This is a genomic window from Halorubrum rutilum, assembly GCF_024494565.1.
Map to the genome: position 1 here is coordinate 1 of NZ_JANHDN010000007.1, position 56400 is coordinate 56400.

54 protein-coding genes and 1 pseudogene (1 of these 55 only partly in view) are annotated in these 56400 nt (G+C 71.5%); 25 read left to right on the top strand and 30 right to left on the bottom strand.

Annotated elements, in window-relative coordinates; translation table 11 throughout:
* Positions 1–256: 256 nt before the first annotated feature.
* Positions 257–1627 (bottom strand): geranylgeranyl reductase family protein, encoded by a 1371-nt coding sequence (locus tag NO900_RS13985; RefSeq protein ID WP_256408971.1) that lies wholly within the window; start codon positions 1625–1627, stop codon positions 257–259.
* A gap of 217 nt (positions 1628–1844) precedes the next feature.
* Between NO900_RS13985 and fer the strand changes: the two genes are divergently transcribed.
* Positions 1845–2657, top strand: a complete 813-nt coding sequence (gene fer, locus NO900_RS13990) for a ferredoxin Fer (RefSeq protein WP_256408972.1) — start codon at positions 1845–1847, stop codon at positions 2655–2657.
* A gap of 37 nt (positions 2658–2694) precedes the next feature.
* Here fer and NO900_RS13995 read toward each other — a convergent pair whose 3' ends face one another.
* The 5 genes from NO900_RS13995 to NO900_RS14015 form a co-directional block, all read right to left on the bottom strand.
* Positions 2695–3831 carry an ABC transporter permease gene (locus NO900_RS13995; RefSeq protein WP_256408973.1) on the bottom strand — a complete coding sequence of 379 codons (1137 nt, stop codon included), beginning with the start codon at positions 3829–3831 and terminating at the stop codon, positions 2695–2697.
* Positions 3824–5071 carry an ABC transporter permease gene (locus NO900_RS14000; protein ID WP_256408974.1) on the bottom strand — a complete coding sequence of 416 codons (1248 nt, stop codon included), beginning with the start codon at positions 5069–5071 and terminating at the stop codon, positions 3824–3826. Before NO900_RS14000 ends, NO900_RS13995 begins: the two co-directional genes overlap by 8 nt.
* Positions 5068–6690, bottom strand: coding sequence for an ABC transporter ATP-binding protein (locus NO900_RS14005; RefSeq protein WP_256408975.1), 1623 nt, complete (start codon positions 6688–6690; stop codon positions 5068–5070). The genes NO900_RS14000 and NO900_RS14005 overlap by 4 nt, the downstream gene beginning before the upstream one ends.
* Positions 6691–6798: 108 nt before the next feature.
* A complete protein-coding gene (locus NO900_RS14010; RefSeq protein WP_256408976.1) occupies positions 6799–7956 on the bottom strand; it encodes a BMP family lipoprotein in 1158 nt (385 codons plus the stop codon).
* A 204-nt stretch (positions 7957–8160) separates the two neighbouring features.
* A complete protein-coding gene (locus tag NO900_RS14015) occupies positions 8161–9720 on the bottom strand; it encodes a phosphohexomutase domain-containing protein (protein WP_256408977.1) in 1560 nt (519 codons plus the stop codon).
* A gap of 146 nt (positions 9721–9866) precedes the next feature.
* Here NO900_RS14015 and NO900_RS14020 point away from each other — a divergent pair, with 146 nt between their 5' ends.
* On the top strand, positions 9867–10145 hold the full coding sequence (locus NO900_RS14020) for an acylphosphatase (RefSeq protein WP_256408978.1): 279 nt from the start codon (positions 9867–9869) through the stop codon (positions 10143–10145).
* A 28-nt stretch (positions 10146–10173) separates the two neighbouring features.
* On the opposite strand, the gene NO900_RS14025 is transcribed toward NO900_RS14020, so the two are convergent.
* A complete protein-coding gene (locus NO900_RS14025; RefSeq protein WP_256408979.1) occupies positions 10174–10635 on the bottom strand; it encodes a DUF7960 family protein in 462 nt (153 codons plus the stop codon).
* Positions 10636–10876: 241 nt separating this feature from the next.
* Here NO900_RS14025 and NO900_RS14030 point away from each other — a divergent pair, with 241 nt between their 5' ends.
* Together NO900_RS14030 and NO900_RS14035 are read left to right on the top strand one after the other, a co-directional pair.
* A complete protein-coding gene (locus NO900_RS14030; RefSeq protein ID WP_256408980.1) occupies positions 10877–12313 on the top strand; it encodes a PAS domain S-box protein in 1437 nt (478 codons plus the stop codon).
* Positions 12314–12575: 262 nt separating this feature from the next.
* The gene (locus NO900_RS14035; RefSeq protein WP_256408981.1) at positions 12576–14516 is read left to right on the top strand and encodes a sensor histidine kinase; all 1941 of its coding nucleotides are present in this window, start codon (positions 12576–12578) and stop codon (positions 14514–14516) included.
* 660 nt (positions 14517–15176) lie between these two features.
* Here the strand turns inward: NO900_RS14035 and NO900_RS14040 are convergent.
* Positions 15177–15566, bottom strand: a complete 390-nt coding sequence (locus tag NO900_RS14040) for a winged helix-turn-helix transcriptional regulator (protein WP_256408982.1) — start codon at positions 15564–15566, stop codon at positions 15177–15179.
* 69 nt (positions 15567–15635) lie between these two features.
* On the opposite strand from NO900_RS14040, the gene NO900_RS14045 reads away from it, so the two are divergent.
* Both NO900_RS14045 and NO900_RS14050 read left to right on the top strand, forming a co-directional pair.
* Positions 15636–16085 (top strand): DoxX family membrane protein, encoded by a 450-nt coding sequence (locus NO900_RS14045; RefSeq protein ID WP_256408983.1) that lies wholly within the window; start codon positions 15636–15638, stop codon positions 16083–16085.
* Between the two features lie 136 nt (positions 16086–16221).
* On the top strand, positions 16222–16704 hold the full coding sequence (locus tag NO900_RS14050) for a VOC family protein (RefSeq protein WP_256408984.1): 483 nt from the start codon (positions 16222–16224) through the stop codon (positions 16702–16704).
* 27 nt (positions 16705–16731) lie between these two features.
* Here NO900_RS14050 and NO900_RS14055 read toward each other — a convergent pair whose 3' ends face one another.
* The gene (locus NO900_RS14055) at positions 16732–17238 is read right to left on the bottom strand and encodes a hypothetical protein (RefSeq protein WP_256408985.1); all 507 of its coding nucleotides are present in this window, start codon (positions 17236–17238) and stop codon (positions 16732–16734) included.
* Positions 17239–17359: 121 nt separating this feature from the next.
* On the opposite strand from NO900_RS14055, the gene NO900_RS14060 reads away from it, so the two are divergent.
* A complete protein-coding gene (locus NO900_RS14060; RefSeq protein ID WP_256408986.1) occupies positions 17360–17482 on the top strand; it encodes a DUF7989 family protein in 123 nt (40 codons plus the stop codon).
* Between the two features lie 115 nt (positions 17483–17597).
* On the opposite strand, the gene NO900_RS14065 is transcribed toward NO900_RS14060, so the two are convergent.
* Positions 17598–18548 (bottom strand): hypothetical protein, encoded by a 951-nt coding sequence (locus tag NO900_RS14065; protein WP_256408987.1) that lies wholly within the window; start codon positions 18546–18548, stop codon positions 17598–17600.
* 223 nt (positions 18549–18771) lie between these two features.
* Between NO900_RS14065 and NO900_RS14070 the strand changes: the two genes are divergently transcribed.
* The 3 genes from NO900_RS14070 to NO900_RS14080 are packed head-to-tail and all read left to right on the top strand — an operon-like array spanning position 18772 to position 22749.
* The gene (locus tag NO900_RS14070) at positions 18772–19740 is read left to right on the top strand and encodes an ABC transporter ATP-binding protein (RefSeq protein ID WP_256408988.1); all 969 of its coding nucleotides are present in this window, start codon (positions 18772–18774) and stop codon (positions 19738–19740) included.
* Positions 19737–21650, top strand: a complete 1914-nt coding sequence (locus NO900_RS14075) for an ABC transporter permease family protein (RefSeq protein ID WP_256408989.1) — start codon at positions 19737–19739, stop codon at positions 21648–21650. The genes NO900_RS14070 and NO900_RS14075 overlap by 4 nt, the downstream gene beginning before the upstream one ends.
* The gene (locus tag NO900_RS14080) at positions 21643–22749 is read left to right on the top strand and encodes an ABC transporter permease (RefSeq protein WP_256408990.1); all 1107 of its coding nucleotides are present in this window, start codon (positions 21643–21645) and stop codon (positions 22747–22749) included. The genes NO900_RS14075 and NO900_RS14080 overlap by 8 nt, the downstream gene beginning before the upstream one ends.
* 18 nt (positions 22750–22767) lie before the next feature.
* Here NO900_RS14080 and NO900_RS14085 read toward each other — a convergent pair.
* Both NO900_RS14085 and NO900_RS14090 read right to left on the bottom strand, forming a co-directional pair.
* Positions 22768–23407 (bottom strand): annotated as a pseudogene (locus NO900_RS14085) (trimeric intracellular cation channel family protein).
* Positions 23404–24156, bottom strand: coding sequence for a DUF2797 domain-containing protein (locus NO900_RS14090; protein ID WP_256408991.1), 753 nt, complete (start codon positions 24154–24156; stop codon positions 23404–23406). Before NO900_RS14090 ends, NO900_RS14085 begins: the two are co-directional and overlap by 4 nt.
* Before the next feature lie 152 nt (positions 24157–24308).
* Between NO900_RS14090 and NO900_RS14095 the strand changes: the two genes are divergently transcribed.
* A complete protein-coding gene (locus NO900_RS14095) occupies positions 24309–24743 on the top strand; it encodes a CBS domain-containing protein (RefSeq protein WP_256408992.1) in 435 nt (144 codons plus the stop codon).
* Between the two features lie 55 nt (positions 24744–24798).
* On the opposite strand, the gene menD is transcribed toward NO900_RS14095, so the two are convergent.
* Together menD and NO900_RS14105 are read right to left on the bottom strand one after the other, a co-directional pair.
* Positions 24799–26712 (bottom strand): 2-succinyl-5-enolpyruvyl-6-hydroxy-3-cyclohexene-1-carboxylic-acid synthase, encoded by a 1914-nt coding sequence (gene menD / locus NO900_RS14100; protein ID WP_256408993.1) that lies wholly within the window; start codon positions 26710–26712, stop codon positions 24799–24801.
* A gap of 69 nt (positions 26713–26781) precedes the next feature.
* A complete protein-coding gene (locus tag NO900_RS14105; protein WP_256408994.1) occupies positions 26782–27717 on the bottom strand; it encodes a DUF1028 domain-containing protein in 936 nt (311 codons plus the stop codon).
* A 141-nt stretch (positions 27718–27858) separates the two neighbouring features.
* Between NO900_RS14105 and NO900_RS14110 the strand changes: the two genes are divergently transcribed.
* Entirely contained in the window at positions 27859–28554 is a 696-nt protein-coding gene (locus tag NO900_RS14110; RefSeq protein WP_256408995.1) for a nucleotide exchange factor GrpE, read from the top strand.
* A 12-nt stretch (positions 28555–28566) separates the two neighbouring features.
* Here the strand turns inward: NO900_RS14110 and surE are convergent, their stop codons facing one another.
* Positions 28567–29430 carry a 5'/3'-nucleotidase SurE gene (surE, locus tag NO900_RS14115; protein ID WP_256408996.1) on the bottom strand — a complete coding sequence of 288 codons (864 nt, stop codon included), beginning with the start codon at positions 29428–29430 and terminating at the stop codon, positions 28567–28569.
* 123 nt (positions 29431–29553) lie between these two features.
* On the opposite strand from surE, the gene NO900_RS14120 reads away from it, so the two are divergent.
* On the top strand, positions 29554–29901 hold the full coding sequence (locus tag NO900_RS14120) for a DUF5798 family protein (RefSeq protein ID WP_256408997.1): 348 nt from the start codon (positions 29554–29556) through the stop codon (positions 29899–29901).
* Positions 29902–29909: 8 nt separating this feature from the next.
* On the opposite strand, the gene NO900_RS14125 is transcribed toward NO900_RS14120, so the two are convergent.
* Positions 29910–30473 (bottom strand): acyltransferase, encoded by a 564-nt coding sequence (locus tag NO900_RS14125; protein ID WP_256408998.1) that lies wholly within the window; start codon positions 30471–30473, stop codon positions 29910–29912.
* A 208-nt stretch (positions 30474–30681) separates the two neighbouring features.
* Positions 30682–32010, bottom strand: a complete 1329-nt coding sequence (gene purD / locus NO900_RS14130; protein WP_256408999.1) for a phosphoribosylamine--glycine ligase — start codon at positions 32008–32010, stop codon at positions 30682–30684.
* 143 nt (positions 32011–32153) lie between these two features.
* Between purD and NO900_RS14135 the strand changes: the two genes are divergently transcribed.
* Together NO900_RS14135 and NO900_RS14140 are read left to right on the top strand one after the other, a co-directional pair.
* Positions 32154–34379, top strand: a complete 2226-nt coding sequence (locus NO900_RS14135) for a thioredoxin domain-containing protein (RefSeq protein WP_256409000.1) — start codon at positions 32154–32156, stop codon at positions 34377–34379.
* A gap of 41 nt (positions 34380–34420) precedes the next feature.
* Positions 34421–35521 carry a geranylgeranyl reductase family protein gene (locus NO900_RS14140; RefSeq protein ID WP_256409001.1) on the top strand — a complete coding sequence of 367 codons (1101 nt, stop codon included), beginning with the start codon at positions 34421–34423 and terminating at the stop codon, positions 35519–35521.
* A gap of 58 nt (positions 35522–35579) precedes the next feature.
* Here NO900_RS14140 and NO900_RS14145 read toward each other — a convergent pair whose 3' ends face one another.
* Positions 35580–36044 (bottom strand): TRAM domain-containing protein, encoded by a 465-nt coding sequence (locus NO900_RS14145; RefSeq protein ID WP_256409002.1) that lies wholly within the window; start codon positions 36042–36044, stop codon positions 35580–35582.
* A gap of 191 nt (positions 36045–36235) precedes the next feature.
* Here NO900_RS14145 and NO900_RS14150 point away from each other — a divergent pair, with 191 nt between their 5' ends.
* The 3 genes from NO900_RS14150 to NO900_RS17565 all read left to right on the top strand — a co-directional run bounded on the left by NO900_RS14150 (position 36236) and on the right by NO900_RS17565 (position 39834).
* Entirely contained in the window at positions 36236–37420 is a 1185-nt protein-coding gene (locus NO900_RS14150) for a mandelate racemase/muconate lactonizing enzyme family protein (protein WP_303654754.1), read from the top strand.
* Positions 37421–37752: 332 nt separating this feature from the next.
* Entirely contained in the window at positions 37753–38610 is an 858-nt protein-coding gene (locus tag NO900_RS14155) for a peroxidase family protein (protein ID WP_256409004.1), read from the top strand.
* 9 nt (positions 38611–38619) lie between these two features.
* The gene (locus tag NO900_RS17565; protein WP_256409005.1) at positions 38620–39834 is read left to right on the top strand and encodes a lamin tail domain-containing protein; all 1215 of its coding nucleotides are present in this window, start codon (positions 38620–38622) and stop codon (positions 39832–39834) included.
* A 2-nt stretch (positions 39835–39836) separates the two neighbouring features.
* On the opposite strand, the gene NO900_RS14165 is transcribed toward NO900_RS17565, so the two are convergent.
* From NO900_RS14165 to NO900_RS14195, 7 genes are all read right to left on the bottom strand, one after another.
* A complete protein-coding gene (locus NO900_RS14165; protein WP_256409006.1) occupies positions 39837–40622 on the bottom strand; it encodes a PHP domain-containing protein in 786 nt (261 codons plus the stop codon).
* An 84-nt stretch (positions 40623–40706) separates the two neighbouring features.
* Positions 40707–41879, bottom strand: a complete 1173-nt coding sequence (locus NO900_RS14170) for an MFS transporter (protein ID WP_256409007.1) — start codon at positions 41877–41879, stop codon at positions 40707–40709.
* Between the two features lie 129 nt (positions 41880–42008).
* Positions 42009–42650: a hypothetical protein gene (locus tag NO900_RS14175; RefSeq protein ID WP_256409008.1), complete on the bottom strand. Its 642-nt coding sequence runs from the start codon at positions 42648–42650 to the stop codon at positions 42009–42011.
* Complete coding sequence (locus tag NO900_RS14180) at positions 42640–43851, bottom strand: DUF3179 domain-containing protein (protein WP_256409009.1); 1212 nt, start codon at positions 43849–43851, stop codon at positions 42640–42642. Before NO900_RS14180 ends, NO900_RS14175 begins: the two co-directional genes overlap by 11 nt.
* A gap of 70 nt (positions 43852–43921) precedes the next feature.
* A complete protein-coding gene (locus NO900_RS14185) occupies positions 43922–44500 on the bottom strand; it encodes an MOSC domain-containing protein (protein ID WP_256409010.1) in 579 nt (192 codons plus the stop codon).
* Positions 44497–44892, bottom strand: a complete 396-nt coding sequence (locus tag NO900_RS14190) for a hypothetical protein (RefSeq protein ID WP_256409011.1) — start codon at positions 44890–44892, stop codon at positions 44497–44499. Before NO900_RS14190 ends, NO900_RS14185 begins: the two co-directional genes overlap by 4 nt.
* Before the next feature lie 67 nt (positions 44893–44959).
* Positions 44960–45877: a PLP-dependent cysteine synthase family protein gene (locus tag NO900_RS14195; protein ID WP_256409012.1), complete on the bottom strand. Its 918-nt coding sequence runs from the start codon at positions 45875–45877 to the stop codon at positions 44960–44962.
* Positions 45878–46055: 178 nt separating this feature from the next.
* Between NO900_RS14195 and NO900_RS14200 the strand changes: the two genes are divergently transcribed.
* The gene (locus NO900_RS14200) at positions 46056–46448 is read left to right on the top strand and encodes a TlpA family protein disulfide reductase (protein ID WP_256409013.1); all 393 of its coding nucleotides are present in this window, start codon (positions 46056–46058) and stop codon (positions 46446–46448) included.
* Between the two features lie 22 nt (positions 46449–46470).
* Here NO900_RS14200 and NO900_RS14205 read toward each other — a convergent pair whose 3' ends face one another.
* From NO900_RS14205 to NO900_RS14215, 3 genes are all read right to left on the bottom strand, one after another.
* The gene (locus NO900_RS14205; RefSeq protein ID WP_379791861.1) at positions 46471–47016 is read right to left on the bottom strand and encodes a DUF7109 family protein; all 546 of its coding nucleotides are present in this window, start codon (positions 47014–47016) and stop codon (positions 46471–46473) included.
* A 42-nt stretch (positions 47017–47058) separates the two neighbouring features.
* Positions 47059–48288, bottom strand: coding sequence for a glycosyltransferase family protein (locus NO900_RS14210; RefSeq protein ID WP_256409015.1), 1230 nt, complete (start codon positions 48286–48288; stop codon positions 47059–47061).
* A gap of 136 nt (positions 48289–48424) precedes the next feature.
* Positions 48425–49609: an MFS transporter gene (locus NO900_RS14215; protein ID WP_256409016.1), complete on the bottom strand. Its 1185-nt coding sequence runs from the start codon at positions 49607–49609 to the stop codon at positions 48425–48427.
* Between the two features lie 218 nt (positions 49610–49827).
* Here NO900_RS14215 and NO900_RS14220 point away from each other — a divergent pair, with 218 nt between their 5' ends.
* Entirely contained in the window at positions 49828–49998 is a 171-nt protein-coding gene (locus tag NO900_RS14220; protein WP_256409017.1) for an HVO_0758 family zinc finger protein, read from the top strand.
* 117 nt (positions 49999–50115) lie between these two features.
* Here NO900_RS14220 and NO900_RS14225 read toward each other — a convergent pair whose 3' ends face one another.
* Complete coding sequence (locus tag NO900_RS14225) at positions 50116–51234, bottom strand: aldo/keto reductase (protein WP_256409018.1); 1119 nt, start codon at positions 51232–51234, stop codon at positions 50116–50118.
* A 59-nt stretch (positions 51235–51293) separates the two neighbouring features.
* Complete coding sequence (locus NO900_RS14230; RefSeq protein ID WP_256409019.1) at positions 51294–52331, bottom strand: hypothetical protein; 1038 nt, start codon at positions 52329–52331, stop codon at positions 51294–51296.
* A 171-nt stretch (positions 52332–52502) separates the two neighbouring features.
* Between NO900_RS14230 and dacZ the strand changes: the two genes are divergently transcribed.
* The 5 genes from dacZ to NO900_RS14255 all read left to right on the top strand — a co-directional run.
* On the top strand, positions 52503–53312 hold the full coding sequence (gene dacZ, locus NO900_RS14235) for a diadenylate cyclase DacZ (RefSeq protein WP_256409020.1): 810 nt from the start codon (positions 52503–52505) through the stop codon (positions 53310–53312).
* Positions 53313–53318: 6 nt separating this feature from the next.
* Positions 53319–54107: a mechanosensitive ion channel domain-containing protein gene (locus NO900_RS14240; RefSeq protein WP_256409021.1), complete on the top strand. Its 789-nt coding sequence runs from the start codon at positions 53319–53321 to the stop codon at positions 54105–54107.
* A 63-nt stretch (positions 54108–54170) separates the two neighbouring features.
* Positions 54171–55388 (top strand): ATP-binding protein, encoded by a 1218-nt coding sequence (locus NO900_RS14245; RefSeq protein WP_256409022.1) that lies wholly within the window; start codon positions 54171–54173, stop codon positions 55386–55388.
* Between the two features lie 72 nt (positions 55389–55460).
* A complete protein-coding gene (locus tag NO900_RS14250) occupies positions 55461–56120 on the top strand; it encodes a GNAT family N-acetyltransferase (RefSeq protein WP_256409023.1) in 660 nt (219 codons plus the stop codon).
* Between the two features lie 122 nt (positions 56121–56242).
* A protein-coding gene (locus NO900_RS14255; RefSeq protein ID WP_256409024.1) for a DEAD/DEAH box helicase crosses the window boundary here: on the top strand, positions 56243–56400 show its 5' portion. The gene runs 2254 nt beyond the window's last position; the window shows 158 of its 2412 coding nt (coding positions 1–158); it begins with the start codon at positions 56243–56245; the stop codon falls past the right edge of the window.

Sequence of the window (56400 nt, forward strand, 5' to 3'; positions counted from 1 at the left end):
GCGGCCTGTCGGCCGCTCGCAGGCACGCGCCACCGCGACCTTTATTTATAAACAACCGCTGCCGCCGCGCGGCTATTTAAATACTGAATCGGTACCACCGATCTGCGATACCCACTTCCGTCATCGATCGGTGTGCGCTTCCAACGACGCAGCGCCCGGTAACAGCCAACTGCCCGGACGAGACCACGCTGAGAGGATGGAACGCAACGAAAGGAACGTCGCAACGACGGCGACCTCACCCACTCGACCGCCCCGATCAGTACTTCGCGTCGGCGCCCGTCGTCTCGTAGATCCGGTCCATGATCGCGTCGCGCTCGCCGGTCCAGTTCGCCATCGCGGCCGGGCTGGTCGGGTACGACTCGTAGTGGTCGAGCAGCTCGTCGGCGAGCGTCTTCGTCTGGTAGAAGTTCCGGATCGTCCCCCAGTAGCCGAAGCTCTTCACCGCGGCCTTCAGCTTCAGCCCGAACGACATCGACGTGGAGCCCTCGTATAACGCCTCCGCGAGCTTCTCGCCCGGGAGCGCGGCGAGCAGCCCCATCAGGTCGTCGACGTCGACCGCGGTCGAGAGCACGTTGTACACGTCGAGTCCGGCGTAGCGCCCGCCGAAGTGGTCCATCACGCGGGTGTTGTACCGCCAGAGGTTCTCCTCGCTCACGTCGCCGTCGGAGACCGCCTTCACGGCCTGCTCGCCCGCGTACTTGCCCGCGTACGCCGCGCCGGCGATACCGCCGCCCGTGGTCGGGTTGACGTGCCCGGCGGCGTCGCCGACCGCCATGTACCCCGGCGCGACCGCCGAGTCGTAGGGGCGACGGGTGGGGAGCGCGGCGCCGAGCTTGTCCGTGACGGTGGCGCCCTCGAACTCGTCGCGGTTCCGGAGGTCGCGTCTCAGCGCCTCGACGAGCTGCATCGGCTCCTCGTTCATCTGGAAGCCGAGCCCGGCGTTGATCTCGGTGCTCGTCCGCGGGAAGTACCAGAGGTAGCCGGCGGCGCGGTCGGTCGCCTTGAAGACGAGGGCGTCGTCCCACTCGACCGGCTCCGGCACCTCGACGATCTCGCGGTACGCCGAGCAGAACTGCGAGTAGCGCACGTTGGTGTCGAACGTCGTCCCCTCGAAGTCCGCCTTGTCCTGGAGCAGCGACAGCGACCCGGCCCCGTCGATCACGAGGTCGGCCTCGTATGTGACCGCGTCGCCCTTCCGCTTCGCGCGCAGCCCGGTGACCCGACCGGCCTCGGTCTGAATTACGTCGTTGATGACGGTGTCGTAGTGGAAGTCGACCCCGGCGTCCTCGGCGCCCGCGATGATCTGCCGGCCGTACTCCCACCGGTCGATGACCGCGAGCTCGCCCGGCACGGGGATCTCCAGGACCGTGTCCTCTTGCGGGATCTCGAACCGCCCATGGTCGACGCCGGTGTTGGTGAACGCCGGTTCGAGCCGCTCTTTCGGGATGGCCTCCGGGAAGGCGTCGGCGCCCTTCAGCGCGTCGCCGCAGGCGATGTGGCCGGCCTCCGCCTCGTCCTTCCGCTCGACGATGACGACGTCGAGCCCCTCGTTCGCAATCGTCGCGGCGGCGTAACAGCCGGCGGTCCCGGCGCCGGCCACGACGACGTCGTACTCGTCGATGCTCATGACACGTGGGTCGTTCCCCCGGTGGCAAAACTCTTTGTTCCCGTTTCGGTCCCCTCGGGAGCGACACGAGCCCCGGACGGCGACGCGACCGACGCGGATCGCCGCCCGGTCCGGGACCGCGGGCGTCGTCGCGGTCGTCCGCGGTCGCCGACGACGCCGTCGCGTCCCTAACTGTTCAGCCCTCGTTTTTAACGGCGGTGCGGCCGTGACTCCGGACATGTCCGGACTCGATCACGTCGACACGGACCGGCTCCGGGAGTGGCTCTCGGAGGTCCGCGAGGGAGAGACGACCGCCGCCCTGATGCTCGCCGTCGCGTACGACAAGGGGATCGGCGCGGGCGAACTGGCCTCGTGGTACGACCGGTCGACCGAGTCGGTCGAGGAGGCGATCGCGGCGCTCGACTCGCCCGACTACGTCGCCGAGATCGCCCGCCTCGAAGGGGTCGACGTCGAGGCGGTCGCCGCGGAGTCGAACCTCACGGTCGAGTCGGTCGAGGCCTGGTTCGCCGGGCTGTCGGACCGCCCCGTCCCCGAGGCCGCGAGCGTGATCCGGGGGTACGCGGAGGGCGCGGTCGAGCCCCTCCTCACGGGCGAACCCTCGACCGTGTTCCACCTCGACTACGACGCGATGACCGAGCGCGGCTGGTCGCTCGACGACCCGGACCTGTTCGAGAAGGCGGCCGAGTCGGACCTCGGGCTGCCCGAGTACGGGCGGTTCCTCGTCGAGCCGGACGAGTCGATCCTGGAGGCGGCCGAGCGCGGCGGCCGGTCCTGGCCGTACGCCTGCCGGGGCGGCGCGTGCACGAACTGCGCCGTCGTCGTCGTCGACGGCGACGTGGCGATGCCGGGGCAGTCCGTGCTCTCCGACGCGCAGATCCGCGAGACGAACGCCCGGCTCTCCTGCGTCGGCGTCCCGGTCACGGACGAGGTCCGGCTCGTCACCGGCGTCGGCGACCTGGCGGAGTTCGCCGACCTGCGGCTGCCGTCCCCGGCCGAGGACGGGGACGGAGCGAGGCCGGCGTCGGACTGAGCCGCCCCGCTCACTCCTCGGGGGCGTCGTCGCCCGCTCACTCCTCGGTCTCGTAGTGCTCCCCGGCCGCCTCCGGGAGCCGCGTCCGACCGACCAGCGCGAGGACCAGGATGACGACCACGAACGGCGTGATCCGGATGAGCTGCCGGGGGATCCCGATCCCCTGGAGCTGGAGCACGGTCTGGACCGCGTCCAGCCCCGCGAACAGCATCGTCGAGAGGAACGCCCCGACCGGGTTGTAGTTGCCGAACAGGTACGCCACGATGGCGATGAACCCCTTCCCGTTCACCATCGTCGGGCCGTTGCCGGTGAACTGGCCGAGGTCGAGCGACAGCGCGGCGCCGCCCATCCCCGCGAGCACGCCCGAGATCAGCACCGCCGCGTAGCGGACCCGGGTGACGCTCACGCCGGCGGTGTCGAGCGCCTTCGGGTTCTCGCCGCTGGCGCGGATCCACCGGCCGAACGCCGTCCGCTCGAAGACGTACCACGAGCCGGCGACGGCGGCGAACAGCATGTACACCGACGGCGACGCGGAGAAGAGCGCGCCGAAGAACGGGAGGTCGGCGAGCACCGGCACGTTGATCGACGGCGACGTCGCGACGGTCGGCGTGTTCGGGCTGCCGTAGATCACCTGCGAGGCGAACGGCGCGAGCCCGAGCGCGATGAGCCACACCGCGAGCCCGGCGATGATCTGGTCCGCGCGGAACCCGATCGTCACGACGGCGAACAGCGCCGCGAGCAGCGTGCTCGCGACGACGCCGCCGGCGAAGCCGACCCACACTCCGCCGGTGAGGTCGGCGACGTAGATGGCGCTGAACGCCGAGATGATCAGGAGCCCCTCCAGCCCGATGTTGATGACGCCCGACTTCTCCGCGAAGATCCCGCCGAGGGCGGCGAACGCGATCGGCACGGAGAGCCGCAGCGCCGCCGCGAGCGTGTTCTCGCTCGTGAGCACGTCCGCGAGCGTCCCGGCGAGCGAGTCCGGGAACAGCAGCCCGGCGAGCAGCAGCGCGGCGACGGCGGCGACGGTCGCGCCGGCGACGAGCGCCCGGGTCGAGTACCGGTCGAGGAGGCCCTCCTCGTCGGCGCCCTCGGCCGAGATCGCGGCGTCGGCGTCCTCGGCGTCGTCGGCCTCGTCGCCGTCGGCGGCGCCGCCCGCGGGCGCGTCACTCATCGGTCTCACCTCCCCGGTCGGCGGCGGTCCCGCCGTCGGTCGCGACCGCCTCCGGCTTCGAGCCCGTTCCCGGCAGCCCGCGGGCCAGCAGGCGGAAGAACTCCGGCATCGCAACGAACAGGATGATGAGCCCGCGGAGGACGCCGACGAGCTGGGGCGGAACGTCGGTCGCGAACTGGACGACCGTCGTCCCGCTCTTCAACACGCCGAACAGCAGCGCGGCGACGCCGACCCCGAGCGGGTTGTTGCCGGCGAGGATCGAGACGGTGATCCCGTCGAACCCGTAGGCCGGGATCCCCGTCTGGAACGTCCCGAGCACCATCATCACGTACATCGCGCCGGCGATCCCGCCGAGCGCGCCCGACAGCGACAGGCTCGCGACGACGGTGCGCTTGGCGTCGACGCCGCCGTACTCGGCCGCCTCGGGCTGGACGCCGCTCGTCCGGACGTCGTACCCGAAGGCGGTGTGTTCGAGGACGTAGTACAGCCCGGCGACGGCGAGGAGGCCGAAGCCGAGCGCGACGACGGAGAAGTCCTGTCGGGCGCCGAACAGCAGCGCCGGAAACTGCGCGAACTCGGGGAGCGGGACGGTCTGGTTCGCGGCGCTGTTCGGGTCCTTGAAGATCCCGCTGACCAGGTACAGCGCGACGCCGGTCGCGATGAAGTTGAGCATGATCGTCGTGATCACCTCGTTGGCGTCGGCGTACGCCTTCAGCAGGCCCGGGACCGCGCCGTAGAGCCCGCCGAACACCGCGCCGACGAGGAGCCCGAACGGGATCAGGAGGACGGTGCCGAGCGCGCCCGACACGAGCGACGACGCCCAGAGGACGCCGAGCGCGGTCGCCAGCGCGCCGACGACCATCTGGCCCTGCGTCCCGATGTTGAAGATCCCGGCGCGGAACGCCAGCGCGACCGAGAGCCCGGTGAAGATCAGCAGCGTCGTCTCGCGGAGCGTGACCGCGAACTGCCCGTTCGGCGACCAGCCGCCGCTGAGCGGGTCGCCGAGCGCCCCGAGGAAGAGGCGGTCGAAGACGACGACCGGGTCGTAACAGAACCCGACCCCAAGGTAGTACACCGCCTCGCCGGCGGTACACGTCGTCATCCGACCGGCCACGAGCACCAGCGCCGCGCCGATGAGGACCGAGAGGACGAGCGCCGCCGTGCTGATCAGGACCCGCTCGGCCGCGGAGGCGTCGACGAGCCGAGAGAGCGCGTCGCGCGCGCGGTCGGCGGCGCTCACGCCCGCTCACCGTCCGCGGCGTCCGCGAGGTCCGCCTCCGCGTTCCGTTCCGGCTCGTCCGCGTCCTCGTTCCCCGCCGCCGCCGGGCCGTCCCCGCCACCGCCGCCCGGTCGCTCCCCGGCCATCAGCAGGCCGAGCTCCTCCTCCGTCGTCTCGTCCGGGTCGACCACGTCGACGAACTCGCCCTCGTACGCGACCGCGAGGCGGTCCGAGAGCCCCTGTACCTCCTCCAGCTTCGAGGAGACGAGGAGGACCGCCACGCCCCGCTCCCGGAGCTCCAGGAGCCGCTCGTGGATGAACTCGATCGAGCCCACGTCGACGCCCCGCGTCGGGTGCGAGGCGACGACCAGCTCGGGGTCGCGCTCGAACTCCCGACCGACGATGAACTTCTGCTGGTTGCCGCCGGAGAGCGACTCCGCGTCGGCGTCCGCGTCCGGCGGCCGCACGTCGTACTCGTCGATGATCGCCTCGGCGTGCCCGCGCGTCTTCTCCCAGTCGATCCGGCCGTTGGCGGCGAGCTCGCGGCCGTGTTGGCTCCCGAGCAGCCCGTTCTCGACGAGGTCGAACTCCATCACCAGGCCGCGCTCCTGGCGGTCCTCGGGGACGTACGCCATGCCGGCCTCGATCCGGTCCCGCCGCGAGGCGGTCGTGACGTCCTCGCCCCGGAACCGGACCTCGCCCGCGTCGGGGGTCCGGAGCCCGGTCACCGCCTCGACGAGCTCCGACTGCCCGTTTCCGTCCACGCCGGCGATCCCGAACACCTCGCCGCCGCGGACGTCGAACGAGACGCCGTCGACGGCCCGGACCCCGCGGTCGTCCTCGACGACGACCTCGGAGACCGAGGCGACGACCTCGCCCGTCTCCGCGGTCCCGTGGTCGACGTCGAGGAGGACCTCGCGGCCGACCATCAGCTCCGCGAGCTCCTCCTGGGTGGTGGTGTCCGCGTCGACCGTCCCGACCTTCCGGCCGTCCCGGAGGACGGAGATCTCGTCGGCCGCGCGCATCGCCTCGCCCAGCTTGTGGGTGATGAAGATGATCGTCTTCCCCTGCGAAGTGAGCTCGTCGAGCACGTCGAACAGCTCGTCGACCTCCTGGGGAGTCAGCACCGCGGTCGGCTCGTCCAGGATCAGCGTGTCGGCGCCGCGGTACAGCGCCTTCAGGATCTCGACGCGCTGCTGTTCGCCCACGGAGACGTCCTCGATCCGCGCGTCCGGATCGACGTCGAAGCCGTAGCGGTCGGCGAGCTCGACGACGGCCTCGCGCGCGCCGGCCCGGTCGACGGCGAGTCCGCCCCACTTCCGCGGCTCGTTGCCGAGCGTGATGTTCTCGGTGACGGTCATCGGGTCCACGAGCATGAAGTGCTGGTGGATCATCCCGATCCCGGCGTCGATCGCGTCCCGCGGGGAGTCGAACGCGTGGGGGTCCCCGTCGAGCCGGACCGTCCCCGACGTGGGTTCGTAGAGGCCGTAGAGCACGTTCATCAGCGTCGTCTTCCCGGCCCCGTTCTCGCCGAGGAGGGCGTGGACGGTGCCGCGCTCGACCCGCAGGTCGACGTCGTCGTTCGCCACGACGCCGGGGAACCGCTTCGTGATCCCGTCGAGGTGGACGGCTGAGGCCATTGGTCTACTACCCCCTGGTTCGAGGTCGGGTGAATATGTTTGGATATGGTTCGGTCCGCACGGACCGGCGAGCGGCCGGCGATCCGACCGGAGCGAGCGCCCGCTCCGTCAGACGTTCGAGGGCGACGAAGGAACGGAAACGTCCCCGGCGACGATGTCTTCGCGCGCGGTCGAGACCTCGTCCCTGACGTCCTGCGGGATCTCGGAGCCGAGCTGGTCGCCGTAGACGAGCGCGACGCCCTCGTTGTCGAGCCCGAGCGCGACGTTCGAGCCGCCGGGGAACTCGCTCTCGACGGTCGCCTCGATCGCGTTGTAGACGGCCGTGTCGACCCGCTTGACCATGCTCCCGAGGATCACGTCGGCGTAGTCGGGGCGCGTGATCGACTGGTCGCGGTCGACGCCGATCGCGAATCCGTCCTGCTCCTGTGCCGCCTGGAAGACGCCGGTGCCCGTGTTCCCCGCCGCGTGGTAGACGATGTCGGAACCGCTGTTGTACATCGCGGTCGCCGCCTCGCGGCCCGCCGCGGGGTCGTTGAAGCTGCCGGTGTAGTTGACGCTGACGTCGACGTCGTCGCTGCCGGCGGCGACGCCGGCCTCGAAGCCGGCCTGGAACTTCTGGATCAGGTCGGACTCGACGCCGCCGACGAAGCCGACGTTCGTGGAGTCGCCCGCGGTCGAGCCCGCGCCCGCCGAGAAGTCGCGGGTGGTGAGCAGGCTCGCCATCAGGCCCGCGAGGTACGACCCCTCGTGCTCCCGGAACGTGTAGCTCGCGACGTTGTCGGCCTGGACCACCGAGTCGACGATCATGAAGTTCTGGTCGGGGTACGACTCCGCGGTCTCCGACAGCGAGTCGGCCTGCAGGAAGCCGATACAGCACACCAGGTCGTAGTCCGGGTCGCTCGACTCCGCGAACTGCTGCTGGAAGTTACTGAACTGGGCCACCTCGTCGGGCTGTGCCTCCTGGAACGAGATGTCGAGCTCTTCCTCCGCCGCGAGGGCCCCCTGCTGGGCCTGGTCGTTGAACGACCCGTCGCCGAGGCCGCCGGTCGCGTACACCATCCCGACGTTCGCCGCCGGCTCGTCGCCTCCGTCGGACCCGTCGCCCGAGTCGTCGCCGTCGGAGCCGTCCGAGCCGTCTGAGCCGTCGGAGCCGTCCGAGCCGTCCGACCCGTCGCCGCTCGGGCCGCCGCTACAGCCGGCGAGCCCGACGAGGCCTGCTGCGCTTGCCGCCTTGACGAACCGCCGCCGATCGAGATCGGATACCATGTCACCTGTATTGGCGCGCGAACACGTCATAAATTCGTCGCTCTCGACGACGCGGTATCGGACGTTCCCGGAGCGCTTCGGCGGGAACGCCGCCCGCTCGCCCGGGTTTGACCCGAACGTGTTCACGTCCGTGGTCTCCGGGGGCCGACGGGAGCGGTATGTCGGATGGCCGACGGGAGCGGTATGTCGGGAATGATCGGTCGGCTACGCGTCGCCGGCCGCGGCCACCGCCTCCTCGACGGCCGCCTCGACGTCCGCGATCAGCTCGTCGACCGCGTCGCTCTCGGCGTACACCCTGACGTACGGCTCCGTGCCCGAGGGGCGGACGAGCGCCCACGACGCGTCCGGGAACTCCAGCCGGACCCCGTGCTCGGTGCTCGCGGTCGCGTCGGGGAAGGCCGCCGGGAGCGCGGTCTCCAGCCGCTCCATCGCCCCGGCCTTCGCGTCGTCGGGGCAGTCGACGCTGACCTTGCGGTACGGCCGCTCGGTGATCGGCTCGCGGAGCCCGTCGAGCCCCTCGTCGGCGACGAGCCGGGCGATCACGGCCGCCGACGCGACCCCGTCGATCCACTCGCCGTGAGCGACGTGGACGTGCTTCCACGGCTCGGCGGCGAAGACGACGCGGGTGTCGGTTCCCACCTCGCCGGCGGCGCCCGCCTCCCCGACCGCGCCCGCCTCGCCGAGGGCGCCGGCGTCGTCGGCGTCCGCCCGGACCGCGGCGATGCCCTCGTGGAGCGCGCCGAGCCGCACGCGCTCGACGCGCCCGCCCGCCTCGCGGACGCGCTCGTCGATCCGGCCCGAGGCGTTCGGCGTCGTGACGACCACGGGGTCGGCGGCGTCGCTCGCGCGCGTGTACCGCTCCGCGAGCAGCGCGAGGACGGTGTCCTCGTGGACCACCTCGCCGTCGGCGTCGACGACCACGATCCGGTCGGCGTCGCCGTCGTGACCGATCCCGAAGGCGAACCCCTCGGCCTCGGCGTCGCCGTCGCCTCCGGCGTCGCCCTCGCCGCCCGCGTCCGGACGCCCCGGCTCCGCGACGCCCTCGTTCGCGTCGGCGACGAACGCCCGGAGGTCGCGGAGCGTCTCCGGGGTCGGCTTGCTCCCGCGGCCGGGGAAGTGGCCGTCGACGTTCCCGTTGAGCGTGACGACGTCGGCGCCGAGCTCGCGGAGCACGGTCGGCGTCGCGGGGGCGGCCATCCCGTTCCCGCAGTCGACCGCGACCCGGAGCCCGTCGAGCGGGGCGCCGAACCGCTCGGCGTACGCGACGACGTCGGCGAGGTAGCCGCCGAGCGGCTCGACGCGCTCGGACTCGGTCCACGCGTCCCACGCCGCCGGCGGCGCCTCGCCCGCCACGCGCTCCTCGACGGCGCGCTCGGCCTCGCGGTCGAACTCGCTGCCGTCCCGGAACAGCTTGACCCCGTTGTCGGTCGGGGGGTTGTGCGAGGCGGTGAGCATGACGCCGTAGCGCCCCCGCGAGGCGTGCGCGAGCGCCGGCGTCGGCAACTGCCCGGCGCGCAGCACTCGCACCCCGCCCGACGCGAGCCCGGACTCGGTCGCAGCCGCGAGCGCGGGGCCGGTGACGCGGCCGTCGCGGGCGAGCACGATCTCGGCGGGATGCGCGTCGTCCGCGTCCGACCCGTCTCCGTCGCTCTCGGCGTCCGCTCGTATCTCCGCCGCGACGGCGCGTCCCACCGCGAGCGCGAGCTCGGGGGTGACCCGCTCCGTCGCGCTCCCGCGGATCCCCGCGGTTCCGAACAGGTCCATACCCGGCGTGTCGGCGGCCGTTCGTTAGAAGTCGTCGGTTGCGGACCGTCGTCGGTCTCTTCCCGATCGGCGGCCGCCGGCCTTCGGTTGAAACGGGCGATCCCTCGGCGCCGCGTTTAAGCCGGCGGCGGGCGCACGCTCTCGCGATGACCGACCGCACGCGAGCACACGTGTACGTCTCGGGGCGCGTGCAGGGCGTCTACTACCGGGCGACGACCCGCGACACCGCCCGCGAGAAGGGGGTCGACGGCTGGGTGCGCAACCTCGACGACGGGCGCGTCGAGGCCGTCTTCGAGGGGCCGGAGGACGCGGTCCGCGAGATGGTCGCGTGGTGCGAGACGGGGAGCAAAGCGGCCGACGTCGACGAGGTCGACGCGACGTACGAGCCGCCCGAGGGACTGGACGGGTTCGAGGTGCGGTGGTAGCTCGACCCCAGGCGACCGCTCCGCGCGGCTACGGCGCGACCGGGTCGTTCGGCGGGTCGCGGACGCCGAGCTCCTCCAGGGCGCGCAGCACGACGATCGCCTCGACCACGTCGCGCTCCTCGGTGTAGGGGTCGTCGACGGCGTCGAGCGTCGCCTCGGCCTCCGCGGCGAGCCTGGACTCCAGCTCCGTCTGGTCGGTCTCGCCCTTCACCGCCGACAGCAGCGCCTCGTGGTCCTCGCGGAGGTCGAGCGAGACGTGCGCCGCGTTACACCGCGAGAGCGGATGGGTGTCCATCTCGATGGCGAGGTCGCTCACGAGGTCCCAGTCGTCGGCGCAGAAGCGAAGGGTCACCGTCCCGACGACGTCGCGCCACGAGATGGGGTCGCCGTTCTCCATCAGCCCGAGCGCCCGCGGCGGCACCGCGATCCGGGTGTGGGTCTCGTCGCGACCGCAGAGGCAACAGGGGGTGTTCTTCAGTCCGGCGTACACGCCTGCTCGTACGGGTCGGAGGGTACTGTGCGTTTCGCCGTCGAGGGCCCTCTCCTCGAATACACTGTACAGGCTCTGTTGAAATCCTCAGATGCTGATAGGAACCAGCTGCTGAATACAGAGGGTATACTCAGCAAGATCTTGGCCACCACCCCCATATATAGAACAAAAAGTGGTGCTTCAACCGGAGATGGTGCACGATTTTAATATGCTTACACGTGTACTGGACTCATTATAATCGATGGATAACGATACAACCCACCGAGAGAATAATAATCACAAGCCAGAGTGGTATCGGACGCTCGTTGAGGAGGTAAATGATCTCGTGACAGTCGTCGATACTGACGGGACAATAACCTACGTTAGTCCGGCCATCACACGGATTCTCGGCTACGATCCCGGCGAATTGGTTGGCCACGAGGGATTCGAATTCGTCCATCCCGAGGATCGGGAGCGAAACGCCGACGCGCTGGAGGCTGTTCTCTCAAACCCTTCCGAATCCGAGACTGTTGAAGTCCGATTCCGCCACGCCGACGGCTCGTGGCGCTGGATTGAGGCCACAATGCGGAATCGAGTTGACGACGATATCATCGATGGGATTCTGCTTAGCAGTCGAGACATTACTGAGCGAAAAGAGCACGAACGCGAAGCGCGAGAGCTTGCCGAAGAGTACGAAGCCGTTTTGAACAGCGTGGAGGACGCCATCTTTCTGATGAATGTTGAGGAAGATGGGGATGGTGTCCGATTCGAGTTTGAGCGCCTCAGCCCCTCCTATGAGCGCCAGACTGGGATTACTACCGAGGAAGTACAGGGCCAGACACCACAGGCCGTGTTCGGTGAAGAACAGGGCGCTGAGTTAGCGGCGAACTATCACCGCTGTGTCAAGGCCGGCGAACCAATCTCGTATCAGGAGGAACTCCGGGTCAGCGAAGGAGCACGATTCTGGCAGACAAAACTTGCGCCGGTAGTCTCCGATGGTGAGATAACTCGCCTCGTTGGGGTCACTCGGAACGTGACTGAACGCGTCGAACGTGAGCGACAACTACGTCAGCAGAACGAGCGGCTCGGAGAGTTTGCGAGTGTTATCTCCCACGATTTGCGCAGTCCGCTCAACGTCGCACAGGGTCGCGCTGCACTCCTTGCTGAGCAGGGAGAAAGCGAGCATCTTGATCCACTACTACAGGCGCTTGACCGGATGGAGGCGATCGTCGAGGATACGTTGACGCTTGCTCGCCAAGGCGATATAATAAGCGAAACGGAGTCGGTCAGTTTGACTAACCTTGTCGGGAAATGCTGGGCGACAGTAGACACAGGCGAGGCAACTATTGAGATTGTCGACGAAATGACCTTTCAAGCAGACCCTGACCGGTTACGCCACGTGTTCGAGAACCTGTTCCGAAACGCTGTTGAACACGGTGGATCCGACGTGACCGTTCGTGTCGGCTGTCACAACGAACTTGGGATCTACGTCGAAGACAATGGACCAGGAATTCCAGTCGAAAAGCGTGACGAGGTGCTCGAACCGGGACACTCGTCGGCACAGGGTGGTACTGGTTTCGGGTTAACTATCGTAAAACGAATCGTGGAAGCCCACGGCTGGGAGCTGTCTGTAGCTAATGGAACCGATGGTGGAGCACGGTTTGAGTTCGAGATGTCTGAACAAGGAGAGTTCGTGTAAGGTTATGTATAATTCCCGACCCATGATTGAGAAGTGCGACCTCAACTACTGAGCGCAGCGTGTAGGAGATAAGCGCCCTGTACCTCGCACGACTATCCAGACACTCCTCTGAGTTGGCAGAATCCTCGACGATCAATACGCACTCTTCACCGGTCAGCTGTTTCAGTCGAGAATACATCTGAAGAGTGGGATTTCAACAGAGCCAAAACTTTAGTCTGCTTGGGCAAGTCGTTGTTTTGAGACCTGAGATGCGAGACAAATCATGAGTGAGACCCCGCCAACCAGACTGGTTCTCCAGAGCCTTCTTGACGCCACAGCCGAGGTTGCGCTTTTGATCGACTCGGACGGTCTTGTCGTTGAGGAACTCCGGAACGACAGCGATCACGAGTTACTCGACGATGGCGGCGAAGAGCTGACAAGCAAGACGCTGTGGAACGCGCTTCGGTCCTCTCAGCTTGAGCATCTCCGTACCACCATCGAAGAGGTATTCGACTGTGGAGAGACACGGCCGGCCGACATTCAGATCGGCGTCGAGGGAAAAACGAGACAAGTAGAGGGGACGGTGAGTCCAGTCGGTGACGGAGAGCCTCGCTTTGCGTTGTTGACGATCGAGGACACTACCCAGCAAATGAACAGACAGCGTGCTCGTGATCTACTCAGCCGGGTCTTCGAGGTCGCTCCCATTGGTATCGTTGTCGTAGAACCGTCTGGGAACATATCACGGGCGAATAGGCGTGCCGAAAATATTCTTAATCTAGAACGAGAAGAAATCACCGATCGGACGTACAAAGATCAAGAGTGGAATATAACCTATGACGACGGCACACCGATTGCTTCCGACGAGCACCCAGTGACGAAAGTCCTACAGACTGGAGAGCCAGTTCTCGGCTTAGAACATTGGATCGAATTGCCGGATGGGACAAAAAAGTGGCTCTCAAGCCACTCTGCTCCGGTGTTGGACGAGGAGGGTGACGTTGAGTGTGTCGTGGTCGGACTCGACGACATCACTCACGTGAAGTCTCGCGAAGAGCGACTGGAATGGCTGGTTAGAAGCGAGGAACTGGCGGACATCGGCGGTTGGGAGCTTGATCTCAACACAGACATCCTCAGGGGAACGGCCGGCATGAGCCAACTACACGGAGATGACGACTATCCCCTCCCACTAGAGGAGGTCATCACACTGTATCACCCTGATGACCGTCAAGACATACGTGACGCGATCACCGCTTGTCGGGAGGAAGGCTCTCCGTTCGAGATTGAGGCCCGACGGCGGACAGCTGACGGGTACGAACGCTGGGTCCGTGTGGCTGGAGAGCGTGTCGAAGAAGAGGGAACAGAGAAAGTCCGCGGTATCCTCCGAGACATCACGGTTGATAAGGAACGTGAGCAGCGACTCAGCGTGATGAATCGGGTATTACGGCATAATATCAGGAACCGTGCGAATGTCATACTCGGGCATGCTGATCTGGTGAAGGACGAGCTGGAGAAACTCAATGTCCCGGAAGAAATAAAAACAGAACGACAGGAACTACTGGACTCGATCGAGAAGACATCAAAAGAAGGTCGGGATCTCCAGTCCGAGGTTCGCCTGTTGGAGAATTTATTGGCTGACCTACAACAGTCGTCTGTAGAACGGGCTGAGACGGGTGTTGACATGATCAGGACTACCTCGGTAGACCTCACGGAGCTATCCGAGAAGGTGCGTGCTTTTGACGACGCAATTGACCGTATCGGCACTGTGGATAATGTCGAACTCAGCTCGGTCATCGGTGCCTTGGTCACCGAGTACGGCGAAGAGTTTCCCGAGGCCGAAATCAACGTTACCGGCGACGACGTGACGGTGACCGGTGACCGAGAGGTGCTTCGCGTGATCCTTCAGATGCCTATTGAGAACGCACTCCAACACTGTGAGGCACCGGAGCTGAGCATCTCAGTGACCGCGCCGTCGTCAAGATCGGACCGGGTTGTTGTCAGCATCAAAGACGACGGACCTGGAATCCCCGAGTTAGAGAAGCGCTCGTTAGAAAATGCTCAAGAGACACCAACGGCTCACAGCACAGGCATCGGACTGTGGACGATGCAGTGGCTCACCCGACGTATCGGAGGAGCAGTGTCCGTAGCCGAAAACACACACGGTGGAACGACGGTCGAATTGGAACTACCCATCTCCTTCGAGAGTAAACAGGCCCTCTCGTCGGAGTAGTGTATCACTTGTAGTAGGACTCGTGTCGGGTATGTACGCTCAGGGTTATTACAATCGGTTTTTGTATACTTTGGCGAGTATTGAGGCTACACCGCACATACTTTATTGATACGGAGCAATAGCCGGCACCTCATTTTTCGGGTGCCCGACACGCGCCCTCTATTCAGCACGGCTCCGAAAACATATCACCTACTGAGGATTTCAACAGAGCCACTGTACAGGAACGAACGGCCGCGTCGGCTCTGATGCATGGGAGGCGGTGCGGCGGCGCGTGCCGGTGAGCGGCCGACAGGCCGTGAACCGCACGCGCGAGGGAGTCGGTGGTCCGGAGCGAAGCGGAGGACCACCGACGAGGCTGGGGAGGCGTGAGGCTGCGGTGCTGTCCGGGACGGGACTCAAAGGGGCAGCCGTGAGGCGGGCGCAGGGAACGTAAGCACCGCAGGGAGCGAGTAAAACGAGCGACTGAGGAGCGCAGCGAGCGTGTGCCCGCCTCACGGCTGGGGCTTTGGAAGTGGTCAGCGTCGATCCAGCACCAGTCACGTATAGCCGAGCGGCTGTGATTTTAGAGGTGTTCACCGCGATTCCGACCGTTCATGAACAGAGGGTCACAGAATCGACTCTCAGTTACAAACAACCGACGTTCCCGCAACTGAGCTCCTACTATCCGCTACATTCGGCGAGCCACTCGTGCGCCCACTCGTCGATCTCCTCGAAGACGGGCGCGAGCGACTCCCCCTTTGGAGTGAGGCTGTAGTACGTCGCCACCGGCGACTCCTCCTCCAGCCGCCGGTCGACGAACCCCGTCTCCTGGAGGTCGTCGAGCACGCGCGAGAGCGTGCGGGCGTTCGCGTCCGTCTCGCGCTTGAGCTCGTTGAAGCGCGACTCGCCGTTCAACAGCTCGTGGAGGACGACGAGCCGCCAGCGCGAGCCGATCTGTTCGAGCGAGTCGACGACGGGACACGCGGAGGCCGGGGCCGAGGACGTGTCCGTCTCAGCCTCCGTATCGGTCGTTTCCGCCGGGTCGGAGCCGGCGAGTTCCTGCGATGACATCGGTGTTACCTACTTACCCTTTTGTCCGGGAAGCGATAAATAGGTTACGTCCGTATACGTAGTTACACGATGTTAGCTGAATTCACGACGCTACCGCTGCAGCTCGACGCCCCCCTCGCGGGCGAACTGTTCCTGATCGGTCGGATCCTGTTCGGCGCCACGCTCGCGTTCATGGGCCTGAACCACTTCATGGACCTCGACACGATGGCCGGCTACGCCGAGTTCAAGGGGCTGCCGGCGCCGCGCTTCTCCGTGGTCGCCTCCGGGCTCGTCCTGGTGCTCGGCGGGCTCGGGATCGTGGTCGGCGCGTTCCCCGTGGTCGCGGCCGGCGCGCTCGCCGCCTTCCTGCTCGTCTCCGCCGTGACGATGCACGACTTCTGGTCGATCGACGACCCCGAGGAGAAGCAGAGCGAGATGACGAGCTTCCTGAAGAACGTCTACGGCGCCGGCGCCGCGGTCGCGCTGCTCGCCGTCGGCGGCACCGCGTGGCCCTACGCGCTCGGCCTCGGCCTGTTCTGACCGGATGCGACCGTTCCGAACCGAACGCGACCGTTCTGATCGAACGCGACCGTTCTAACCGGACGCGACGCCTTCTGACCGTTCTTTCGACCCGCCAGTACCACTAACTGACTCCGCGACCACCCGACACACGACCATGACCGACGCCCCGCCCACCACCGGACTGCACCACGTGACGAACATCTGCACCGACATGGACGAGACGGTCGCGTTCTACGAGGACGCGCTCGGCTGGTACACGGTCAAGCGGACCCAGAACTACGACGACCCGGGGACGCCCCACTACTACTTCTCCTCCACGCCGGAGGGGGAGCCGGGGACGAACGTCACCTACTTCGAGTACCCGAACTCGCAGGGCGCGCCCGGCCCGGGCGCGAGCCACCACTTCGCGTTCGGCGTCGAAGACGAGGAGACGCTCCGCGAGTGGCAGGCGCACCTCCGCGAGCAGGGGGTTCGGGTCTCCGAGGTGAAGGACCGCACCTACTTCAAGAGCATCTACTTCAGCGACCCCGACGGGCTCGTCTTCGAGCTGGCGACCGAGGGGCCGGGGTTCGCCCGCGACGAGGAGGACCCCGGCAGCGCGGAGATCGACCCGTTCGCGGAGGGGTACGAGAACTGAGCGGGGACACGAGACCGAACGGCCCAGTCAGGACTCCACGAGCGTCGCGAACCGATCGAGCGCGCGCCGGCAGAGGGGGACGTACCACGCCGCGACAACCGGCACCTCGATGACGACGCGACTCCGGCCCGACTCCCCGGCGTAGCCGTCGACGCGGTGACCCGTCGCCGGCACCCCCGCGACCCGCCAGTCCCAGCGTCGGCCGTTGCACGCGGTCACGCGAAACGGGAGCCACGTGCCGCCGACCCGGACCCGCCCGGTCGTCCCCCGAGTCACGTACCGGTCGTCGCTCTCGACCGCCTCGATCGCCGGCCCCCAGTCGGGCCAGGCGCGGGTGTCGCGGAGCGCCTCGGCGGCGACCGCCGGCCCGACCCCGACGTCGCGACCCACGGCGAGCGTCGCCCCCTCGCGGACGACCGTCGACGCCGAGCCGCCGCCGCACCGGTCCGAACCGGAACGCCCGCCGACGTCGACGGCCCCGTCGGAATCGAAACGTTCGTCCGATTCCTCGCCCGAACGAGACCGGTAATTCACGGTTCGTTAAACGCTCCCGTCGCAGTTAAGCCGACGCATATTAATTCCTTAAATGGTATCAGGTCTCATTATCTCTTTCCACGAAGGGTTAATACGGGGATCCGCGCTATCGAGCGTCAAGATGGCCGACGACCGCGACACCATGAAAGACGTCTCGCACACGGCACCGCACGACACCTCGGCGAAGGGAGTCTGGCGACGGGGCCGAGGTCCCGTCGAGGAAGAGGAAGAAGAGGAGGAGTAACCCCGTCGCACCCCGCGGTTTCCCGATTTCCCCGACGCGGGTACCGGTCGGTTCGCCGTCCGCACTCCTCGTCCCGCCCTGTCTCCCGTCGTCCCGTTCTCCGCCGTCTCGCTCCTCACCGCTCCGGGCGGTCCGTCTCGCGACGCTCCCCGACCTCCGAGCCCCTCTCCCCGACCTCCGAGTCCGTCTCCGGGACGCCGAGCTCCTCCGCTTCCGTCGGCGCTCGGCCGAGCATGGCCCGCAGCGACGACCACGCCTGTCGCCTGTCGCCGCCCTTCGAGAGCGGGATTCCGACGAACGACGCCGCCGGGTGCGTCGTCTCCGGCCCGAGGTGGTCCATGTGCGCGGAGACCCACGTGAACACGACGGACAACGCCGTGAGCACGGCGAACGAGACCCAGGATTCGACCGGGGAGAGGCCCGCCGCCCCGACCGCGACGCCGGCGATGACGTAGACGAAGGCGACGAAGATCAGGAGGACCGTCACCGTCGCCAACAGGTCGTTGACCGCGGTGACGCGGGCGTTGTAGTCGATCCACTCGGCGTAGCTCCGGAGGAGCCGCTCGTCGAACCCGGCGTCCCCTCCGGGACCGTCCGGCCCCGGTTCCACGCCGGAGCGCTCGCGGGCGACCACGGCGTCGACGGCGTCTATCGACAGCCCGCCGCGGAGGTCGGAGGCGGTGTAGGTGACGGCGGCCAGTCCGGTCGACGCGAGCAGGAGGAGCCCGCCGACGACGGTGAAGGGGTTCAGGAAGACGGCCAGGTCGACCGTCGTCTGGACGACGATGGAGCCGCCGGTGACGACGATCCCGATGAGCAGCAGGTTCGCCTTCAGGATCTCGATCGCCTTGTTGTCGATCTCGCGGAGCCGCTCGACCTGGTAGTCGAACGTCCGCTGGAGCTCCTCGCGAGTCGTCCCCGCGACCGCGGGGTCGACGGCGGGCTCCGGGGCCCCCGCGTCGGGGGGAGCGACGGCCGACCCCCCGTCGGCCGCGTCGCCCGCGTCGGGGGCGTCGCCGTCGGCGGGGCGGCGCTGACGGTCGGTCGCGTCCCCTCGGTCGGTCATGCGACGGGGTTCTCGCAGGGGCGCCGTAAGGCTACCGGCGGCCGTGGGGCCGTGTCCCGGTGACGCGACCCGACCGACCCCCGCGGGACGCTGGCCCGTCTCCACGTGTGTCACGAGGCGCGACGTCCCGGCCAGCGGCGCGACACCCGCGTCCCCGACCGCCGTTCTCGCGGCTGATAGCCGCGGAGGTGGGTTTAACCCGGGCCGCGGCCGACCGCGATCCATGATCGAGGTGGCGGGGCTGCGGAAGGCGTACGGCGACTTCGCGGCGGTCGTCGACAGCGACTTCTCCGTCGCGGAGGGCGAGGTGTTCGGCATCGTCGGCCCGAACGGCGCCGGGAAGACGACGACGCTGAAGGTGCTCGCCGGGCTCGTCGAGCCAACCGAGGGCGAGGTCGAGGTCGCCGGCTTCCCCTCCGACGACCCGGAGATGCGACGGCGGCTCGGCTTCCTCCCCGAGGAGTCGCCCTTATACGAGGAGATGACCCCGCTGTCGTACCTGGAGTTCTTCGCCGACCTGTACGACGTGCCGAGCGACGTCGCCGACGAGCGCATCGCGGCCGCGCTCGACCGGCTCGAACTGGACCACCGCGAGCGCCGGCTCGGCGACATGTCGAAGGGGATGAAACGCAAGGTCGCGATCGCAAGGTCGCTCGTCAACGACCCGGACGTGCTCGTGTACGACGAGCCGGCCTCCGGGCTCGACCCGGTGACGACGAACTCCGTGCTGGAGTTCACTCGGGAGCTGCGCGCGGCCGGCAAGACCGTCGTCTTCTCCGCGCACAACCTCTACCACGTCGAGTCCGTCTGCGACCGCGTCGTGGTGATGAACGAGGGCCGGATCGTCGCCCGCGGGAGTGTCGACGGGATCCGCGAGCGACACGGCGAGACGACGTACCACGTGTTCACCGACGTCGCGCCCGCCGCCACCGACCGGCTGGGCGAGACCCTCGACGACCCCGAGGGCGCGACCGAGGCGGTCGGCGACCGGTTCCGAACCGCCGTGCCCGACATGGACGCGGTCGAGGCCGTCCGGGCGGCCGCCGCGGAGGCGGGCGGGGAGGTCGTCGACATCCGGACCCGCGAGCCGAGCCTGGAGGACGTGTTCCTCGACATCGTCGGGCGGCCGATGCCCGGGCGGTACGCCGCCGGGAGCGGGGCGATCGAGGGGGTCGAGGAGGGGGCCGAGTGATCGACCGGCTCCGGAGGGTCCTCCGGGTCGCGCGCTGGGAGGTCGCCCGCGCCGGCGGCGGGGTCGACCGCCGCACGCTGGCCGCGGCGCTCGCGCTCGTACTCGTCGCCGGCGCCGTCCTCGGCGGGGGGCTCGCGGTCGGCGCGGTCGGGCTCGACGTCGACCGCGACGTGTACCGCGTCGCCGTCGACGGCGACTCCCCGTACGCGGACGCGGTCGAGGCGGCGCCCGCGCTGACGCACGTGCCCGTCGACGGCGCCGCGCTCGGCGACACGGCGGACCTCGTCGTCCTCGACCGGCGGAGCGGGTCCGGCGGCGTCGAGACCGTCGCCGTCCGCGCCGGCGACACGCGGAAGGGCGAGGCCGCGGCCGCCGAGTTCCGCGAGGCCGTCGAGGCGCACAACGAGCGGCTGATGGCGGCCGAGGAGAACGCGACCGCCGCCTTCCCGGTCACCGTCACCCTCCGGTACGTCGGGCGGACGAGCGCGCTCGACGACGGCCCGACGCTCGGGGAGGGGGGTGACAGCGACGATGGCGGTTCGGGCGACGGGAGCGGGGGCGGTTCGGGAAGCGGCGACGGCGACGGGACCGACGCCGCGACCGGCGACACCGCGACCGACGACGCCGCGAGCAACGCCGGAAGCGGGGGCGGCGGCCTCGCCGTCCCCTCGGTCGGCGGCGGGACGTTCGGCGCCGACACGGTCGGCTCGCCGGGGTCGATCTCGCCGCCGTTCCCCTTCGTCTCGCTGCTCCTGGCGTTCGTCTTCCTCGTCCCGATGAACTTCATCATCCAGGCGTACGGCTCCTCGGTGCTCGACGAGCGCACGAACCGGCGGGGGGAGCCCCTGCTCGTCACGCCGCTCTCCCCGGTCGACATCGTCGCGGGGAAGACCCTCCCGTACGTCGCGGCCGCGCTCCTCGTCACGACCCTCATCGCGGTCGCCGTGGGCGGCGGCGCCCTCTCGGTGGTCGCCGTGCTCCCCGTCGCCCTAGCGTTCCTCGGGGCCACGTTCGTCGGCGCGATGTTCGCGCGGTCGTTCAAGGAGCTCACCTTCGTCACGGTCGGCGTCAGCGTGCTCCTCACGACGTACGCGTTCGTCCCCGCCGTCTTCACCAACGTGACGCCCGTCGCGCTGGTGTCGCCGCTGACGCTCGTCGTCTTCGACCTGCAGGGCGAGGCCGTCTCGGCCGGCGAGGCGCTCTTTTCGACCGCGCCGATGTCGCTGGGCGCCGCGCTCCTGTTCGGGCTCGGGCTCGGCGTCTACCGGGAAGAGGACATGTTCACCCAGAAGCCGGTGGCGCGGAAGCTCCTCGACGCGCTCGCGGTGCGGCTCTCGGCGGTCGAGGACGCCGGACTCGGTGACCTCGCCGACCGCCGGCGGCTCCGCGCGCTCGGCTCGGTGGCGTTCCTCACCGCCTGCGCGATCCCCTTCGTCTTCGTCGCGGAGCTGCTGGCGGTCGCGACGCTGTTCGCGCTCCCCGTGACGGTCTCGATCCCGGTGCTCCTCGTGACGATCGCCTTCGTCGAGGAGGTCGCCAAGAGCGTCCACCTCTACGCCGGCTTCGAGCGCGGCGTCTTCGCCCGGACCGACCGGGTCGCCGTCGCGGTCGGGCTCGCCTCCGCGGTCGGCTTCTTCCTCGCCGAGAAGGCCACGGCGGTCGTGCAGGCGGTCGGGCTCACCGAGCTGTACGTCGGCCGGGCCGCGTTCGGGAGCGTCGCCGGCGTGGAGGGGCTCCCGCCGGTCGTCCTCGCAGCGCTGCTGTTCGCGCCCCTCGTCCTCCACGGCCTCGCCACGACCGTCGCCGCGGTCGGGGCGAGCCGGGACCGGACGCGCTACGCGCTGACGCTGGCGCTGGCGACGCTTATCCACGCCGCGTACAACTTCGGGGTGGTGAGCCTCCATGGGTGACGCCGACCGGGCGGAACGCGACGGGGCGGAACGAGGCGACGCGACCGCCGGGCGGAGCGGCCGCCTCACGATCGCGGGCCGGGAGCTCGCGGGCCTGCGCGCCGAGAAGACGATCCTGCTGGCGATCGCGATCCAGCTGTTCATCGCCGCGTTCTCCTCGTTCCTCGTCGTCGGGCTCGTCTCGATGTACGACCCCGGCGCGCTCGGCGGCGCGGAGGTCGAGGTGGCCGGCGCGGGCGACGCCGTGAGCGACCTCGAACGCGCCGCGAGCGAGGTCGACGGGGCCTCGGTGACGCGCTACGAGGACGCCGCCGCCGCGCGCGTCGCCTTCGAGCGCAACGCCGCCGACGCGGTGGTGGTCGCGGACCGGAGCGACGACGGGCGGGTCGTCGCGAGCGTCACGGCGCCGGACGCGACGGTCGAGACGACCGTGATCGTCGTCCAGCTCCGGGCGCTGCTGCGGACCTACGAGCGACAGGAGCGCGCCGACCGGGCCGCCTCCCTGAGCCAGTCGCCGCTCCCCCTGCCGGACCGGACCGGCTCCAGCCCGTACTTCACGTTCACGTACACGGTGTTGATCCCCGTCCTCGTCTTCCTCCCCGTCTTCATCTCCGGGTCGCTCGCCGTCGATTCGATCACCGAGGAGATCGACGAGGGGACGCTGGAGCTGCTCCGGGTCGCCCCGGTCACGCTGGGGGAGATCGTCGACGGGAAGGCGCTCGCGGCGGTCGCGATCGCCCCCGGACAGGCGCTGCTGTGGCTGCTCCTGCTCCGCGCGAACGGGACGTCCGTCGCCAACGTCCCGCGGATCCTCGCGTTGATGACCGCGCTGACGACGCTCGTCGTCGCGCTCGCCGTCGCCGTCTCGGCGCTCGCGCCCGACCGGCGGGCCGCGCAGTTCCTCTACTCGATCGGCGTCTTGGTCCTGTTCGGCGGCGCCACGGCGATGGCGGGCGGCCCGGCCAACGCGGTCGCGCGGCTCGCGATCGACAGCGCTGACGCGGCGACGACCGCCCTCGTCGTCGCCTACGTCGGCATCGCGGCGGTCGCGTACGTCGGCGTGCGGGGCCTCGTCGCGGAGAACGGGTTCGAGGGCTGAACGCTCCGAGGGCGGGGCTCACCACTCGCCGGTGACGCGCTCCACGAACCGTTCGACCCACCCGGCGGTCGGGAGCCGCCAGCCGTACGCGACCGCGACCAGGCGCGAGCCCGCCCAGCGCGCCCAGCGCGCCGACGGCCCAGTACGCGGTCCCGCCGAGCACCGCGGGGCTCGCGTAGAAGTCGTCGAAGAGGATGAACGGCGCGCGGTCGAGGAGGATGTCCGCGAACGCGCCGCCGCCGACCGCGTTGATCGTCGCGATGGCGACGACGCCGAACGCGGAGACGCCCGCGTCGGTCGCCACGATCGCGCCGGTCGTCGCGAAGGCGGCGAGCCCGACGGCGTCCGCGACGAGGGTGACCGGGTGCGTGTCGGGGTCGGCGAGCGCGACGCTGAGGGCGACGGCCAGGCCGACGCCGACGAGGCCGAGGGCGATCTCCGCGGGCGACCGGAGGGCGAGCGGGACCCGGTTCACGAGGAGATCGCGGGTCACGCCCCCGGCGAACGCCATCGCCAGCCCGACGACCGCGACGCCGAACAGGTCGAACTCCTCCCGGATCGCCTTCGTCGAGCCGACAAGCGCGAACGCGACCAGGCCGATCGTGTTCATCGCGGCGAACGGGTCGCCGAACAGGGTCGCCGCGAGCCCGCCCGTCACTCCCCGAACGCCCCCAGGCTCGACTGCAGTTCGCGGTCCGGCACCTCGTCGGCCAGCTCGCGGCCGACCAGCTCGCGGGCGTCGACCGCGTACGTCGAGCCGCCGCGGTCGAGCACGAGTACCCGGCCCTTCCAGCCGCGCACCGTGCCGGCCGCCATCGTCTCCGCCACGGGGCGCTCGTCGAGGTCGAGCCCGTAGTCGAAGTCGAAGCGCTCGATCGGGTCGAACCGATCGAGGAGCGCCTCCCACGCCGACTCGTCGACCGCGCGCCCGAACCCGGCGAGCTTCGTCGGCACCCGGACCCGGTCGACGAGGTCGTCGCCCTCCGCCAGCTCGGCCTCCACCCGTCGAGCGACGCGCCCGTCGGGAAACGTCCGGACGTGGGCGGCCCGGTCCGCGCCCTGCTCGCGGAGCCGCGTCTCCAGCCGCCACAGCCGCGTCACGCCGACCTTCAGCACGTCGGGGGCGAACGCGGCGAGGTAGAGCGCGTGCTCCTCGTGGCAGTCCATCTCGTCTTTCAGGCACGTCCCCGTGCACCGCGCGCACACCCAGACGCTCCCGTGGGCGTCGCAGTAGGGGGCCTCCGGGGCGTCGCAGGCGACGTGCTCGCCGTCGTGGACGGTGCCCGCGCAGCGGCGGTCGTCGAGGCCGTACGCGAGTTCCGTTCCGGCGTCGGCCTCGACGAACTCCACCGCGCCGCCGCTGGCGACGTAGAGCCCTTCGCCCGACTCGTAGCCCACGACCTGCACGCGCTCCCGTACGGGGAGCCGCGACTTATGAGCGTCGTCGGAGAGCCCGGGGCGAACGCGACCCGCGACGGACGCGACCCGAGGCTATCGCCGCGACTCGGGGGACACCGGCGCAAGAGTCAACACCGTTCGAGCCTCCTAGGTGATCTTTGATGATGGACTCCGACGACCCGCTCGCGGACGTCTTCGTCGCGAACGTCATGACCGAACCGGTCGAGACGATCGACCCCGGGGCCTCGGCGGCGACGGCGGCGCGGCGACTGGTCGAGTCGGACATCGGCTCGATCTTAGCGGGCGCCGAGTCGCTACCGCCCGACGGCATCCTCACCGAGTCCGACTTCGTCGCTCTCGCCGCCGAGGGGCGGGACCCCACGACGACGACGGTCGAGGAGTGGATGAGCTCCCCCGTGATCACGGTGAGCCCGTCCGACTCGATCGGGGCGGCGGCCCGGACGATGGCCGACCGCAACGTGAAGAAGCTCCCGGTGGTCGAGCCGGAGACCGCCGGGCTCGTCGGGATCGTGACCACGACCGACGTGGCGCGGTACGTCCCGGTCCACGAGTTCCACCCGGAGGAGACCGGCTGACCGGTCCGACGCCGCGAGGCCCGCCCGGGCCGTGGGCGGGCGGCCGCGACCGAGTTCAGTCCGGGCCGTCGCCGTGGACCGCCGCCTCGACCGCCGCCGCGAGGCGCTCGCGCGTCCGGTGGCTCGACTCGGCGTCGGTCCGGACCTCGATCAGGTGGGAGCCGTCGGCGTCCCGCGCTCTCGCGCACGCCGCTTCGAGCTCCGCGGCGGCGTCGACCGGGTCCCCGACCGCTTCCGGCCGCGCGTCGATCCGGGCGTACGCCAGCCCGTGGAGGTCGGCCAGCGGCTCGAACTCGACGCCGTGAGGCGTCTTGAACGACTCCGTGAACTCGGGCTCGAACGACTCGACCGGGAGCGCGTGGAAGATCCCGCCGCCGTCGTTGTTGATCAGCACGACCGTCGCGTCGACGTCGCACCGGTCGATCGCGAGCAGACCGTTCGCGTCGTGGTACAGCGCGAGGTCGCCGACGACGAGGGTGAGGTGGTCCGTCGTCGCCGAGCCCGCCCCGAGCGCGCTGGAGACGATCCCGTCGATGCCCGAGACGCCGCGGTTGCCGAGGGCGGTGACGCTCGCCGTGGTCGGGCCGACGAACCGGTCGAGGTCGCGGACGGGCATCGAGTTCGAGACGAACAGCGTCGCCGGGTCCGGGAGCGCGTCGGCGACCGCGCGGAGCGCGTCGCCCTCGTGGAAGCCGACCGGACCGGACGAGTCGGGGAGCGCGTCTCCGCCCTCGCTCCCGGTCGCCTCCCGCTCCCGGCCGTGTATCTCCCGGGCGACGCGGTCGGCCTCCTCCCACTGCGCGCGCCAGTCCGGGTCGCCGCCGCCTCCGCCGACGAGCCGGGAGAGGCGGGCGCAGAGGCGGCTCGGCTCGGCGACGACGAGGTCGGTCGCGGCGAACTCGGCCTCGCGCCACCGGCCCGCGGGGTCGACTTGGTACTGGTCGGCGCCGGTCCCGGCGAGGTACTTCCGGAGGTTCTTCGAGGTGGGCGACGCGCCGAGCCGGAGGACGACCTCGGGGTCGGTCCACCCGGTCGCGGGGCCGTCGCCCACGCCCCCGCCGCCGTCGCTCTCGCCGTCGCCGGCGTCGCCCTCGCCCGCGACGTCCGCCGAGAGGTACGCGTCGTACGCGCCGATCACGGGGGCGACGCGGGTGTGGCCGCCGTACCGGACGTTCGAGAGCGGGTCGGCGACGATCGGGAAGCCGGTCGCGTGCGACAGCGCCGTCACCGACTCGGCGTCGATCCCGGGCGGGTCCGCGGGGCCGGCGACGATCAGCCCGCGGTCGGTCGCCCCGAGCTCGTTCGCGAGCGTCCGGAGCCCGTCGTCGCCCGGCTCGGGCGACCCGGGCGTCACGTCGACGTAGGGGCCGTCGCGACCGGCCTCGGCGACCGGATCGAGGTCCGCGGGCACGTCGCCCGGCACCCGCGTCGGCTCCAGCGGCTTCTCGAACGGGACGTTGAGGTGGACCGGGCCGGGGTCGGCGCCCTCGGCGGTCGCCACGGCCCGACCCACGGTGGTCCGCAGCGACCGGAGCGCGCGGTCGTTCGGCGCCGGCTCGGGGAGGTCCTTGTAGAAGCGGACGGCGTCGCCGTACAGCTTCTCCTGGTCGGCGGTCTGGTTGGCCCCCGAGTCGCGGAGCTCCGGCGGGCGGTCGGCCGTGAGCGCGAGCAGGGGGACGCGGCCCTCGCTCGCCTCCATCACGGCCGGGTGGTAGTTGGCGGCGGCGGTGCCGGAGGTGCAGATCAGCGGCGCGACGCTCCCCGTCCGCCGGGCGCGGCCCAGCGCGAAGTAGGCGGCGGAGCGCTCGTCCAGCTGGGAGAAGACGCGGAGGTCGTCGTGGCGGACGGCGGCCATCGTCAGGGGCGTGGAGCGGCTGCCCGGCGAGACGACGACGCTGTCGACGCCCGCGGCGACGAGCTCGTCGACGAGCGCTCGCCCCCACAACGCGTTCCGGTTCGGCGCGGTCATTGCCACCGCTTGGGGGTCGATATTTAAATACTCCCGCGGGTCGGCGGCGACACCGGCCGCCGCTCCGTTTCAAACTCGGTCGAGCCGCGAGATCCCGTGCCAGACGGCGTCGACGAGGCGGTCCTCGCCCTCGCCCTCGGCGTCGGCCCAGCCGCGGGCGATCGCGTCCTCCAGCACCGGGAGGGGGTGGTTCTCGAAGTTGTTCATCCCGCGGAACGTCTCCAGCGCCTCGCGCTGGGGCGCGCCGAAGGCGTCGACGCCGGTCGCGTCGCCCTCGTCGAGGAAGCCGAGGTCGGCGAGCGTCGCCGCGACCGCCGCGGCGGGGTCGCCCGTCAGCTCCCGGGTCTCGTCGGGCGCCTCGCGCTCCAAGAGGGTGACGTCGTACAGCTTGAAGACGCGCTCCAACTCGTCGATCGGGCTGTCGTGGTCGTCGACGCGCACGTCGATCCACCGGTCGTTGCGGCCGTCGTACCCGCCCTCTGGCTTGGCGACGTACAGCGCGGCCGACTGCTCGCCCCGCCTGTCGCCGCCCGCCTCGTTGCCGGCGTGGAGCGCGGCGATCAGCCGCTCCGGGAACCCGCCGTCGGTCTCCTCGAACGCGTCAGCCATCGCCGTGAGGGTCTCTTCGTTCTCCAAGATGTTCCCCTGTACGGTGTAGTCGTCGCCCTGCAGATCGCCCGCGTAGTCGTGGCACTCGTCGCCGGTGAACGCGGCCGGCTCGCCGTCGAGGCCGACGATCCCGACCTGCCGGGAGGGCGCCTCGTCGTCGGGGGCGGTGAGCTCGTCGATCGCGTCGGCGGCGTCGCGACCCTCGCGGAGGCGGTCGAGCCCGTCGGGGCCGTAGGCGACGTTCGCGAAGCTCTGCGTGGCGACCGCGCCGGCGTCCGCGCTCACGAACGGGACGAGCGCGCCGACACCGATGAACTTCGACTGAACGGCGACGCCGACGGCGCCGGTCCCCGGGTCGCGGGCGGCGATCGAGAACGTCGAGGGACGAGGTGGCATGTGGATGGCGGATGGGCGGCCGCCCTCATAAATCCGGTCGCGGCCGCCGAGGGGGGCCGGTGGCGACGGGTCCCGCCGGCCGGTCCGCCGCCCCGGCCGCGTTCTGCAACGCTTATGCCCGCCGACCGACTTCGATCGGGTATGAGCGACGACGACGCCGTCGACGTCGAGGTCGAGTCCCCCGACGACGCCGCGGGCGACGCGGCGAGCGCGAACGGCACGGCGGAGGCGACCGCCGAGGAGGCGAACGGCGAGTCGGCGGGCGACGCCGACGCGGGCGGCGACGCCCGGAGCGGCGAGGGCCGCGAGGCGCTGGCCGCCGAAGTCGCCGAGCACGACGAGGCGCTCGCGCGGGAGGTCGCGGCGCTGGAGGCGGAGCTCGCCGAGACGCGCGAGGAGCTGCTGGACGCCGAGGCGGAGGTCGAGGAGCTGACGAGCAAGCTCGCCCGCGTGAAGGCGGACTTCAGCAACTACAAGCAGCGCGCCAAGCGCAAGCAGGAGGAGATCCGCGAGCGCGCCTCCGAGAAGCTCGTCGAGCGCATCGCCCCGGTCCGGAACGACCTCCTGCGCGCGCTCGACCAGGAGGAGGGGAGCGACCTCCGCCCCGGCGTCGAGTCGACGCTGGAGAAGTTCGACGAGGTGCTCGCCGAGGAGGGCGTCGAGCCGATCGACCCCGACCCGGGCGACGAGGTCGACCCGTCCCGCCACCAGGTGATGCTTCGCGTCGAGAGCGATCAGCCCGAGGACACCGTCCACGAGGTGTACGAGCCCGGCTACGAGATGGGCGACCGCGTCGTCAGCGAGGCGAAGGTCACCGTCAGCGCCGACGAGTCGTAGTCCGCGTCCGACTCACTCCCCGTCGGCGTCGTCCGCCCCGTACCGGTCCGCGAGCTCGTCGAGCCCCGCGTCCCGCTCGGCGGCGTGGGGCACCGACAGCGGCGAGACCGACACCTCGCCGTCGACGACCGCGCGGCGGTCGGTGCCGACCGGGTCCGGCACGTCCGCCGGCGTCATCCGCCCCCAGATCGGGTCGGAGATGGCGACGCCGCCGTCGCCGTCGGCGGTCGCCTCCATGCCGTACCACTCCGAGGGGGCGGTGACGCGCATCGGCGCGGGGTCGACCGCGGCGTCGCTCGGGGCGGATTCGTCCGCGGCCGACGCCTCCCCCCCGTCGCCCGCGGCCGGCTCCGCCATCGGCGCGTTCACGTTCAGGTAGTCGGCGCGCTCGAAGGCGCCGGCCTCCGGGGCCTCGTCGACGAGGAACCGCGTGGCGCGGACGGCGTGCGCGAACGACTCGGGGGGCAGCTCCCGCTTCCACCAGTCGTCGCCGCCGGGCACGTACATCGACGCCGCGATCCCGGGGACGCCGAAGAACGCCCCCTCGACGACCGCCGAGACGGTCCCGGACCGCCCGAGCGTGTACGCGCCGAGGTTGGCGCCCTCGTTGCAGCCGGCGACCACGAGGTCGGCGTCGGGGACGAGCTCGTCGAGGCCGGCGACGACGCAGTCGACGGGCGTCCCGTCGACGGCGTACCCCAGCTCGTGCTCCGCGACGTCGACGTCGGCGGAGATGGCGCGGCCGATCGAGGAGCGGTCGCCCGTCGGCGCGACCGCAACCACGTCGTAGTCGGGCGCGAGCGCGTCGTACAGGGCGCGGAGCCCGGCGGCGTCGACGCCGTCGTCGTTCGTCAACAGGATCCGCTCGACGCTCATACCGCCACGTCGGGCGGTTCGGACAAAAGCCCACCGTCGGCGGGGGTCGGTTCGAGCGGGGCCGCTCCGTCCCGACCACCGCGAACGGAAAAGCCCACGTGTCCCGGGCCCCCACAACCCGATATGGGATTCGGGGACACGGCGAAGAAGATCCAGACGCTCGCCGACAAGGCCGAGCGCACGTACCAGAAGATCAACGAGCTCCGCAGCGAGGTCGAGGAGACGCAGACGACCGTGCTCGACACCTCCGAGCGCGTCCAGCGGCTGGAAAACGAGATGGCCGAGCAGCGGGCCGTCCTCGACGCGGTCGCGCGCGAGGTCGGCGTCGACTTGGAGAGCGTCAGCACCGAGGCGCACATCGCCGAGGCCGAGCGCGCTGCCGCGGAGGGTGCGCCCGAGGACGCGACCGACGACGCCGCCTCCGCCGAGAGCGACGGCGGGGAACCGACCGACGACGACGACGCGGCGTAACCGACGCCTCAGTCGACCCCGGCCGCCTCCTCGCCGGCCTCCTCACCGGCCCGCGAGACGACCTCGGCCGGCACCCCCGCGACCGTCGTCTCGGGCGGCACGTCGTCGGCGACGAGCGAGTTGGCGGCGACGCGCGCACCCTCGCCGACCGTGACGCCCGGCAGGACGACCGCGCCGGCCCCGATCATCGCGCCCTCCTCGACGACGACGTCGCCGAGGCGGTACTCGTCGCGGAGGAACTCGTGGCACAGCAGCGTCGCGTCGTAGCCGATTATCGCGTCGTCACCGACGGCGATCCGCTCCGGCCAGAACACGTCCGGCGTCGACTCCAACCCCCACGCGACGCCGGTTCCGACCGCGACGCCGATCCGCCGCAGCAGCCAGTTCTTCAGCCGCAGGCTCGGGCAGATCCGGGCGAGCACGATCGCGACGTAGTTGCGGACGACGACGAGGGGCGACTTCGCGTCCGGCCACGACCACAGCGAGTTGCGCGGTCCGGGCGTCGGGTGGCGGTCTAGCTGGTCGGTCCGAGAGCCGTCCTCCACCGCCGCGCCGCCGTCCTCGTGAGTCACGAGGGACCGTTCGGACGGCGTGGTTAAAAGGATCGCCGACGCGACGGTTCAAGTCGGATGCCGCGACCAGCACCCGTACGACCTGACGAGGGCCCACGGCCGGCCGAGACGGGTGCGCGGTCGACCGCCGTGCGGACGCGACCGACGACCGCCTGTTCGCCACGCCGCACAGGGTCCCGCTCGTCCGGCGGCCCGCTCGGTCGCCCGCCTACTCCCGCAGCTCGTCCATGTGTTCGATCCGCCGCTCGACGAGGTCGGCCTTCCCGACGTCGTGGCGGATCCGGAGCCCGTCGCCGGCGGCCGAGAGCCCCGCCTCGGCCTGTCGCTCCGCGGCGGCGATCGAGTCGCCCCGCCCCACGACAGCGAACGACCGCGAGGTGGTCGTGTACAGCCCGTCGTCGCGCTCGTCGACGCTGGCGTAGTAGAGCAGCGCGTCACCCACGCTCTCCTCGTCGACGGCGATTTCCGCGCCCGCGTCGGGGTCGACCGGGTACCCGTCCGGCACGGCGTACTTGCAGACGGTCGCCTCGCCGGAGAAGGTCAGTTCGGGGAGCGCGTCGCCGGACTGCGTCCGGCTGCCAGAGGCGCGTTGCGCCTCGCTGTCGCCGTCGCGAGCGGCCGTCAGCACGTCGATGAACGGCGTCTCCAGGACCGGCAGCGTGTTCATCGCCTCCGGGTCGCCGAAGCGCGCGTTGAACTCGACGACCTTCGGCCCCGCGTCGGTGAGCATGAACTGGCCGTAGAGGACGCCCTTGTAGTCGGGAAGCGCGTCGACGACCGCTTCCAGCACGTCGACGGCGGCCGCGTAGTCGCCCTCGGCCATGAACGGCAGCGACGGGCCCGTGTCCGAGTACGACCCCATCCCGCCGGTGTTCGGTCCCTCGTCGCCCTCGTAGGCGCGCTTGTGGTCCTGGACCGCCGGCGTCGTCCGCAGGTCGCCGTTCGCGACGAACGCCTGCACCGTGAACTCCTCGCCGACGAGGCGCTCCTCCAGCACGACGCGGTCGTAGCCGGCGTCGCGGAGGTACGCCTTGGCCTCCTCGCTCGTCACCTGATCGCCGATCACCTTCACGCCCTTGCCGCCCGTGAGGCCGGCCGGCTTCACCGCGAGGTCGCCGTCGTAGTCGTCGATGTAGTCGCAGGCCGCCTCGGTGTCGTCGAACACCGCGTAGTCCGGACAGCCGGGGATCGACGCCTCCTCCATGAACTCGCGCTGGTACGCCTTGTCCGTCTCCAGCCGCGCCTCCTCGGCCCGCGGGCCGAACGCGTAGACGCCGGCGTCGTCGAGCGCGTCGGCGACGCCCGCCGCCAGCGACGACTCGGGGCCGATCACCGCGAGGTCGGCACCCACGTCGGTCGCGTACTCCGCGACGGCCTCGGCGTCGGTCTCGTCGATCGCCTCGAACCCCTCCGCCAGCCGGCGGATACCCGGATTGCGATTGCTCGCGCAGGCGTACAGCGCGCAGTCGTCGGCGACCGCGCGGGCGATCGCGTGCTCGCGGCCGCCGCCCCCCACCAGCAGTACGGTGTCGGTCATACGGGACGGGTGAGTGCACGGTAGTGTAAGCGTTACTCTCTCAGGGCGGCGAGATACGCAGGGACGTGGATCAACCGCGGGAACGGATCCCGAAGACGCGGCTCGTGTGACGGCTTTTTGCCTCGGCGGGGCGAACCGGGCGTATGACACAGCCGACGTCGCGGAACCGCCTCGACGAGGAGGCGAGCCCGTACCTCCGGCAGCACGCGGACAACCCGGTCAACTGGCAGCCGTGGGGCGACGGGGCCTTCGAGCGCGCCCGTGAGCACGACGTCCCGGTGTTTGTCTCGATCGGCTACTCTTCCTGTCACTGGTGTCATGTGATGGCCGAGGAGAGCTTCGAGGACGAGGGAGTCGCAGAGGTGCTCAACGACGGGTTCGTGCCGATCAAGGTCGACCGCGAGGAGCGTCCCGACGTGGACAGCACGTTCATGACCGTCTCCCAGCTCGTCACGGGCGGCGGCGGCTGGCCGCTGTCCGCGTGGTGCACGCCCGACGGGAAGCCGTTCTACGTCGGGACCTACTTCCCACCCGAGCCGCGCCGCAATCAGCCCGGGTTCCGCGACCTCTGCGAGCGCATCGCCGACTCGTGGGCCGACCCGGAACAGCGCGAGGAGATGAAGCGCCGGGCCGAGCAGTGGACGACGAGCGCCCGCGACGAGCTGGAGTCCGTCCCCGACGCGGGAACCGGGCCCGACGAGGACGACGCCCACCCTTCCGGCGCCGACCTCCTCGACGAGGCCGCCGCGGCCGCGATCCGCGGGTACGACGACGAGTACGGCGGGTTCGGCAGCGGCGGCGCGAAGTTCCCGATGCCGGGCCGGATCGATCTCCTCATGCGCGCGTACGCTCGAAGCGGCCGTGACGCCGCGCTGACGGCCGCGACCGGCACTCTCGACGGGATGGCCCGCGGCGGGATGTACGATCAGATCGGCGGCGGCTTCCACCGGTACGCGACCGACCGGCGGTGGACGGTGCCGCACTTCGAGAAGATGCTGTACGACAACGCGGAACTCCCCATGGTGTACCTCGACGGCTACCGCCTGACCGGCGACCCCGCCTACGCCCGGATCGCGAGCGAGACGCTCGGCTTCCTCGATCGAGAGCTCCGCCACGAGGGCGGCGGCTTCTTCAGCACGCTCGACGCTCGGAGCGCACCGCCGGAGGGCCGGCGGGGAGATGCGAGCGACGGTGACGGAAGCGGGCACGCCGACGTCGAGGGCGCCTTCTACGTCTGGACGCCCGCCGAGGTCGACGCGGTCCTCGACGAGCCGGCCGCGTCGCTGGCGAAGGCGCGGTACGGGATCGAGCCGGGCGGGAACTTCGAGCGCGGCACGACCGTGCCGACGATCGCGGCGTCGGTCGCGGAGCTGGCCGAGGAGCACGACCTCGCGGTCGACGAGGTCCGCGAGCGCCTGACCGAGGCCCGCGTCGCGCTGTTCGAGGCGCGGGAGTCGCGCCCGCGGCCCGCCCGCGACGAGAAGGTGCTCGCCGCGTGGAACGGCCGGGCGATCTCCGCGTTCGCGAGGGCGGGGGGCGTCCTCGGCGAGGGGTACGCCGCGATCGCCCGCGAGGCGCTCGACTTCTGCCGCGATCGGCTCTACGAAGCCGACACGGGGGAACTCGCCCGCCGCTGGCTCGATGGCGACGTCCGCGGGCCGGGGTACCTCGACGACCACGCGTTCCTCGCGCGCGGCGCGCTCGACGTGTACGCCGCCACCGGCGACCCGGAGCCGCTCGGGTTCGCGCTGGAGCTGGCCGAGACGATCGTCGACGAGTTCCACGACGCCGACGACGGGACGATCTACTTCACGCGGGACCCGGAAGCGGCGGACGACGGGGAGGCCCCCGCGGGCGACGGCGCCCTGTTCGCCCGCCCGCAGGAGTTCACCGACCGCTCGACGCCGTCGAGCCTCGGCGTGGCGGCCGAGACGCTGGCGCTGCTCGACGGCTTCCGGACCGACCGCGAGTTCGCGGCGGTCGCGGAGGCGGTCGTGACGACCCACGCGGACCGGGTCCGCGCGAGCCCGCTGGAGCACGTCTCGCTGGTGCGGGCGGCCGAGCGCTTCGAGACGGGCGGGATCGAGGCGACGATCGCCGCCGACGCGGTGCCGGACGCGTGGCGCGAGACGCTCGGCGAGCGGTACCTCCCGGGCGCGCTCGTCGCGCCCCGACCGCCGACCGAGGCGGGGCTGGACGCGTGGCTCGACCGGCTCGGCATGGGCGAGGCGCCGCCGATCTGGGCCGGCCGCGACGCCGTCGACGGCGAGCCGACGGCCTACGTCTGCGAGGGGCGGACCTGCTCGCCGCCGGAGACCGACCTCGACGCGGCGCTGACGTGGCTGGCGGAGCGGCGCGAGCCGGAGTGAGTCGCGTCGCAGTTATATGCGTCCGACTCGACGCCACTGACATGCGCGATTTCGTCGTCGTCGGCGCCGGCCCGCCGGGCTCCCGGTTCGCCAGGCGCGCGGCCGAGGCCGGCCGCGACGTCGTCGTCTTCGAGAAGGGGACGGTCGGCGAGCCGCTGGCGTGCTCGGGGCACGTCTCCGACGACGTCTGGGGATACGTCCCCGACGCGGCCCGCGACCGGCTCCGGCAGAACCGGGTGTACGGCGCGCGGTTCCACGTCGGCGGTCCCGGCTCGACGGCGTACCCGTTCTACAAGGATCGACCCGTCTCGAACGTGATCGACCGCGTCGGGCTCGACCGGACGCTCGCCGACTGCGCGCGCGAGGCGGGCGCCGACGTGCGCGAGGGCCACACCGTCCTCGACGTGGACGAGCGGCCGGACCGCGTCGCCGTCGAGGTCCGGACCCCCGACGGCGACGTGGAGACAGTCGAGGCGCGGATGGTCGCCGGCTGCGACGGCCCCACCTCCCGCGTGCGCCGGTCGCTCGACCTCCCCGAACCGGACGAGCTGCTCCACGGCGTGCTCGCCTTCGACGACGCCCCGGACGACGGCGACCTCGTCGACGTCCACCTCACCGCGCCGACGTTCTTCGCGTGGCGGATCCCGCGGGGCGACGCGGGCGTCGAGTACGGGCTCGCGGCGCCCCCCAGCGACGACGTCACGGCGATGTTCGACCGGCTCACCGACGCGTACGGCGCGACGACCGAGCGCTTCTGCTCCGGAGCGATCCCGGTCGGCCCCCCGGACCGGGTCACGACCGACCGCGCGTTCCTGATCGGCGACGCGGCCGCGCAGACGAAGCCGTTCACCGGCGGCGGGATACTGTACGGGATGACCGCGGCCGACGTGGCCGCGGACGCGATCGATCCCGGGGACCCCGCCACCCTCGCCGACTACGAGTCCGGCTGGCGGGACGAGATCGGCCGCGAGATCCTCCTCGGAAAGGGGATCCGTCGGTGCTACTCGCTGCCGGAACCCGTACAGCGGCTCGGCCTGCGGGCGCTGTCGGGCGAGATCGGCGTCCACATGGACCGCCCGAGTTCCTTTTTCTCGGCGACGCACCTCCGGCGGCTGTTCTCGCGGAGCGACCCGCCGGAGTGACCGGGACGGTCTTCCAATTAACCGAAACGGCGTTTAAGACGGCGCCCGGACGCGACCGTTACTCCCCGACGACCTCGGCGAAGGAGACGTTCTCGCGGACGCTCGTGATCTCGACGGTCGGCTCGTCGCCCGGCTCGGAGTCGGGGACGATGACGACGTAGCCGCGCTCGATCTTCGCGATCCCGTCGCCCTTGTCGCCGAGCGTCTCGATCGTGACCTCGCGGACGTCGCCCTCGGAGACCGGCGGTCCGGCGGCCGCGTCGCCGGGGGAGCGCGCCGCGGAACTCCCCGTCCCGTTACCGGTGACGCCGCGGTCCGTCGACGATGCGTCGGCCGCGGAGCCGGTCGAGGCGGCGGCCTCGTCGCCCCCGCCTCGGGCTATCAGCGCGACGCGGTAGGTCCCGCCGGGCTCGACCGTCCCGTGCTCGATTTCCGAAGCGGGGACGGCGACGACGTGGTCGCCGTCCCGCTCCTCGACCTCTCCGGTGAACAGACACGCGAGCGAATCGGTGATCTCGACCATGGGCCACGTTGCGAACACGGTAATGAAAAGCTCCCTATTCGCGCTCCGGCGCACGGGCTTCCCCCGCGCGGATCCCCGGGGCGCGAGCGGGCCGAACGCGCCCGAACGCAAACGTTTACCCCGTTCCGAATGAATCGCGGGCCGTGAGCCGAAACTACGAGTCGCTCCACGACCCGAACGCGGAGTACACGATGCGGGAGCTCTCCGCGGAGACGATGGAGGTCACGGGCTCGCGGGGCGGGGGCCGCGACGTCGAGATCACGGACGTCCAGACGACGATGGTCGACGGGAACTTCCCGTGGACGCTCGTCCGCGTCTACACCGACGCGGGCGTCGTCGGCACCGGCGAGGCGTACTGGGGCGCGGGCGTTCCGGAACTCATCGAGCGCATGAAGCCGTTCGTCGTCGGCGAGAACCCGCTCGACATCGACCGCCTCTACGAGCACCTCATCCAGAAGATGTCCGGTGAGGGCTCGGTCGAGGGCGTCACCGTCACCGCGATCTCCGGCATCGAGGTCGCGCTCCACGACCTCGCCGGGAAGATCCTCGACGTGCCGGCCTACCAGCTGCTCGGCGGGAAGTACCGCGACCGGCTGCGCGTCTACTGCGACTGCCACACCGAGGCGGAGGCCGACCCGGACGCCTGCGCCGACGAGGCCGAGCGCGTCGTCGACGAGCTCGGCTACGACGCGCTGAAGTTCGACCTCGACGTCCCCTCGGGCCTGGAGAAGGACCGCGCGAACCGCCACCTCCGCCCGGGCGAGATCCGCCACAAGGCGGAGATCGTCGAGAAGGTCACCGAGCGCGTGAAGGACGAGGCGGACGTCGCCTTCGACTGCCACTGGACGTTCTCGGGCGGCTCCGCGAAGCGCCTCGCGGAGGCCATCAACGACCACGACGTGTGGTGGCTCGAAGACCCCGTCCCGCCGGAGAACCTGGAGGTGCAGGAGGAGGTCACCAAGGGCACGACCACGCCGATCGCGGTCGGCGAGAACCGCTACCGCGTCACGGAGCTGCGCCGGCTCATCGAGAACCAGGCGGTCGACATCGTCGCGCCCGACCTGCCGAAGGTCGGCGGGATGCGCGAGACCCGCAAGATCGCCGACGTGGCGAACCAGTACTACGTCCCGGTCGCGATGCACAACGTCGCGTCCCCGATCGCGACGATGGCGGCGACGCACGTCGGCGCCGCGATCCCGAACTCGCTCGCGATCGAGTACCACTCCTACGAGCTCGGCTGGTGGGAGGACCTCGTCGAGGAGGACGTCATCGAGGACGGCTACATCGAGGTGCCGGAGGAGCCGGGCCTCGGCGTCACGCTCGACATGGACACCGTCGAGGCGCACATGGTCGAAGGTGAGACGTTGTTCGACTGAGCGGAGCGAAGTCGAGCCGGATTGACGAGCGCAGCGAGTTTATCGGTGTTCGACTGAGCGGAGCGAAGTCGAGCCGGATGGACGAGTCGCCCGCGTGACGCGAACCGACCTCGCGGCGGACCCGTCCGTCGGCGCCGACATTTTCTACGACTGATATTCGTCCCGGCGACCCGCACCCGTCGCGGGAACCGGCGTCCGAAACGCGTCGCTACTTCACCGTTCCCGGCGCCGAACGCGACGATCCGAGCGCAACCAGCAATATATTCCGGTACACAACGCGTTCACAATTTATTCAGAAAAATTGTTATATTTTCCCGTTGACGGGTGCCGGTATGTCAGCGGGAACACAGCTCAGGGGACGGGTCGTCGACGGGGACGAGGAGCCGCTGTCGGGTCGTATCGTCGTGGGAGAGCGACGGGGGACCGACGCGCCGGTCGGCCACTGGACCACCGACGGCGACGGCGCGTTCGTGATCGAGTCCGACGGGGGCGTCGACGGGGGAGCGCTCGACCCCGACGAGGTGACGTTCACGGTGCGGAACCCGATGCGGGGCGGCGCCAAGGAGCGCGTCCGGCGGCGGGAGCGGGTCGACCGCGGGGACGGCCTCGGCCTCCGGCTCGTCGTCGCCGCCCCGTCCGTCGCGATGCACGGCGCGAGCGAACACCGCGGGATGAACGACGCGGCGTGCACCGAGATGGGTCCGATCAGGAGCCACCGCTTCTACACCCAGTTCCCCCGGCTCGACGTGTACGAGCGCGACGAGGCGCTGTTGCGGACGCTCGGCGGCGCGGGAGACGACGGGACCGACGCGCCGATGATAGAGCCCGCGGACGACCCGGTCGGGGACGCCGAGACGCCGGCGGCGTACGGGATATTCGCCCAGTTCGTCGACCACGACATCACCTTCGACCCGACCTCCGACATCGACCGGCGGAACGACCCCGCGGCGCTCCGGAACTTCCGGACCCCCGCGCTCGACCTCGACTCCGTCTACCGCCACGGGAGCGAGACGGCGCCGTACCTCTACGATCACGAGGGCGACGAGGCCCACCTGATCACCGGGGAGGCCGAGGGGATCGGCGACCGCCCCGACGGGCTGCCCGGTACCGACCTCCAGCGGAACGGGCAGGGGCGGGCGCTGATCGGCGACCCCCGGAACGACGAGAACGTCGTCGTCTCCCAGCTCTAGCTCGCGTTCGTGAACTTCCACAACCGGGTCGTCGACCACCTCCGCGGCCCGGGCGCGTCGCTGATCGAGGAGGGCGAGGGCGTGCTGGAGGCCGCACAGCGGCTCGTCAGGTGGCACTACCAGTGGCTCGTGCGCCGGGATCTGCTCCCGCGGATCTGCGACCGGTACGTGCTCGACGACGTCGAGCGGAACGGTCGGGAGTTCTTCCTCCCAGAGGGGTCCGACCCCGCCATCGCGGTCGAGTTCGCGGGGGCCGCCTACCGGTTCGGCCACAGCATGATCCGCCACGAGTACGACGTGAACGAGGCGTCCGGGAACGTCCCGCTGTTCCCGTCCGACGCGAGCGACGCGCCGACGCTCCGCGGTTTCGGCCCCGTGGAGAGCGACCTCGTCGTCGACTGGACGCGCCTGCTCGACACCGGGGACGGCGACTACCAGCACGCGCGCAAGATCGACCCGCTGCTCGCGCCGGCGCTGTTCGACCTCCCGATGCCGGGCGAGGACTCGCTCGCGCTGCGGAACCTGCTCCGCGGGGAGGCGCTCGGGCTGGCCTCCGGGCAGGACGTGGCGCGTCGGATGGGGATCGACCCGATCGGTAACCGGGAGTTCGGCGACAACTCGCCCATCGTCGAGGCGCTCCGGCGACACGAGCGCGGCGCCGACCCTGACGCCCCGCTGTGGTACTACGTCCTCGACGAGGCGCGCTATCAGGAGGACGGCGAGCGGCTCGGCGCGGTCGGCAGCCGGATCGTCGCCGAGACGCTGATCGGCCTCATGGAGCTCGACGAGACCGCCTACCCGAACGCCGCGCCCGACGGCTGGGAACCGTCGCTGCCGCGGCTCACCCCGACCGACGGGTACACGCTCGCGGACCTGACCGCGTTCGCCGACGAGCCGAACCCTGACGGGCTGGTGATCGAGTCCGTCGACCCCGGCGCCGCCCCCGCCGACGCCCCGACCGACGAGTCGGTGACCCTCCGGAACGACGCGGCCGAGCCGGCCGACCTCGACGGCTACGTCCTCGACCTGGGCGGCCAGCGCGACCCCCTCCCGGCGACGACGGTCGCGCCCGGCGCGACCCTCACGGTCCACGTCGGGAGCGGGAGCGACGGCGCGGGCGACGTCTACCTCGACCGGGGGGCCGCCGCGCTCAACGACGAGGGCGACGTCGTGACGCTCCTCGCGCCCGACGGCGAGCCGAGCACGCGACGGGTGTACGGCTGAGGTCAGTCGCCGTCGGCCAGCCCGTCGATCCCGACCGGGTCGAGCCCCCGTCGGTCCAGCTCCGCCTCGATCTCGCGGGCCCGCGGCGCGATCTCGTCGGGCTCGTGGCTGTCGGTACCCACGGTCACCGGGACGCCGGCGTCGACGAGGCGGTTGAGGAACGCCGGCGCCGGGTGGAACTCGCCGTAGTCGTCGAGCAGGCGCCCGGCGTTGATCTCCGGGACCGTCCGCGAGTCGCGGAAGGCGTCGGCGACGGCGGCGTAGTGGTCCTCGGTCGCGAACCCGCGGAGGTGCGGGTTGCGCTCGATCAGGTCCGGGTGCGCGGCGACCGCGAACAGCTCCGAGTCGATCAGCGAGACGAGCTCCTCGAAGTACCGGTCGACGAGCGTGCGCCGCTCCGCCGCCGGCTTGTCGGCGAAGTGCGACCGCGCGTGGACGTTCGCGCCGTCGAGCTCGTGGACGCTGCCGACCGCGTAGTCGAAGCCGGCCTCGTCGAGGAAGTCGGCGATCGCCGCCTCGTGCGCGGGGTCGTAGTCCATCTCCACGGCGTCGAACACGTCGATATCGGCGTCCGCGCGGACCTCCTCGATCGCCGTCCGGCGCCGCTCGTACGTCAGGTCGAGGTTGAACCCGAGCGCGCGCCGGTACCGCCTCGCGCCGGCCTCGGGCGAGACGTTGCAGTGGTCGGCGAACCCGATCCCGTCGAGGCCCGCGTCGGCCGCGGCCTCGACCATCCACCGCAGGAACGCCCCGTCCGAGTAGTTCGTGTGAGCGTGGAGGTCGTACACGCGGGTCCGTACGTCGCGCGTCGACTCGTAGCTTCGGGTCCGCGGGGCCGCTCGGCGAGGGGACTCCCCGTCCCTCGGCGAGGCTCAGTACCCAGTCCCGAGCGCCCAGTTCGCCGCGAGCACGGCGAACGTGACGCCGAACAGGGCCGCCAGGATCGCGAAGGAGACGCCCCACCCGAACAGGTCGGCCGCGAGCCCGACGCCGACGGAGCCCGCGGAGCCGACCACGGTGTACACCGTCCGGACGAGCCCGAAGCCGGCGCCGCGCTCCGCGTCGCTCAGCGCGTCCATGAACCGCGGGTCGATCGCCGAGAAGAAGCTCGCGCCGGAGCCGGCCAACAACACGCCGACCGCGACACCGGCGAGCCCGGGACCGAAGACGAACGCGGCGGTGCCGACCGCGCCCGCGAGCATCGCCCCGCCGATGGCCGTGTCGCGGCCCGCCAGGTCGGAGAGCCGGCCGAGCCCCACCTGCGCGACGGCGCGGACGACGAAGAACGCCGAGAACACCCCGGCGGCGGCCGACGGCGAGTACTCCCGGAACTCGACGAGGAACGTCGGGAGGAACGACATCACTCCCTGCACGACGTAGGTGCCGGTCATCGCGACGAACAGAGGGAGGAGGACGCTCGGCCGCGAGAGGACCTCGACGAGCGGCGTGAGCGCGAACCGCTCCCGCATCGGCTGGTCGGGGCGCCGCGGCTCGGTCGGTCGGACGCGCCACGCGAACAGCAGGAACACCGGCGCGCCGACGAGCGCGGCCAGCGCGACCGCGGGGCGCCAGCCGTACCGGACCCCCACCCACGCCGCGGCGACGGGCGCGACGAGCCCGGCCAGGGGACCGCCGACCGAGTGGAGCCCGATCGCGGTCCCGAGGTCGTCGAAGGTCCGCGAGAGCAGCGTCGTCGCCACCGCGTAGTGGAGCCCGGCGACGAGCCCCAAGAGCACCGCCGCCAGCACGAACGCGGGGAAGACGGGCGCGAGCCCCAACACGACGCTCATCGCCGCGGTGCCGCCGACGGCGACGAGGATCACGAGCCGCTCGCCGTACCGGTCCGCGAGCACGCCGCTCGGGAACTGGGCGGCGCCGTACGCCAGCCACATGCCGGAGAGCGCGACCCCGATGGCGGTGTTCGACGCCCCGAAGTCGTCGACGATCAGGGGGACGACGGGGCTGATCGCCAGCCTGGCGAAGTACGTCACGAGGAACGCGAGCATGCACAGCGACAGCACCGTGTGGCGGTACCCCCAGCTCATCCGACGCTCATTGGCACGTCGTCGGTCCGGTCGGCGGTCAACGCTTTCGGTTCCGGACGCGGCCGCCGGCTCCGGCTTCGGTCTCGCGCGCTCTCGCCCGCCTCCGGCGTCCTCGGGACGCCCCGCGACTCACCCGACCGCGGCCGGATCGACGCGGCTCCCGACCCACAGCAGGGTGGCGACGAGGCCGGCCGCCGACAGCGGGAGGAACCACCCCATCACCGCGAGCAGTCCCGCGGAGGCCTGGACTCCGATCGCGAGCAGCAGCGTCGGGCCGCAGCAGGCGAACCCGGAGAGGATCCCGGGGACCCCGGCGGCGGCGCCCGCCCCGGCCTCGAGCCGGCAGGCCGCTGGCCCGCGCCGCGCGACCACGGACACCGCGAGTGTCGCGCCGACGAGCGCGGCGAGACCGAGCCCGATGGCGGCGTTGACCGGCGCGAACAGGTACTCGACGGGCCCGACCGTCACCAGCGCGACGGGCTCGTACTGGAAGGGCCCGACCCGCCGCGTCAGGAGCGCGAGCGGGTCGCTCGCGACGGCGACGTCGACGACGGGCCCCGGACCGGTCGCGCCGCCCCTCGCGGCGCCCCGGAGCCCGAGGTGCCCGACGCCGACGCCGTACGCGAGGGCGTACGCGACCGCGACGACCCCCGCCGTGACCCGACCCTCGCGCCGACCGAGCGCCGCGCGGACGACGAACGCGGTCCGGCGGACGACCCCGATCGCCCGCGCCGTCGTCGACCCCGGCGACCCGCCGGTCTCAGCGGCCATACCCCGCCCCCGTGTGCTCGCCGACGAAGGCGGTGTCGGGGTAGAAGCCGGCCCACGCGAACCACATCGCGTCGAGCGCGAGCACCGGCTCCAGCGGGAGGTCGGCCGCCGCGAACCCGCCGCCCTCGGAGCCGACGCGGTACGCGTCGCCGTCCGGCTCGACCGTCAGACCGTCGGGGTTGCGGTAGACGTACCCCGTGAAGAGCCCCGGGTCCGCGACGGCGACGACGGGCTCCTCGCCGCCGTCGCCGTCGGGGACGCCGCCGGTCAGGACCCGCTCCGCGAGCAGCGTCTCCTTGTCGAACGCGACCGCGCCCGCCTCGGTCCGCGCGCCGATGACGACCGACTTCGGGTGGCCCTCGTCGGGCGACGAGAGCGGCGGGAACAGGGTCGGTTCCTTCGCGTAGTAGCCGCCGAGCGGGGCGTAGCTCCCGTACGGGTCGGTCTCGTAGCGCCGGATATACCCGGTCTCGTCGGTCATGACGAGCGACTCAGGGTGGCGCTCGGCCCACGCGTTCGCCGTCGTCCAGACCACCCGGAACTCGTCGAGCGTCTCCCCGGCCATCGGCCCGTCGATCCCCGTGGCCAGCATCTGCGGCCACCGGCTGTCGGTGGCCCGGTCGTACATGATCAGGTTCGAGTTGACGAGCCGACCGGACACGCCGAACGTCGTGTCGCCGCGGCGGAACCCCTGCGCCGTGCCGGTGAGCGGGCAGTAGGTGACCGCGATCGGCTCGCCGCCGATCGCGTCGTTGACGATCTCGTGACGCGAGAGCACGTGTCGCGGGTACGCCTTCGCCTCCCCGCCGCGCGCGACGCCGAACACCGGGATCCCCTCGGCGTAGTTCGCCTCCTCGATCGGCCGGAACGAGGGCTCGTCGATCGAGGGGATCCCGTCCTTCCCGACCCCGCCGCTGAGCGCCTCCGAGCGCAGCTCGTCGGCCTCGTACGCGAGGTGGTAGTCGGCCTCGACGGTCGGCGGGCGGCCGCCGGCGTTCGAGTCGTCGCGTCCGCCGTCGCCGTCGCTTCGGCCGTCGCCGTCGCTTCCGTCCCCGTTCGAGCCGTCGCCCGCCTCCTCCTCGCCGCGCGAACCGGCGCCGTCGCCGAACGAGTCGCGGACGACCCCGCCGAGACAGCCGGCGACCCCGGCGCCGCCGACCGCCGCGAGACCGGCCAGCGCGGACCGACGAGAGCGTTTCATGCGCCACGCTCCGGGTTCGACCGTCTAAAGATCGAAGCGCGGGTGTGATTTCCACACACACCCGAACGAGTCAGTCGGTCGCGCCGCTCGCGTCGCCGGAGGGGTCGGACTCGCTCTCCGAGCGCTCCCGCAGCCGCGCCGCGATGGCGTCGCCCGCCGTCCGCGGGTCCGGCTCCGCGACGGTCACCGCGTCGCCGACGGCGACGCGACCCGGCTCGACGACGTCACAGCAGAGCCCGCCGCGGTTCCGGAGCGCCGACGCGAGCCCCGCCTCGCCGGCCAGCGATTCGAGGCGCGCGCAGGGCGGCCGTCGCCGGGTCGGTCGCAGGCGCGCGTCGCCGACCGCGACGGTCGCCTCCAGCAGGTCGTCCATTCCGGCCCCGAACCCCTCGACGACGACGTTCCGGCGGTGGCGGCCGTCGGAGACGTCGGTCCCGGTCGCCGCGCGGACCGCGTCGAGCGCCTCGGCGGCGACGAGAGTGACGGCGCAGCCGTCGAGCTCGAAGTGCCCGTCGCCGCGGCGATACCGGTCTCCCTCGACGCCCCCGGACCGGATCGCGACCGCCTCCCGGCGCTCGGGCGGCGCGCCGGCCTCGGGCGCCGTGACGAGGCCCCGGACGACGCCGCTCACTCCCTCCTCGCCCGTCACGGGGCGCCCCCGAGGAGGTCCGGGTCGCCCGGTTTCAGCCACTCGCGGTGGGCGTAGTAGACGGCGCCGATCGGGGGCGCGACCAGCGAGGCCAGCGCGTAGAGCCACTTGAAGAGTCCGAGGTCCGCGACGCCGCGCTCGTCCAGCGACAGCGCGTCGAGGAGCACCGCGGCGGTCGCGAGCGGCGCGAGGAGGTAGCCGTGGGCGAACGCGACGGCGGCGCCGACCGGGGTGCCGGCCGAGAGGAGCGCCCAGTCGAGCGCGTAGAGGACGGTCCACCCGCCGGCGGCGACGGCGAGGACGAGGAGCCACGGGCCGTCGAACCGGCGGTCCGCCGGCTCGGCGGCCGGTCCGTCCGGGTCGTCGGCGGGGGCCGCGGCGTGCGTGCTCATGGCTTCGCTGAGGCCCCGACGCTACTCAACGTTCGGGTCGAGCGCGACCCGCCCCACCGCCCGACGCCTACTCGTCGAAGGTGCCGGCCGAGAGGTACCGCTCGCCGCTGTCCCAGAACACGGTGACGACGAGGGGCTCGTCGCCCGCGTACGCGCCCGACTCGCGGAGCTCCGCGGCGACCGCCTTCGCCGCGAGGTTCGAGGCGCCGGAGGACTGCCCGGCGAGGATCCCCTCCTCGCGGGCGAGCCGGCGGCACTCGGCCTCGGCCTCGTCGATGCCGACGGCGTGGACCTCGTCGATCAGGTCGACGTCGAGGTTCGGGGCGACGAACCCCGGTCCCATCCCCTGGAACGCGTCGTTCCCGGGCTCGCCGCCGGAGAGGACGGCGTTGTCGCTGGGCTCGACCGCGTCGATCCGCACGTCGGGGAAGGACTCGCGGAGGCGCCGACCGATCCCGGAGAGGGTGCCGCCGGTCCCGACGCCGGCGACGAGCGCGTCGACCGTCCGGTCGCCGACCTGCTCGACGACCTCGGGGCCGGTCGTCTCGTAGTGCGCCCGCGGGTTCGCGGGGTTCTCGAACTGGCGGAGCTGGACCATCCCCGCCTCGGCCTCCAGCTCGTCGGCGCGCTCCTTGGCCGCGGAGATGTCGCCGTCGACGACTTCGAGGTCGGCGCCGTACGCGCGCATGACCCGGCGGCGCTCCATCGACTTCCCGTCCGGCATCACGAGCGTCACGTCGTACCCCTTCACGGCGCCCACCATCGCCAGCCCGATGCCGGTGTTGCCCGACGTGGGCTCGACGATCCCATCGCCGGGCTCCAGCTCGCCGGACTCCTCGGCGGCCTCGACCATGTACCGCGCCGGGCGGTCCTTGGCGGAGCCGCCGGGGTTGCGCGACTCGACCTTCGCGGCCACCGTCGTCGCCGGCGGGGAGTCGACCCGCACCAGCGGCGAGCCGAGCCCCTCCAGCACGTCGTCGTCCATTACGCGAACGAACGGGGCCGGGACTCAAATGCCCGACGGACCGCGGCAAGACGCGTCCGCGGAGCGGCGGGACCCCCCCGCGGCGCGCCGAGCCCCGCGCCGTTTCTCGCTCCGTCCCCTCCCGCCGCCCGTTGCCACCGACGCGCGGTTTACAAGCCCGCCCGACGTATTCGGGGGTATGACGCTCGAAACGCTCGCGCCCGACGCGGCCGGCGCGACCGACGGCGACGCGCTCGACGACGAGGTCCTGGCGGCGCTCGGGGCCGGCGACTACCGCTTCAAGGTGTGGGGCGGCGACTGGTGCGGGGACTGTCAGCGCCAGCTCCCGGCGTTCGCGGCCGCCCTCGACGCGGCCGGGGTCCCCGGGGATCGGATCGAGGACTTCCCGGTCACGAAGGGGCCGGACGGCAAGGAGGGCGAGGGGGTCGAGGCGTACGGGATCGAGCTGATCCCGACCGTCGTCGTCGAGGACGCCGACGGCGAGGAGCTCGCCCGCTTCGTCGAGGAGGCGGACGTCTCGATCGCCGAGTTCCTCGCGCGGGAGCTCAGCGAGGCCGAGGCGAGCGCCTGAGCCCGGCCCGGGCGGTCCCCCTCTACGACTCCAGCTCGGCGACGATCCGCTCCCGGACGTCCCCGGCGTCGACGGGCGCCCACGCCTCGACGTCGTACGTCACGTCGGCGAGGACCTCCAGCCGGTCGGCGTCGCCGTCGCGGATCGCCGCGACCGCGTCCTCGGAGAGCCGCGCGAGGACCGCCGCCGAGAGCGCCTCGCGGTCCACGCCGCGCTCGGGCACGTCAAGGATGTGCGGGAGGTCCGACGCCCCCTCGGGCAGCGACGGGAACGCGGCGGGCCCGACCGCGAGCGCGACCTCGTCGGCGTCGGGCCCGTCCTCCGGGTCGGCGACGTCGGTCGACCCGTCGCCGGCCTCGTCGATCGCCTCCGGCGGGGCGGGCACCAGCGCGTACTCCGCGACGGCGACGTCGATCGCGGCGGCGACGGCGGCGTCGTCGACCTCGGTCCGCCGCTTGAACGCGAGCTCCGAGAGCGCCCGCGCGAGCTCCGCGCGGGTGAGCCAGCCGAACAGGTCGACGACGCCCGCGAGGTCGTCGCGCGCGGCGACGCCGGGCGCGTCGGCGATGTCCCCCGCGGAACCGTCCGGTCCGTCGCCCTCCGCCATCGGTCACTCCTCCCCCGGCGCGGGGTCGGAGGGCGGATCGGCCGGCGCCCGGTGGCCGTTCCCGCGGACGTCGGCGTCGCCGAGCGCGGCGCCGGTCCGGGTCGTTTCGTCGCCCCCCGCGTCCGTCGCTTCGCCGGCCGCGTCCGCGAGGTCCGCCCGGGCCGCGGCCGCGACCTCGGCGGGCGTGACCGGCGCGTCGCGCCACGCCGGGAGGCGGGCGTCCGGGCCCGGCTCGCCCAGGGCGCCGGCGTACGTCGCGACCTGCGAGCGCTCGTCCTCGCGGTCGTAGTCGAGCCCGTTGAACGCGGCGTCGGTCTCGTAGCCGTCGATCAGCCGCTCGGCCGCCTCGCGGTAGCGGTCGGCGAGCCCGTCGTAGTCGACGGCGACGCCGCCGTCCTCGACCGCGCGGAGGGTCGCCTCGCCGACCGCCCGGCTCATGTCCGCGAGGCCGGTCGGGCCGTCGACGGAGCGGTGGTCGTGCTCGTAGCGGCCGAGGTCGACCTGCGCGCTCCCCTCGAAGCCGGCGTGCGCGAACGCCTCGCCGAGCGTGCCGACCTCAAGCCCCCAGCCGCGCTGGACGCGAAGCTTCGAGACGAGCTCGGTCGTCGCCGCGAACTCGCCGGCGAGCGCGTACCGGAACGCGTCGAGGTACTCGATCACGCCCGCCTCGCGGCGCTCGGTCGCGTCGGCGAGCGCGCGGACGAGCGGCCGGAAGAACAGCCGGAACAGCCGGCCGTACAGCGCGCCGTCCTCGACGCGGGCGTAGTACCCCTTCGAGAACGCGTGCCCGTTCGCGACCGGGAACAGCAGGCGCTCGACGAACGCGGGCGAGTACGTCTTCGTGTCGGCGTCGTGGACGACGACGTACTCCTCGTCCAGGGCGCGGCCGAGGCCGAGCCACACGTCCCGTCCCTTGCCCCGGTCGCCGTCGAGGCCGCGGTCGGCGAGCAGCTCGGCGAGCCGCGGGCCGCCGCACCAGAGCGTCTCCACGTCGACGTCGAAGCCGGCCAGCCACCGGGCGAAGGGACCGGCCCGCTCCGCCGAGGCTCGCAGGGGGACGATCACGCGGGCGGGGTCAACCGTTTCCAGCGCCGAGAGGACGCGCTCGGCCGCGAGCGTGCCGTACTCCCGCTCGGTCATCGGCACCACGACCGCCGCCCGGCCGGTGGGGGCGGCCGGCCGGTGGTCGGTCAACGCGTGCAGCGTCGTCACGCGCTCTTGGACGTACTCCATTATCACCGTACACGGGCGGGACGACCTAAATAGGTGCGATACCCGCGGTCCGTGCCGACGGGGGACGGCGGGCGCGAGGCCGTCGACCGCGGGGACCCGTCGGCCGCGGACGCGCCCTCGTCGCCGACCGCGGCGCTCACGCCGTCGGCTCCGCGCCCGCCGCGCCGCCCGGGACGCGACCCGCGCGCTCCAGGACGGCGTAGGCGACGACGACGGCCCCGAGCCCCCCGGCGAGCGCGAGGAAGACGGCGTCGTAGGCGACCCCGGCCTCGACCGCCTCGCCGACGGCCCACGAGCCGGCCGCCTGCGTCGACATCATCCCGGCGGAGTAGACGGCGTACGCCGACGCGCGGGACTCGTCCGGCAGCGACGCGAGCAGGTAGGTGTCCATCGCGGGAAACAGCATGTGGATCGCGAAGCCGACGGCGACGCTGGCGGCGACGACGGTCGCGAGCCCCCCCGAGACGACGACGAGGACGACGCCCCCGACGAACGCGGAGACGATCCCGAGCAGGTACGGGACGTGCGGGAGCCGGTCGGCGAGGTAGCCGGAGACGAGGAAGGCGGGGACGCCCGCGGCGAAGATCACCGTCAGGAGGTTCCGCGCGGTCGCCGGCGCGAGCGCCTTGTCGACCATGTACAGCTCGTAGAAATTGAACAGGCCCTGCCAGACGAACCCGGTGAGCCCCATCAGGACGACGGCCGTCAGGATGAGCTTCCACTCGGAGCGCGCGCCGCCGAGGAAGTCGGTGTCGCCCGCCCCGGCGTCGGGGAGGTCGGTCCGCGAGGCGAGCGCGACGAAGGCGACCGTGGTCGCGGCCGCGACGACCGCGAGCCCGTGGAAGGCGAGCCGCCAGTCGTACCACAGCGCGACCGTGACGACCGGCGCGGCGGCGACCGCGGCCAGCTGACTCGCGGTCCCGTGGATCCCCATCGCGCGCCCGACCCGCTCCGGGAACAGCTCGGAGACGAACGGGTTGGCGGCGACGAAGTAGACGCCGGAGGCCAGGCCGATCGCGAACGCGGCCGCCGTCAGCGTCGGCACGCCCGGCGCGAGCGCGACGCCGAGCGCGCCGAGCGTCAACATTCCCCCGGAGACCGCGATCACGAGCCGCCGGGGGAACCGGGTGAGCGCCCACCCGGCCGGGAGCCGCGGGGCGGCTGAGCCGAGCCAGGCGAGCGTGACGATGAGCCCCGCGGTCCCCTCGCCGATCGCGAACTCGGCGATGAACTCGCCCACGAGCGGCGCGAACACGACGCGCGCGAAGTTGACGAGGAAGACGAGGGCACACAGCGAGCCGAACAGCCGGGTCCGTGACACGGGCGGGCTTCACGGCGCCCGGAGACAAGCGTTGCGAAAGCGAGGCGCCCCGGGGCGCCCGGCTCGTCGCACCGCCGACGTCCGGCCCGTCGCACCGCCGACATCCGGCGCATCACACCGCCGACGCCCGGCGCGCTTCACCGCGAGGCGGGGATCCCCCTCTCGTCCGACTCGCGTCGTACGAGGTTTTTATACCCACACGCGATCAAGCCGAACACATGAAATCGACGCGCAAGGGGCTCCGCGACGGCGACCTGTTTAAAGACACGTACGAGCGCCTGAACTGCGCCGAGTGCGAGCAGGTGTTGAAAAAGCAGAACGACCCCGACGAGGTGTTCTCGGTCCGGGTGTGTCCCGAGTGCGAGGCGACCTACAAGGAGCTTCGCTAGGCCGACGCGCCGCCGTCGCCGGCGCCCGACGAGCACCGTCTCGGTCCCGACGCGTCCCCGCCCGTCCTCCTCCGACTCGTTTTCCCCCTCCTCGTTCGCGTCCGCGGAGCGGCGCGCTCACTCGAAGACGGCGTCGAACGCCGACGCGCCGAGCGGGTCGAAGGTGCCGGCGGCGACGTTCTCGCGGACGTGGTCCGGGTCGCTCGCCCCGACGAGCGAGGCGGTGACGCCCGGCGCGCTCCGCGCGAAGTTGAGCGCGCGCTGGGCCGGCGTCTCGCCCGCGAGGGTCGCGTCGATATCGGCGGGGATCGCGCCCTCTCGCGCGAGTTCGCCCTGACCGATGCTCGCGCTCGTCACCGCGGAGAGCCCGGCCTCGTGGGCGAATTCGAGGGCCGAGATCGGGTCGGCGTCGGCCCCCGGGTCGGCGTCCGGCGGGCGGTGGTTCCGCCGCGTGAACGCGTCCGCCATCGCGACGTTGAACGGGAGCTGTATCGCCTCGAACCCGTGGCCGTCGTCGGGGGCGACCGCCTCGCCCGCGGCCTCGGCCCGCGCGAGGACCTCGGCGAGCGAGAGGTACCGGTCGCCGCCCTCGGGGACGCGGAAGGCGTCCCACGTGGCGACGCCGTAGGCCCCGAGGTCGCCGGCGACGCGTCGGCGCTCCAGCGCCTCGAAGGCGGCTTCCAACCGGTCGTACACCGCCTCGCGGGAGCGGGCCGCGAGCTGGGTCTCCGGGTTGTGCACGTAGAAGCAGTCGACCGCGTCGAGCCCGAGCCGGTCGAGCGAACGGTCGAGCGACCACTCCAGGTAGCCGGGCGCGATCGCGTGGGCGCCGTTCGCGAGCTCCTCGGCGTCGACGATCCCGGTCGCGAGGAAGCGGTCGCGGACGTACGCCGCGGGGTCGCCGGGGCGCTCGCCGTCGAACGGGAGGAACCCCCCCTTCGTCGCCACCACGACGGCGTCGCGGTCGACCGGCGAGTCGCGGACCGCCTCGCCGACGACGCGCTCGGCCCGCCCGCAGCGGTAGTTGACCGCGGTGTCGACGTGGTTCACGCCGGACCGGAGCGCGAGCCCGATCGCCTCGCGGTAGGCGTCGTCGACGGCGGCGGTCGGGTCGCCGAGGTAGGTGCCGATCCCGACGCTGGAGGCCACTCCGGGGCCGAACCGCCGGAAGTAGGTGCGTCCGAAGGCGTCGCCGAACTCGTCGCGGTAGGCCCAGAGCGCGTCGCGGGTCGCCATGTGGGTCCGGGTAGTCGTCTCGGCGGGAAAAGTCGCGCGGGAAGTTGCCGCACGGCGCTTCACCCGCCCCCGTCGTCACCCGCCCTCGTCGTCACCCGGTAGCGTTCGTCTCGGAATTCGTACGTGCGAGCGTCGTCGAGCCCGAACGGCGGGATCGAGTTGCTGAACTCCTCCAGCCGGACCCGGTCGGCGTCGCGTTCCCGGCTCAGCGCGATCGCGTCGCGCAACTGGTCGTTCCGAACAACCTGTTCGACGATGACTCGTTCGGCGTCGGTCTCGGAGCCGTCGACGCGTTCGAGGACGAACGCGTCCGGTCGGTCGCCGTCGCCGTCCGGTTCGCCGCGCGTCGACCGCGCGACGAGCGTCTCGCCGTCCCGCTCCGTCTCCGCGATCGCCGCGGTCGGCCTCAACTGCAACGGGTCGGCCTCCAGCTCGAACCCCGCCGCGAGCGCGATGGGATCCTCGTAGGAGCCGGCCGCGAACCATCCGTCGGCCCCGAACGCGTAATGCCCGCCGCCGAGGCCGGCGAGCGTGAGCGATTCCGTCCCCTCTACGGGCTCGACCGAGTCCCCGTCGCCCACGCGACCGTTCGCGACCGTTACAGTCCACGTGTGTTCGTCGCCGGCCGCCAACGGTGTCAGCGGCTCCGGCCACGACTGCGGCGCGATGTAGTACCAGTCGCCGTCCGCGCGCTTGTACAGTTGCCAGTGATAGAAGTTGGTCTCGAACCGCTGTTCGCTTCGATTTCGGAGCGTGAACCCGGTCGATCGGTCCGACCGGACCGACCGGCTCTCCGGAGCGAGCACTATCGGCGTCGCCTCGGGATCGACCGCCTCGTAGCAGACGACCCGCTCGGCGCTCTCGAACGACGGGCACGCGTCCGAGGCGGTGTCCTCGGGGAGCTCCGGAACCGACTGGGTGGAGTCGGGCGGCGTCGTCTGACCGCCGTCCCCCGCCGTCGCGTCGCCACCGTCCGTCTCGTTCGATGCGTCGGGCTCGTTCACACAGCCGGCGAGGAGGACGCCACCGGTCGCACAGAGGGACGACAGGATCCGTCTCCGGGAGAGACGAACCCGCTTTCGGGAGGGCTGAACCATGTCCCTTCGCTCCCGGCGGTATCGGGATATGTCTTCCGTCGCTATCGCCGCGGGAGCGCCCCTCGGCGGCCGGTCGTTTCGCGCTTCGTTCCGTCGCGTCCGAGAAGCGCGTCGGACGCCCGCACGACGCCGACGCAACGACTATACGTCGGCCGAGAGTCAGTTCGGACAATGGCCTCGCTCACCGACCACCTGTCCGACCTCGTCGAGGACGCGGACGCCGCCCTGCTGTTCTCGCCGACGAGCTCCTTCCACGACCGGTTCGAGGACGACGAGGCGGAGATCGTCGTCGTCGCCCCCGACAACGACGTCGACGCCGACGTGTTCGTCGAGCTCCCCCTCCCGTTCGACAACGTGAAAGACCGGATCCGGTTCGGGATCGAGGGCGCGATGGACGCCGACCTGGTCGCCGAGGGCGACGAGGTCGTCTGCATCGCGAGCGTCTTCGACGGGGGGTCGGACGCGGTGGTCCGCGTCACCGTCGACGAGACGGTCCACACCGGGATCTACGACCTGTTCGTCAACTCCCGCGCCGAGCCGAGCGTGATCCGCGACGTCTTCGAGGTCGCGATCGAGCTCGGGCGGAAGGGACAGAAGGGGAAGCCGGTGGGCGCGCTGTTCGTCGTCGGCGACGCCGGGAAGGTGATGAACAAGTCCCGCCCGCTGTCGTACAACCCCTTCGAGAAGTCGCACGTCCACGTCGGCGACCCCATCGTCAACGTAATGTTAAAGGAGTTCTCCCGGCTCGACGGCGCGTTCGTCGTCTCCGACTCAGGGAAGATCGTCTCCGCGTACCGCTACCTCGAACCGGGCGCGGAGGGCGTCGACATCCCGAAGGGGCTCGGCGCGCGACACATGGCCGGCGGCGCGATCACCCGGGACACGAACGCGACCGCGATCGTGCTCTCGGAGTCGGACGGGCTGGTCCGAGCGTTCAAGGCGGGCGAACTCGTCCTGGAGATCGATCCGGAGGAGTACTGATCGCCCATGTCCGCGGTACCGAACGCGTTCGGGGAGCTCGTCGCGAGGGTCCCCGAGCGAGCGTGGCTCGCCCTGTTCGTGCTCGTCTTCGGACTGATCGCGGCGTACCTCGTCGGCGTGATCAACAGGCGGCTGCTGACCCGGGCCGGCGTGCCCGAGGCGATAGAGGGGACCGCCTTCGAGCGCACCGTCAGGGAGTTCGACACGTCGACCGTGCGGATCTTAGCGCGGCTGTCCAGCTACTTCATCCTCGCCGTCGCCGTCATCGTCGCCCTGACCGTCGCCGAGGTCAACTACCTCGACCGGTTCTGGTCGTCGGTCGCCTCCTTCCTCCCCCGCCTCTTCGTCGCCGCGGTCGTCATGATCGTCGGCGTCGTCGTCGGCGACAAGGCGGAGCTGCTCGTCGCCGAGCGGCTCCGCGGGATCAAGCTCCCGGAGCTCGGCGTGTTGCCCCCGCTCGTCAAGTACAGCGTCGCCTACGTCGCCGCGCTCGTCGCGCTCGGGCAGGTCGGCGTCCAGACGCTCGCCCTGATCGTGCTGCTCGCGGCGTACGCGTTCGCGGTCGTCCTCTTCGCCGCGCTCGCCACGAAGGACCTCGTCGCGAGCGCGGCCGCCGGGGTGTTCCTCCTCCTCCGGCAGCCCTACGGCGTCGGCGACGAGGTGAAGGTGGCCGGCGAGCGCGGCATCGTCCAGGAGGTCGACCTGTTCGTCACGCACATCGAGGCCGACGGGGAGGACCACGTGATCCCGAACCACTCGGTGTTCCGCGACGGGATCGTCCTGATCCGGGAGTGAGTCGGCGACGCGACCGCCGCGTTCGGAACACACTTAGGCGGCTGCGCTTTAGGCTCGCCTAAAATGAGGCGACAGGAGGAACAGCTCGTCGGCGCCTTGTTCGACGTGTTAGAGGCCGAAGGGCACGGGGAGGCCCGCCAGCGCCTGTTGGACGCGTACGAGTCCGGCGCGTCCGAGGGCCGCGACGAACTGATAGAGCGGCTGATCACGGAGCTCGTCGCCGTGCTCAACGAACAGCTCGGTCCCCGGGAAGGCGCCGCCGTCCTCACGGACGCGATCGAGTTCCTCTTCGACCGGCTGGTCTCGGTCGTCGAAGTCGCTCCGATCGCCATCGTCGTGGTCGACGCCGACGGCGCCGTACAGCTCTGGAACGCCGGGGCCGAGCGGCTGTTCGGCTGGTCGGAGGCGGACGCGCTCGGCGGTCGCCTCGTCGCGACGGGGAGCGACGCGACCGGTCCCTTCGGCGACTCGCTCTCGCGGCTTCGACGCGGCGACCGACTGACCGGCGTCGAGACTCGGCACCCTCACCGTGACGGGTCGCTGCTGGACATCCGGTACTGGGCCGCGCCGCTCCGCGACGGCGACGGCGGGTTCACCGGCGCGACGTACGTCGCGACGGACGTGGGGGAACGGAAGCGCCGCGAGCAGCGACTGACCGTGCTCAACCGGGTGTTACGGCATAACATCCGAAACGACGTGAACGTCGTGACGGGCCACCTCGAGGCGCTCGCGGCCGAGCGTCCCGACGGCGATCCACACGTCGAGGCGATGGAGCGGCGGCTCTCCGGAATCGTCGACCTGAGCGACGCGGCCAGACGCGTCGAACGGCTCCAGGCGTCGGACGACGAGGCGGGCCGGAGGGCGTTCGAGCTGTCGGAGCTCGTCGCCGACCGGGTCGAGGAGTTCGCGGCCGCGCACCCCGACGCCGCGTTCGACATCGACGCGCCCGACGGCGTCGAGGCCGTCGCTCACGAGCTACTGCCGTACGCGCTCGATAACCTGCTCGAGAACGCGGCCGAGCACTGCGCCCCGTCCCCTCGGGTGCGCGTGACGGTCCGCGCGGAGCGGGACGGCGCCCTGGTCACGGTCGACGACGACGGGCCCGGGCTCCCGACCCACGAGCGCGAGGTGCTGACGCGGGCGGACGAGACGCAGCTCACCCACAGCACCGGCGTGGGACTCTGGCTCGTTCGGTGGATCGTCCGCGCCTCCGGCGGCGAACTCCGGGTCGACGGCAACGACCTCGGCGGCACCGCGGTGACGGTAGCCCTCCGCGGATGACGTCGGCTCCCCGTTCCCACCGCGTGGGACCACCTGTCACGATATAACTCCGTCCGGGACCGAGCGACGCGTATGGACCACGACGGCCCCGCCGCCTGCGAGGGGTGGAACGGCAGCGAGTGCGAAGGGACGCCGCACTGCCCGCCGCGCTGTCCGCGGTTCGTGGACGAGACCGGCGACCGGTGGACGGTCCGACCCGCCGTCCGGGAGGACGCCGCCGCGCTCGCCGAGATGTACGAGGGGTTCGGCGGCGACGACCGCGCGCAGGGGCTCCCGCCGGTGACGCGGGAGCGCCGGGCGGAGTGGATCGAGTCGACGCTGGCCGACGGGTGCAACGTCGTCGCCGAGCGCGGCGGCGAGGTCCTCGGCCACGCGACGTACACCCCGACCGACGCGGCCCGCCCGGAGCTCGCCGTCTTCGTCCACCCGACGGCGCAGGGCCGCGGGGTCGGGACCGAGCTCTGCCGACACGTGATCGCGAACGCCGCCGCCGCGGGCGGGGACGGGCTCGAACTCCACGTCGAGGCCGGGAACCACGTCGCGCGCCGCGTCTACCGGAACGTCGGCTTCGAGCTCGTCGAGCGCCGCCACGCCCTCCGGATGGCGCTCGACCTCGACGACCCGGTCGCGACCGCGGTCCGGTGGCCGCCGCTCGCGCGCGAGGGGCCCGCGGCGCCGGCCGCCGGCGAGTCGCCCGCAGCCGACCGATCGCACGCGCCGGCCGACGACTGAGCGGTCCGAGTCGGAGTCCGGGGCTCCCCGTCACCGGCGCCCTCCGCCACCGACGCTCCCCGCCACCGACGCTCCCCGCCACCGCAACCGTTAGGCCCGCGCGTCCCCAGGGACCGATAGCCGTGGAGGACGCCATCGAGTGGCTGCGGGACCGACCGTTCTACGAGGGACAGATCGCGGAGCACCGCCGCCTCCCCGCCCGCGAGCCCGAGTTCGCCGACGTCGACCTCGCGCCGCGGATGGCCGACGCGCTCTCGAAGGACGGTATCGACCGCCTCTA

Bases quoted from the DNA above. Each gene is read 5' to 3' on its own strand.
- NO900_RS14095 (WP_256408992.1), top strand. From the start codon at position 24,309: ATGATGGACTCCGACGACCCGCTCGCGGACGTCTTCGTCGCGAACGTC.
- surE (WP_256408996.1), bottom strand. From the start codon at position 29,430: ATGAGCGTCGAGCGGATCCTGTTGACGAACGACGACGGCGTCGACGCC.
- NO900_RS14150 (WP_303654754.1), top strand. From the start codon at position 36,236: ATGCGGGAGCTCTCCGCGGAGACGATGGAGGTCACGGGCTCGCGGGGC.
- NO900_RS13995 (WP_256408973.1), bottom strand. From the start codon at position 3,831: ATGAGTGACGCGCCCGCGGGCGGCGCCGCCGACGGCGACGAGGCCGAC.
- NO900_RS14045 (WP_256408983.1), top strand. From the start codon at position 15,636: ATGTTAGCTGAATTCACGACGCTACCGCTGCAGCTCGACGCCCCCCTC.
- NO900_RS13985 (WP_256408971.1), bottom strand. From the start codon at position 1,627: ATGAGCATCGACGAGTACGACGTCGTCGTGGCCGGCGCCGGGACCGCC.
- NO900_RS14225 (WP_256409018.1), bottom strand. From the start codon at position 51,234: ATGGCGACCCGCGACGCGCTCTGGGCCTACCGCGACGAGTTCGGCGAC.
- NO900_RS14120 (WP_256408997.1), top strand. From the start codon at position 29,554: ATGGGATTCGGGGACACGGCGAAGAAGATCCAGACGCTCGCCGACAAG.
- NO900_RS14110 (WP_256408995.1), top strand. From the start codon at position 27,859: ATGAGCGACGACGACGCCGTCGACGTCGAGGTCGAGTCCCCCGACGAC.
- NO900_RS14030 (WP_256408980.1), top strand. From the start codon at position 10,877: ATGGATAACGATACAACCCACCGAGAGAATAATAATCACAAGCCAGAG.
- NO900_RS14155 (WP_256409004.1), top strand. From the start codon at position 37,753: ATGTCAGCGGGAACACAGCTCAGGGGACGGGTCGTCGACGGGGACGAG.
- NO900_RS14050 (WP_256408984.1), top strand. From the start codon at position 16,222: ATGACCGACGCCCCGCCCACCACCGGACTGCACCACGTGACGAACATC.
- NO900_RS14240 (WP_256409021.1), top strand. From the start codon at position 53,319: ATGTCCGCGGTACCGAACGCGTTCGGGGAGCTCGTCGCGAGGGTCCCC.
- NO900_RS14070 (WP_256408988.1), top strand. From the start codon at position 18,772: ATGATCGAGGTGGCGGGGCTGCGGAAGGCGTACGGCGACTTCGCGGCG.
- NO900_RS14200 (WP_256409013.1), top strand. From the start codon at position 46,056: ATGACGCTCGAAACGCTCGCGCCCGACGCGGCCGGCGCGACCGACGGC.
- NO900_RS14060 (WP_256408986.1), top strand. From the start codon at position 17,360: ATGGCCGACGACCGCGACACCATGAAAGACGTCTCGCACACGGCACCG.
- NO900_RS14135 (WP_256409000.1), top strand. From the start codon at position 32,154: ATGACACAGCCGACGTCGCGGAACCGCCTCGACGAGGAGGCGAGCCCG.
- NO900_RS14105 (WP_256408994.1), bottom strand. From the start codon at position 27,717: ATGCCACCTCGTCCCTCGACGTTCTCGATCGCCGCCCGCGACCCGGGG.
- NO900_RS14080 (WP_256408990.1), top strand. From the start codon at position 21,643: ATGGGTGACGCCGACCGGGCGGAACGCGACGGGGCGGAACGAGGCGAC.
- NO900_RS14230 (WP_256409019.1), bottom strand. From the start codon at position 52,331: ATGGTTCAGCCCTCCCGAAAGCGGGTTCGTCTCTCCCGGAGACGGATC.
- NO900_RS14010 (WP_256408976.1), bottom strand. From the start codon at position 7,956: ATGGTATCCGATCTCGATCGGCGGCGGTTCGTCAAGGCGGCAAGCGCA.
- NO900_RS14195 (WP_256409012.1), bottom strand. From the start codon at position 45,877: ATGGACGACGACGTGCTGGAGGGGCTCGGCTCGCCGCTGGTGCGGGTC.
- NO900_RS14210 (WP_256409015.1), bottom strand. From the start codon at position 48,288: ATGGAGTACGTCCAAGAGCGCGTGACGACGCTGCACGCGTTGACCGAC.
- NO900_RS14020 (WP_256408978.1), top strand. From the start codon at position 9,867: ATGACCGACCGCACGCGAGCACACGTGTACGTCTCGGGGCGCGTGCAG.
- NO900_RS14015 (WP_256408977.1), bottom strand. From the start codon at position 9,720: ATGGACCTGTTCGGAACCGCGGGGATCCGCGGGAGCGCGACGGAGCGG.
- NO900_RS14250 (WP_256409023.1), top strand. From the start codon at position 55,461: ATGGACCACGACGGCCCCGCCGCCTGCGAGGGGTGGAACGGCAGCGAG.
- NO900_RS14180 (WP_256409009.1), bottom strand. From the start codon at position 43,851: ATGAAACGCTCTCGTCGGTCCGCGCTGGCCGGTCTCGCGGCGGTCGGC.
- NO900_RS14040 (WP_256408982.1), bottom strand. From the start codon at position 15,566: ATGTCATCGCAGGAACTCGCCGGCTCCGACCCGGCGGAAACGACCGAT.
- NO900_RS14145 (WP_256409002.1), bottom strand. From the start codon at position 36,044: ATGGTCGAGATCACCGATTCGCTCGCGTGTCTGTTCACCGGAGAGGTC.
- fer (WP_256408972.1), top strand. From the start codon at position 1,845: ATGTCCGGACTCGATCACGTCGACACGGACCGGCTCCGGGAGTGGCTC.
- NO900_RS14035 (WP_256408981.1), top strand. From the start codon at position 12,576: ATGAGTGAGACCCCGCCAACCAGACTGGTTCTCCAGAGCCTTCTTGAC.
- NO900_RS14005 (WP_256408975.1), bottom strand. From the start codon at position 6,690: ATGGCCTCAGCCGTCCACCTCGACGGGATCACGAAGCGGTTCCCCGGC.
- menD (WP_256408993.1), bottom strand. From the start codon at position 26,712: ATGACCGCGCCGAACCGGAACGCGTTGTGGGGGCGAGCGCTCGTCGAC.
- NO900_RS14245 (WP_256409022.1), top strand. From the start codon at position 54,171: ATGAGGCGACAGGAGGAACAGCTCGTCGGCGCCTTGTTCGACGTGTTA.
- NO900_RS14175 (WP_256409008.1), bottom strand. From the start codon at position 42,650: ATGGCCGCTGAGACCGGCGGGTCGCCGGGGTCGACGACGGCGCGGGCG.
- NO900_RS14220 (WP_256409017.1), top strand. From the start codon at position 49,828: ATGAAATCGACGCGCAAGGGGCTCCGCGACGGCGACCTGTTTAAAGAC.
- NO900_RS14140 (WP_256409001.1), top strand. From the start codon at position 34,421: ATGCGCGATTTCGTCGTCGTCGGCGCCGGCCCGCCGGGCTCCCGGTTC.
- purD (WP_256408999.1), bottom strand. From the start codon at position 32,010: ATGACCGACACCGTACTGCTGGTGGGGGGCGGCGGCCGCGAGCACGCG.
- dacZ (WP_256409020.1), top strand. From the start codon at position 52,503: ATGGCCTCGCTCACCGACCACCTGTCCGACCTCGTCGAGGACGCGGAC.
- NO900_RS14190 (WP_256409011.1), bottom strand. From the start codon at position 44,892: ATGAGCACGCACGCCGCGGCCCCCGCCGACGACCCGGACGGACCGGCC.
- NO900_RS14170 (WP_256409007.1), bottom strand. From the start codon at position 41,879: ATGAGCTGGGGGTACCGCCACACGGTGCTGTCGCTGTGCATGCTCGCG.
- NO900_RS14065 (WP_256408987.1), bottom strand. From the start codon at position 18,548: ATGACCGACCGAGGGGACGCGACCGACCGTCAGCGCCGCCCCGCCGAC.